At 71.3% G+C, this 56,893-nt stretch carries 50 protein-coding genes and 1 tRNA gene (2 of these 51 running past the window's edge); 23 read left to right on the top strand and 28 right to left on the bottom strand.

Features of this window, described 5'->3' with window-relative positions; translation table 11 throughout:
- Together ACZ8ZB_RS16780 and ACZ8ZB_RS16775 are read left to right on the top strand one after the other, a co-directional pair.
- A protein-coding gene (locus tag ACZ8ZB_RS16780) for an MFS transporter (RefSeq protein ID WP_470738516.1) crosses the window boundary here: on the top strand, positions 1–868 show its 3' portion. 311 nt of this gene lie to the left of the window's left edge; only the last 868 of its 1,179 coding nucleotides appear in the window; the start codon falls outside the window, past its left edge; the stop codon is at positions 866–868.
- 76 nt (positions 869–944) lie between these two features.
- Complete coding sequence (locus ACZ8ZB_RS16775) at positions 945–1,364, top strand: GlcG/HbpS family heme-binding protein (protein WP_470738515.1); 420 nt, start codon at positions 945–947, stop codon at positions 1,362–1,364.
- Positions 1,365–1,434: 70 nt separating this feature from the next.
- Here ACZ8ZB_RS16775 and ACZ8ZB_RS16770 read toward each other — a convergent pair whose 3' ends face one another.
- Positions 1,435–2,301, bottom strand: coding sequence for a GNAT family N-acetyltransferase (locus ACZ8ZB_RS16770; protein ID WP_470738514.1), 867 nt, complete (start codon positions 2,299–2,301; stop codon positions 1,435–1,437).
- Positions 2,302–2,497: 196 nt separating this feature from the next.
- Between ACZ8ZB_RS16770 and ACZ8ZB_RS16765 the strand changes: the two genes are divergently transcribed.
- Positions 2,498–3,127, top strand: a complete 630-nt coding sequence (locus tag ACZ8ZB_RS16765) for an HAD family hydrolase (RefSeq protein WP_470738513.1) — start codon at positions 2,498–2,500, stop codon at positions 3,125–3,127.
- A gap of 10 nt (positions 3,128–3,137) precedes the next feature.
- Here ACZ8ZB_RS16765 and ACZ8ZB_RS16760 read toward each other — a convergent pair whose 3' ends face one another.
- The 5 genes from ACZ8ZB_RS16760 to ACZ8ZB_RS16740 form a co-directional block, all read right to left on the bottom strand.
- Complete coding sequence (locus tag ACZ8ZB_RS16760; RefSeq protein WP_470738512.1) at positions 3,138–3,620, bottom strand: NUDIX domain-containing protein; 483 nt, start codon at positions 3,618–3,620, stop codon at positions 3,138–3,140.
- 86 nt (positions 3,621–3,706) lie between these two features.
- Complete coding sequence (locus ACZ8ZB_RS16755; RefSeq protein ID WP_470738511.1) at positions 3,707–4,612, bottom strand: LysR family transcriptional regulator; 906 nt, start codon at positions 4,610–4,612, stop codon at positions 3,707–3,709.
- Positions 4,613–4,828: 216 nt separating this feature from the next.
- Positions 4,829–5,998 carry a cystathionine gamma-lyase gene (locus ACZ8ZB_RS16750; RefSeq protein ID WP_470738510.1) on the bottom strand — a complete coding sequence of 390 codons (1,170 nt, stop codon included), beginning with the start codon at positions 5,996–5,998 and terminating at the stop codon, positions 4,829–4,831.
- Complete coding sequence (locus ACZ8ZB_RS16745) at positions 5,995–6,486, bottom strand: low molecular weight protein-tyrosine-phosphatase (RefSeq protein WP_470738509.1); 492 nt, start codon at positions 6,484–6,486, stop codon at positions 5,995–5,997. Before ACZ8ZB_RS16745 ends, ACZ8ZB_RS16750 begins: the two co-directional genes overlap by 4 nt.
- A 5-nt stretch (positions 6,487–6,491) precedes the next feature.
- The gene (locus tag ACZ8ZB_RS16740) at positions 6,492–6,869 is read right to left on the bottom strand and encodes a phage holin family protein (protein ID WP_470738508.1); all 378 of its coding nucleotides are present in this window, start codon (positions 6,867–6,869) and stop codon (positions 6,492–6,494) included.
- A gap of 60 nt (positions 6,870–6,929) precedes the next feature.
- Here ACZ8ZB_RS16740 and ACZ8ZB_RS16735 point away from each other — a divergent pair, with 60 nt between their 5' ends.
- The 4 genes from ACZ8ZB_RS16735 (at position 6,930) to ACZ8ZB_RS16720 (ending at position 9,163) form a co-directional block, all read left to right on the top strand.
- Positions 6,930–7,247, top strand: coding sequence for a cupin domain-containing protein (locus ACZ8ZB_RS16735; protein WP_030820180.1), 318 nt, complete (start codon positions 6,930–6,932; stop codon positions 7,245–7,247).
- Positions 7,248–7,396: 149 nt separating this feature from the next.
- Entirely contained in the window at positions 7,397–7,609 is a 213-nt protein-coding gene (locus ACZ8ZB_RS16730) for a DUF5326 family protein (protein WP_470738507.1), read from the top strand.
- Between the two features lie 223 nt (positions 7,610–7,832).
- Positions 7,833–8,630 carry an IclR family transcriptional regulator gene (locus ACZ8ZB_RS16725; RefSeq protein WP_470741507.1) on the top strand — a complete coding sequence of 266 codons (798 nt, stop codon included), beginning with the start codon at positions 7,833–7,835 and terminating at the stop codon, positions 8,628–8,630.
- 98 nt (positions 8,631–8,728) lie between these two features.
- The gene (locus ACZ8ZB_RS16720) at positions 8,729–9,163 is read left to right on the top strand and encodes an SsgA family sporulation/cell division regulator (protein ID WP_030857138.1); all 435 of its coding nucleotides are present in this window, start codon (positions 8,729–8,731) and stop codon (positions 9,161–9,163) included.
- A gap of 67 nt (positions 9,164–9,230) precedes the next feature.
- Here ACZ8ZB_RS16720 and ACZ8ZB_RS16715 read toward each other — a convergent pair whose 3' ends face one another.
- Positions 9,231–10,667, bottom strand: coding sequence for a YibE/F family protein (locus ACZ8ZB_RS16715; protein ID WP_470738506.1), 1,437 nt, complete (start codon positions 10,665–10,667; stop codon positions 9,231–9,233).
- A gap of 254 nt (positions 10,668–10,921) precedes the next feature.
- On the opposite strand from ACZ8ZB_RS16715, the gene thiC reads away from it, so the two are divergent.
- Entirely contained in the window at positions 10,922–12,718 is a 1,797-nt protein-coding gene (gene thiC / locus ACZ8ZB_RS16710) for a phosphomethylpyrimidine synthase ThiC (protein ID WP_470738505.1), read from the top strand.
- A 101-nt stretch (positions 12,719–12,819) separates the two neighbouring features.
- Positions 12,820–14,271, top strand: coding sequence for a VWA domain-containing protein (locus ACZ8ZB_RS16705; protein WP_470738504.1), 1,452 nt, complete (start codon positions 12,820–12,822; stop codon positions 14,269–14,271).
- Between the two features lie 81 nt (positions 14,272–14,352).
- Here ACZ8ZB_RS16705 and ACZ8ZB_RS16700 read toward each other — a convergent pair whose 3' ends face one another.
- The 3 genes from ACZ8ZB_RS16700 to ACZ8ZB_RS16690 all read right to left on the bottom strand — a co-directional run bounded on the left by ACZ8ZB_RS16700 (position 14,353) and on the right by ACZ8ZB_RS16690 (position 18,049).
- A complete protein-coding gene (locus ACZ8ZB_RS16700; protein ID WP_470738503.1) occupies positions 14,353–15,213 on the bottom strand; it encodes a hypothetical protein in 861 nt (286 codons plus the stop codon).
- Between the two features lie 183 nt (positions 15,214–15,396).
- Entirely contained in the window at positions 15,397–16,488 is a 1,092-nt protein-coding gene (locus ACZ8ZB_RS16695) for a metallophosphoesterase (protein WP_470738502.1), read from the bottom strand.
- A gap of 448 nt (positions 16,489–16,936) precedes the next feature.
- Positions 16,937–18,049: a LacI family DNA-binding transcriptional regulator gene (locus tag ACZ8ZB_RS16690; RefSeq protein ID WP_470738501.1), complete on the bottom strand. Its 1,113-nt coding sequence runs from the start codon at positions 18,047–18,049 to the stop codon at positions 16,937–16,939.
- Positions 18,050–18,488: 439 nt separating this feature from the next.
- Here ACZ8ZB_RS16690 and hisC point away from each other — a divergent pair, with 439 nt between their 5' ends.
- From hisC to ACZ8ZB_RS16665, 5 genes are all read left to right on the top strand, one after another.
- A complete protein-coding gene (gene hisC, locus ACZ8ZB_RS16685) occupies positions 18,489–19,568 on the top strand; it encodes a histidinol-phosphate transaminase (protein WP_470738500.1) in 1,080 nt (359 codons plus the stop codon).
- A 239-nt stretch (positions 19,569–19,807) separates the two neighbouring features.
- Positions 19,808–21,313: a cytochrome ubiquinol oxidase subunit I gene (locus ACZ8ZB_RS16680; RefSeq protein WP_470738499.1), complete on the top strand. Its 1,506-nt coding sequence runs from the start codon at positions 19,808–19,810 to the stop codon at positions 21,311–21,313.
- Positions 21,314–21,333: 20 nt separating this feature from the next.
- Entirely contained in the window at positions 21,334–22,338 is a 1,005-nt protein-coding gene (gene cydB / locus ACZ8ZB_RS16675) for a cytochrome d ubiquinol oxidase subunit II (protein ID WP_470738498.1), read from the top strand.
- A 12-nt stretch (positions 22,339–22,350) separates the two neighbouring features.
- The gene (gene cydD, locus ACZ8ZB_RS16670) at positions 22,351–25,845 is read left to right on the top strand and encodes a thiol reductant ABC exporter subunit CydD (RefSeq protein ID WP_470738497.1); all 3,495 of its coding nucleotides are present in this window, start codon (positions 22,351–22,353) and stop codon (positions 25,843–25,845) included.
- A 149-nt stretch (positions 25,846–25,994) separates the two neighbouring features.
- Positions 25,995–27,047 carry a M23 family metallopeptidase gene (locus ACZ8ZB_RS16665; RefSeq protein WP_470738496.1) on the top strand — a complete coding sequence of 351 codons (1,053 nt, stop codon included), beginning with the start codon at positions 25,995–25,997 and terminating at the stop codon, positions 27,045–27,047.
- A gap of 12 nt (positions 27,048–27,059) precedes the next feature.
- On the opposite strand, the gene ACZ8ZB_RS16660 is transcribed toward ACZ8ZB_RS16665, so the two are convergent.
- From ACZ8ZB_RS16660 to ACZ8ZB_RS16645, 4 genes are all read right to left on the bottom strand, one after another.
- Positions 27,060–27,947: an HAD family hydrolase gene (locus ACZ8ZB_RS16660; RefSeq protein WP_470738495.1), complete on the bottom strand. Its 888-nt coding sequence runs from the start codon at positions 27,945–27,947 to the stop codon at positions 27,060–27,062.
- Positions 27,948–28,035: 88 nt separating this feature from the next.
- Positions 28,036–28,938 (bottom strand): LLM class flavin-dependent oxidoreductase, encoded by a 903-nt coding sequence (locus ACZ8ZB_RS16655; RefSeq protein WP_470738494.1) that lies wholly within the window; start codon positions 28,936–28,938, stop codon positions 28,036–28,038.
- A 63-nt stretch (positions 28,939–29,001) separates the two neighbouring features.
- A complete protein-coding gene (locus ACZ8ZB_RS16650) occupies positions 29,002–29,550 on the bottom strand; it encodes an RNA 2'-phosphotransferase (RefSeq protein WP_470738493.1) in 549 nt (182 codons plus the stop codon).
- Positions 29,551–29,710: 160 nt separating this feature from the next.
- Positions 29,711–31,495 (bottom strand): SDR family oxidoreductase, encoded by a 1,785-nt coding sequence (locus tag ACZ8ZB_RS16645; protein ID WP_470738492.1) that lies wholly within the window; start codon positions 31,493–31,495, stop codon positions 29,711–29,713.
- Positions 31,496–31,695: 200 nt separating this feature from the next.
- On the opposite strand from ACZ8ZB_RS16645, the gene ACZ8ZB_RS16640 reads away from it, so the two are divergent.
- Genes ACZ8ZB_RS16640 through ACZ8ZB_RS16625 form a run of 4 tightly spaced genes read left to right on the top strand, consistent with a single transcriptional unit; the run spans position 31,696 to position 35,212 of the window.
- Positions 31,696–32,670 carry an ABC transporter ATP-binding protein gene (locus ACZ8ZB_RS16640; RefSeq protein ID WP_470741506.1) on the top strand — a complete coding sequence of 325 codons (975 nt, stop codon included), beginning with the start codon at positions 31,696–31,698 and terminating at the stop codon, positions 32,668–32,670.
- Positions 32,660–33,574 carry an ABC transporter permease gene (locus ACZ8ZB_RS16635; protein ID WP_470738491.1) on the top strand — a complete coding sequence of 305 codons (915 nt, stop codon included), beginning with the start codon at positions 32,660–32,662 and terminating at the stop codon, positions 33,572–33,574. Before ACZ8ZB_RS16640 ends, ACZ8ZB_RS16635 begins: the two co-directional genes overlap by 11 nt.
- Positions 33,571–34,482 (top strand): ABC transporter ATP-binding protein, encoded by a 912-nt coding sequence (locus ACZ8ZB_RS16630; RefSeq protein WP_470738490.1) that lies wholly within the window; start codon positions 33,571–33,573, stop codon positions 34,480–34,482. Before ACZ8ZB_RS16635 ends, ACZ8ZB_RS16630 begins: the two co-directional genes overlap by 4 nt.
- Before the next feature lie 10 nt (positions 34,483–34,492).
- A complete protein-coding gene (locus tag ACZ8ZB_RS16625) occupies positions 34,493–35,212 on the top strand; it encodes an ABC transporter permease subunit (protein WP_085572975.1) in 720 nt (239 codons plus the stop codon).
- 395 nt (positions 35,213–35,607) lie between these two features.
- Here the strand turns inward: ACZ8ZB_RS16625 and ACZ8ZB_RS16620 are convergent, their stop codons facing one another.
- The 9 genes from ACZ8ZB_RS16620 to ACZ8ZB_RS16580 form a co-directional block, all read right to left on the bottom strand.
- A complete protein-coding gene (locus ACZ8ZB_RS16620; RefSeq protein ID WP_470738489.1) occupies positions 35,608–36,423 on the bottom strand; it encodes an HAD family hydrolase in 816 nt (271 codons plus the stop codon).
- Entirely contained in the window at positions 36,420–37,697 is a 1,278-nt protein-coding gene (gene serS, locus ACZ8ZB_RS16615; RefSeq protein ID WP_470738488.1) for a serine--tRNA ligase, read from the bottom strand. Before serS ends, ACZ8ZB_RS16620 begins: the two co-directional genes overlap by 4 nt.
- Before the next feature lie 548 nt (positions 37,698–38,245).
- Entirely contained in the window at positions 38,246–39,178 is a 933-nt protein-coding gene (pheA, locus tag ACZ8ZB_RS16610) for a prephenate dehydratase (RefSeq protein WP_470738487.1), read from the bottom strand.
- Positions 39,179–39,249: 71 nt separating this feature from the next.
- Positions 39,250–40,536: an iron uptake transporter deferrochelatase/peroxidase subunit gene (efeB, locus tag ACZ8ZB_RS16605; protein ID WP_470738486.1), complete on the bottom strand. Its 1,287-nt coding sequence runs from the start codon at positions 40,534–40,536 to the stop codon at positions 39,250–39,252.
- A gap of 6 nt (positions 40,537–40,542) precedes the next feature.
- The gene (locus ACZ8ZB_RS16600; protein WP_470738485.1) at positions 40,543–42,435 is read right to left on the bottom strand and encodes a copper resistance CopC/CopD family protein; all 1,893 of its coding nucleotides are present in this window, start codon (positions 42,433–42,435) and stop codon (positions 40,543–40,545) included.
- A gap of 13 nt (positions 42,436–42,448) precedes the next feature.
- Positions 42,449–42,898, bottom strand: a complete 450-nt coding sequence (locus ACZ8ZB_RS16595) for a copper chaperone PCu(A)C (protein WP_470738484.1) — start codon at positions 42,896–42,898, stop codon at positions 42,449–42,451.
- Positions 42,895–43,551: an SCO family protein gene (locus tag ACZ8ZB_RS16590; protein ID WP_470738483.1), complete on the bottom strand. Its 657-nt coding sequence runs from the start codon at positions 43,549–43,551 to the stop codon at positions 42,895–42,897. Before ACZ8ZB_RS16590 ends, ACZ8ZB_RS16595 begins: the two co-directional genes overlap by 4 nt.
- A 91-nt stretch (positions 43,552–43,642) precedes the next feature.
- On the bottom strand, positions 43,643–44,398 hold the full coding sequence (locus tag ACZ8ZB_RS16585; protein WP_470738482.1) for a YcnI family copper-binding membrane protein: 756 nt from the start codon (positions 44,396–44,398) through the stop codon (positions 43,643–43,645).
- 179 nt (positions 44,399–44,577) lie between these two features.
- A complete protein-coding gene (locus ACZ8ZB_RS16580) occupies positions 44,578–45,375 on the bottom strand; it encodes a hypothetical protein (protein WP_470738481.1) in 798 nt (265 codons plus the stop codon).
- 220 nt (positions 45,376–45,595) lie between these two features.
- Between ACZ8ZB_RS16580 and ACZ8ZB_RS16575 the strand changes: the two genes are divergently transcribed.
- Complete coding sequence (locus ACZ8ZB_RS16575) at positions 45,596–46,060, top strand: ATP-binding protein (protein ID WP_470738480.1); 465 nt, start codon at positions 45,596–45,598, stop codon at positions 46,058–46,060.
- Positions 46,061–46,105: 45 nt separating this feature from the next.
- Here ACZ8ZB_RS16575 and ACZ8ZB_RS16570 read toward each other — a convergent pair whose 3' ends face one another.
- Together ACZ8ZB_RS16570 and ACZ8ZB_RS16565 are read right to left on the bottom strand one after the other, a co-directional pair.
- Positions 46,106–47,563, bottom strand: coding sequence for an aminopeptidase P family protein (locus ACZ8ZB_RS16570; RefSeq protein WP_470738479.1), 1,458 nt, complete (start codon positions 47,561–47,563; stop codon positions 46,106–46,108).
- Positions 47,564–47,673: 110 nt separating this feature from the next.
- Entirely contained in the window at positions 47,674–49,188 is a 1,515-nt protein-coding gene (locus ACZ8ZB_RS16565; RefSeq protein WP_470738478.1) for a PP2C family protein-serine/threonine phosphatase, read from the bottom strand.
- A 504-nt stretch (positions 49,189–49,692) separates the two neighbouring features.
- On the opposite strand from ACZ8ZB_RS16565, the gene ACZ8ZB_RS16560 reads away from it, so the two are divergent.
- A complete protein-coding gene (locus ACZ8ZB_RS16560) occupies positions 49,693–50,358 on the top strand; it encodes a bifunctional DNA primase/polymerase (RefSeq protein WP_470738477.1) in 666 nt (221 codons plus the stop codon).
- A 386-nt stretch (positions 50,359–50,744) separates the two neighbouring features.
- Here ACZ8ZB_RS16560 and ACZ8ZB_RS16555 read toward each other — a convergent pair whose 3' ends face one another.
- From ACZ8ZB_RS16555 to ACZ8ZB_RS16545, 3 genes are all read right to left on the bottom strand, one after another.
- Entirely contained in the window at positions 50,745–51,710 is a 966-nt protein-coding gene (locus ACZ8ZB_RS16555; RefSeq protein WP_470738476.1) for a DUF5926 family protein, read from the bottom strand.
- Positions 51,711–51,887: 177 nt separating this feature from the next.
- The gene (locus ACZ8ZB_RS16550) at positions 51,888–52,532 is read right to left on the bottom strand and encodes an ATP-binding protein (RefSeq protein WP_470738475.1); all 645 of its coding nucleotides are present in this window, start codon (positions 52,530–52,532) and stop codon (positions 51,888–51,890) included.
- A gap of 166 nt (positions 52,533–52,698) precedes the next feature.
- Positions 52,699–53,529: a glycerophosphodiester phosphodiesterase gene (locus ACZ8ZB_RS16545; RefSeq protein ID WP_470738474.1), complete on the bottom strand. Its 831-nt coding sequence runs from the start codon at positions 53,527–53,529 to the stop codon at positions 52,699–52,701.
- A 288-nt stretch (positions 53,530–53,817) separates the two neighbouring features.
- Between ACZ8ZB_RS16545 and ACZ8ZB_RS16540 the strand changes: the two genes are divergently transcribed.
- The 3 genes from ACZ8ZB_RS16540 to ACZ8ZB_RS16530 form a co-directional block, all read left to right on the top strand.
- A complete protein-coding gene (locus ACZ8ZB_RS16540; protein WP_470738473.1) occupies positions 53,818–55,320 on the top strand; it encodes a S1C family serine protease in 1,503 nt (500 codons plus the stop codon).
- Positions 55,321–55,384: 64 nt separating this feature from the next.
- A tRNA-Ser gene (locus ACZ8ZB_RS16535) sits at positions 55,385–55,471 on the top strand.
- A gap of 1,207 nt (positions 55,472–56,678) precedes the next feature.
- Positions 56,679–56,893: the 5' portion of a nuclease-related domain-containing protein gene (locus ACZ8ZB_RS16530; RefSeq protein ID WP_470738472.1), read on the top strand. Its footprint extends 700 nt past the window's final position; 215 of the gene's 915 nt are visible here — the first part of the coding sequence; its start codon is at positions 56,679–56,681; its stop codon lies off the right edge, out of view.

The following is a 56,893-nucleotide window of genomic DNA, read 5'->3' as shown; positions in this document are numbered from 1 at the left end:
CCATGGCGCCTTCTTCGGCATCGGCTCGGTGGTCGCGGCCGACCTGGTCGCCCCGGACAAGAAGGCCGGAGCCATCGCCCTGATGTTCACCGGACTGACCGTCGCCAATGTCGTCGGTGTTCCGCTGGGCACGCTCGTCGGTCAGTCCCTCGGCTGGCGGGTCACCTTCATCGTCGTCGCCCTCCTCGGCGTCGTCGGACTGATCGGCATCGCCAGGCTCGTCCCCGACATGCCCAAGGCCGAGGGCGTGCGACTGCGTCACGAACTGGCCGCCCTGAAGAACATCCAGGTCCTGCTCGCCATGGCGATGACCGTCCTCGGATTCGGCGGCGTCTTCGCGGCCATCACCTACATCGCGCCGATGATGACGCACGTCGCCGGGTTCGCCGGCGGTTCGGTGACCTGGCTGCTGGTCCTCTTCGGCGGCAGGTACGCGGACCGCGCCCTGATGCCCATGCTGTACCTCTCGCTGGGCGCCCTCGCCGTTGTCCTCGCGCTCTTCACCCTGACCGCACACGACAAGATCGCCGCCGCCGTCACCGTCGCCCTCATCGGCGCCCTGGGATTCGCCACGGTGCCGCCCCTGCAGAAGCGGGTCCTCGACCAGGCGCACGGTGCCCCCACCCTGGCCTCGGCCCTGAACATCGGCGCCTTCAACCTCGGCAACGCGCTGTCCGCATGGCTCGGCGGCCTCGTGATCGGGGCCGGCCTCGGTTACACCGCACCCAACTGGGTCGGTGCCGTTCTCGCCGCGGGCGCCCTGGTGCTGGCGTTCGTCTCGGCCGCTCTCGAGCGCCGCGACACCGTGCCCGGCGCCCCGGCCGCCGGCTCGGCGCCCATCCAGCGGCGGACCGCCGTCACCCACTGATCCACAGGACCAGCAGGTGTGGGGCCGGTTTTGTACCGACGGACATCACCTCACCTCACACAAGGAGAACCCCTTCATGAGCACCACCGCTGCCGCCCCGCTCACCACCGCGGACGCCGAAGCCCTGGTCAGCGCGGTGTGTCAGGCCGCGGACGCGGCCGGTGTCACGGTCAGCGTCACCGTCCTCGACGCGGGCGGGCACCTGCTCGCCTTCCGCCGGGACGACCGCGCCGTGCTGATCTCCGGGGAGACCAGCACCCGCAAGGCCTACACCGCACTCCAGCTGAACGCGCCGACCGCCGACCTCGTGGACGCCGTGCAGCCCGGAGGCCTCTTCCACACGCTGCCCACCGCGCTCGACCGGCCGCTGCTGTTCATCGCCGGGGGCGTGCCCGTCCGGCGCGAGGGCCGGCTGATCGGCGCGATCGGCGTCGGCGGTGGCGCCCCGGAGCAGGACCACGGCTTCGCGACGGCCGCCGTGGCGTCCGTCGCCTGATGACGGCATTCACCGGACGCGATGACGCCGGCCCCGCGGTCCGGGACCGGCGTCATCGCGTTCCCGGGCGTCAGGCCGCCGCGACCGTCACCGGGGCGAACCGCCGACTCCAGTCCCCGGGCAGATCCGTGGTCCCGTAGGTCATGACGGCATTGCTCATCACAGACGCCAGACCGTGTTCCTTCGCCCAGCCCAGCAGCTCCTCGTGCCGTACGTCGATGTCGGTGCGCAGGGGCCGGTCGGTACGGGCGGCGAGGGATGAGAGAAGTGCCTCGGCCGTCGCGGTGTCCCGGGCGAGCAGCGGGCCCACGACATGGGTGTCCATGTTGGGCCAGGCGGCCGCGTAACCGATGAGTCGTCCGTCCTCCTCGGCGACGCGCAACTGGTCGGCGAAGGCGGGTAGCCGGGTGACGATGTGCGTGCGGTCCGTCCCGAACACTTCCTCGTCGAACCGGAGGATCGCCGGAAGGTCCTCCGCGGTCGCGGCGCGGGTGGCGATCTCCGGTCGACCGTCCGTGGGGACGAAGTGACCGCGCAGCATCTCGGCCCGACCGGTGACCTTGAAACCGAGCTCCTCGTAGAGCGGCCGGCCGGACGGGGTCGCGTGCAGAGTGAGCGGTGTGGTGCCCGAGACCTCGACGATGTGGCGCATCAACCGGCGCCCCACGCCCTTGCGGGCATGCCGTTCGGCGACCAGAACCATGCCGACGGCCGCGAGAGTGGGCTGTTCCCGCGGTCCGTACTCGGTGACGACACAAGCGGCCACCAGACCACCGTCGGGGTCGTCGATGCCGTATCCCTTCCCGGCCGTGAGGAGGAGTCCCCACTTGTGCTCCTCCCGGGGCCACCCCCGGTCCTCGGACAAGTCGGCGCAGGCGGTGAGGTCGCGGAGCGTCAGACGGCGGATGGGCAGAGAGGCAAGGGAAGGTGTCGGCACGCAGGTCAGGCTGTCCGACAGAGGGCTTCGGCGTCCACCCGTTTCAGGAGACTCGCGCGAGCTTTCGGCCATGCCGTGGCCTGGGCCGAGCGCGGGCACGGGACGTTTCACGTGAAACATGCGAGAACGGTGCATGGACAGCTCCTCTCCTTCCGCCGGGAGACGAAGGGAACAAGGCCCGTTAATCTCCTCGTTCATGGCGAGGCTCCATCTCTTCGATCTCGACGGCACCCTGCTCCACGGCAGCTCGGCTCCCGTGGAGATCTCGCGGCAGCTGGGACGGGAAGCCGAGACGGTGGCTCTCGACCGGGCGATCTCCTCCGGCCTCATCGGGCCGCCCGAGTACGCCACACAGGTGTACACACTCTGGGCGGGCCTCACGGAGGCGCATGTGGCGGCAGCGTTCGAAGCGGCTCCGTGGCTGGCCCGTATCCGCGAGGTCTGGGCAGAGCTCACGCGGAACGGTGACTACTGCGCCGTCGTCTCACTGTCCCCGTCCTTCTTCGTGGAACGGCTCACCGACTGGGGTGCGCACGCGGCGTACGGCTCTCGCTTTCCCGCCGTGCCGTTCACGGAGCCCGTGGACCCGGCCGGTGTCCTCAGTGCGGCGGCCAAGGTTCGGATCGCCGACCGCCTGTGCGCGGAGTTCGGGGTGACCCGCGCGGACTGCGTCGCCTACGGCGACTCGATGTCGGACAAGGACCTGTTCGGCGTGGTGCCGGTCTCCGTAGCGGTCAACGCGGACCGGCATCTGACCGGCCTCGCGACCCACTCCTACACGGGGCGGGATCTCTGGGAAGCCTACGAACTGGTACGGGCCGTGTAAGGGGCGGGCGTCATCCCAGGTCGGGGGCGTGCATGGCGCGTACGCCCTCGATATTGCCGTCCAGATAGTGCCGAAGCGACAGTGGCACCAAGTGGACGGAAGCGATCCCGACGCGGGTGAACGGCACGCGGACGATCTCGTACTCGCCGATGGGTTCGTCGACCTCCGGGCCGTGGCGCAGGGACGGGTCCATGGATTCCAGGCGGCATGCGAAGAAGTGCTGTACCTTCACGCCGGTGGCGCCGCCATCCTCGCCGATGTGCTCCACGGTGTCGACGAAACAGGGCACCACATCGGTGATCTTCGCGCCGAGCTCCTCGTACACCTCACGGTGCAGGGCGTCCACGACGGTCGAGTCCTCCGGCTCGACCCCCCCGCCGGGGGTGACCCAGTAGGGATCCACGCCGGGTTTGGTGCGCTTGATCAGAATCAGGTTCTCGCCGTCCAGCAGAACGGCTCGGGCGGTGCGCTTGACCACGGGTCGGACGGTCATGGAGGGAATGTGGCCCGGCTGGTTCCACGTGAAACATCGCGGGAAGACAGCGTCCGGCTGCCCGTGGTGGGGCACTGTCCCGGCGGTCAGCACCAGCCGGCGGCCGCCCGTTCCAGCCATTCATGGGCCCGCGTGATATGCGGCATCGCCAGCGTGCCGGTGCGGACCACCAGGAAGTACGTGCGCAGCGGAGGCACCGTCGGTTCGTGCAGGGCCACCACGTCGCCCCGCTGGAGCGCGCTCGTGCAGAGGTAGCGGGGCAGTACCGCCAGTCCCGCTCCCGCGGCGGCGCAGGTCAGCACCGCGCGTAGATCCGGGACGACGACGGTGCCCGGGGCGACAGGGCGGGAGTCGAAGACGGAGGCCCAGTAGCGGGCGACGAAGGGCAACGACTCGTGCACCTCGACCACCGGAATGTGTTCCAGGACCGACGGACCCGTGCGGTGGAGTGTGCCGGAGCCGATGCGTTCGGCCCAGCGCGGGGCGGCGACCAGCACGTGCTCCTCGTCGCAGAGCGCAGTCGCCGAGAGCAGGGCGCCGCGTGGCCGGACCGTGCTGATGGCCAGATCATGATGTCCGGCGGCCAGTCCCTCCAGGACTTCCTCGGCAGTGCCGAAGGAGGCGCGCAGGGCGAAGCCCTGACCGTCCTCGCCGGTCAGCTCCGTGAGCGCGGGCAGTGCCCGCTCGGCGGTGAACTCCGGAGGGCCGGCCAGATGCAGTGTCCGTAAGGAGGAGTCCTCCTCCAGCCCGGACTCGGCTATCTCCACCAGGGCATCGAGATGCGGCGCCGCCTTGTGGGCGAGCTCGTCCCCGATGGTCGTCGGTGTCACACCACGCGCCTGCCGAAGGAACAGGGGCCGTCCCAGCTGCCGTTCCAGCGTCCGTATCTGCGAGGTGACGGCCGGCTGGGAGAGGCCGAGCAGGGCGGCGGCACGGGTGAAGGAACCGGCCCGGTGCACGGTCACGAAGGTCCGCAGCAAGGCCAGATCCACGCCACACCCTCCCTCGTCGGCCCCGCTCCGGGTCCGGATGTCCAACCATAAATAAGTCGATAGGTCGCTGTCGCTACTGTGATTGGACACTGACAGTGAGTCAACTAGCCTTGGTCACGCGGTTCTTCGCGCGTGGAACCGAGGACGGTCCGAGCCACGAGGGGGGAGGCTCGGACCGTCCGCCGCAGTGTGCCGGGCTCCTGCCGGACCGGCCGGTCAGCCGACTGATTCGTCCAGGGCGCGCAGGACGTCCGCGACCAGGTCCTCTGGGTCCTCGGCGCCCACGGAGAAGCGGATGAAGCCCTCCGGCACCGCGTCCCCGCCCCAGCGTCCACGCCGCTCCGCCGTGGACCGTACGCCGCCGAAGCTCGTCGCGTCGTCCACGAGTCGCAGTGCGTCGAGGAAACGGTCCGCACGCTCGCGTGTGGGCAGCGTGAAGGACACCACGCATCCGTAGCGTCGCATCTGCCGCGAGGCGGTCTCGTGCGAGGGGTCGTCGGGCAGCCCCGGATAACGCAGTCCCGTGACCTCGGGCCGTTCGCGCAGTGCCCGGGCGAGCGTCAGCGCGGTAGCGTTCTGCCGGTCGACGCGCAGTTGGAGCGTGGCGATCGAACGGTGCGCGAGCCAGGCCTCCATGGGCCCCGGAATCGCACCGACGATCTTGCGCCAGCGGCGAACGGCGGCCATGGCCTCGGCGTTCCGGCCGGTGACGTACCCCAGGAGCACGTCGCCGTGCCCGGTGAGCTGCTTGGTACCGCTGGCCACCGCGAAGTCGGCGCCCAGCTCCAGCGGACGCTGACCGAGGGGCGTCGCGAGGGTGTTGTCGACGGCGACCAGGGCACCGCGCGCGTGTGCCGCCTCGGCCAGCCGTCGTACGTCGCACACGTCGAGCCCCGGATTCGAGGGCGTCTCGATCCACAGCAGCTTCGCGCCGTCGAGGACGCCGAGCTGGGCGTCGCCGCCCGTCGGCGCGGTTCGCACCTCGATGCCGTACGTCTCCAGCTGGTCCCGCACCAGGGGCAGGGCCTGGTAGCCGTCGTTCGGCAGGACGACCGCGTCCCCGGCGCGCAGCTGGGAGAAGAGCACCGAGGAGATCGCGGCCATGCCCGAGGCGAACACCAGGGCTTCGACGTCGTCCCGGCCGGGCGCCTCCAGCTCGCCGATGGCCCGTTCCAGCAGCGTCCAGGTCGGGTTCTCGTCCCTGCCGTAGGTGTACGGGCCGGTGGGATCGCCCGGCAGGTGGAAGTGGGCGGCGAACACCGGCCCGGGCAGGGTCGGCTCGTGCTTGACCGGCTCGGGCAGCCCGGCCCGCACCGCGCGGGTTCCGTCGCCCGCCCCGTCCGGCAGCGCCGGCCCGCGGCCCGCCCCCGTCGTCGAATCGTTCATGCCGCTCGTCCTTCCACCTGTTCACGCACTGCGGCGAGCAGCCCGGTGCTCGCCGCCTCCACCATCTCAAGACACGCGTCGAATCCGTCCGCACCCCCGTAGTAGGGGTCCGGCACGTCGGGATCGTCGCCGACGGCGGGGTCGTAGGAGCGCAGCAGACGCACCTTGTCGGCGTCCCGCTCCGTGGGCGCGAGGCGGCGCAGCTCCCTGAGGTGGCCGGAATCGAGGGCGATGACGAGATCGAGGCGGGCGTACCAGGACGGGTCGAACCGCCGGGCCGTGTGGCCGGTGCCGTAGCCGTTCTCCCGCAGCACGGTCACCGTGCGGGGATCGGCACCCTCGCCCTCGTGCCAGCCGTCCGTGCCGGCGCTGTCCACCTCGACCAGGTCGTCGAGTCCGGCCTCCGCCACCCGTGCGCGGAAGACGGACTCGGCCATCGGGGAACGGCAGATGTTGCCGGTGCAGACGAAGCAGACGCGGTAGGTCATCGTGCTCAGTCCTCGTCGGGCAGGACGACGCTGAGCGCCCAGGAGACGACGGAAATGATCAGGCCGCCCAGTACGGCCGTCCAGAAGCCGTCCACGTGGAAGCTCAGGTCGAGCTGGTCGGCGAGCCAGGAGGTGAGCAGCAGCATCAGCGCGTTCACCACCAGGGTGAACAGCCCCAGCGTCAGAATGAGCAGGGGGAGACTCAACAGCTTCACCACCGGCTTGACCAGGGAGTTCACCAACCCGAAGAGCAACGCGACCAGGAGCAGAGCGCCGATCTCCTTGCCCGTGCTGTCACCCGTCAGGGTGATGTCGTCGAGCAGCCACACCGCTACCGCCAGGGCGCCCGCGTTGGCGATCGTCTTGACTAGGAAATTCATCATGTGTCTGATCGTGGCAGACACGATCGGACGCGGGCAGCGAGGCAGGGGCGGGACAAGGCGATGAAGGCATTCCGGCTGGACGAACTGGAGGCGGAGCGCGCCGCCAACGACGGGGCGTACCTGCAGTTCCTGCGCGAACGGAACATGTCGGTGGGCCTCTACGCCCTGGACGCCGGCGCCCAGGACCCGCAGCAGCCGCACGGTCAGGACGAGGTGTACTTCGTCGTCAGCGGCCGTGCGGCGATCACCGTCGGCATGGAGACCACCCAGGTGGCACGCGGCAGCGTCGTGTACGTGCCGGCCGGGGTGGCCCACAAGTTCCACCACATCAGCGAGGATCTGCGGGTTCTGGTGGTGTTCTCTCCCCCCGAGAGCTGAGGGGCGCTGTCGGGGTTCCCTAGGGGAACGGTCAGGGGAGGACAAGGGATCCGAGGCCCCTGCCGGAGCGCCCGCAGCCCTAGCATCGAGTGCAGGACATCATCGACGCGACCCGGCACCCGGCGGGCGGAGAGGTAAGGACGAGGGCGATGCGAGAGATCTTCGCGGGACTGCCGTGGTGGGTGAAGTGGATCGCGGTGCCGGTCATCGCTCTGGTCGTGTTCGGCGGTCTGATAGCGAGCGTGGTCGGCTTCGTGATCGGACTGCTCTTCAAGGTGCTGGTCTTCGTGGCGCTGGTCGGTGGACTGATCTACATCGTACGGAAGTTCATGTCGAGTTCCTCGTCGCGCAGCGACTGGTGAGCCGAGGGAGACCGGTGAAGCGGTAACAGGAATCACCGGTTCCCTCGGGCGGGGGAAGTTTCTCCGGCGGGCCGCCTGCGTACGGTGGCGGCCCGTTAGAGTCCGGAACTCGACGCGGGGACGATCCCCGTGAGCGGCGCCCCCCACCCGTGTTCTCCGCACGGGCTGCCCCCTCGCGTTTCGGGAGTGACCCTTGGCCACGACTGGCACCGGTTCCGCGCAGATGACCGCGGTCCCTCCGCAGCCCTGCTCGCCGGCGCCCGCCGCACCGCCCACTGCGACCCTCATCGGCTCCGTCCAGCGAGCCATGCGCCTGCTGGAGACCGTGGCCGGGCACCGCTACGGGGCTCCCGCCAAGCAACTGGCCAGGGAGACCGGACTCGCGCTCCCCACCGCGTACCACCTGCTGCGCACCCTGGTCCACGAGGGCTATCTGCGCCGTGACAAGGGGCTCTTCTTCCTGGGGGAGGCGGCGGAACGGCTGAGCAGCAGCGGAGCTGAGCAGAAACGTCGCAGCACGGTGGCCGACACCCTGGCCCGCTGGCGGGACGCGATCGGCGCCCCCGTGTACTACGCCGTGTACCGCGAGGGCGAGATCGACGTCGTCTGCGTCTCCGGCTCCCCCGCGCATCCCGCGGTCGAGGAGTGGGCCGACTTCCGGGAGACCGGGCACGCCCACGCGATCGGGCAGTGCCTGCTCTCCCAGCTCGACGAGGAGGCGCGCCGCGACCACCTCGACCGCCATCCCGTGTGGTCCGTCACGCCGTACACCGTGCGCGACGCCCACGGCCTGCTGAGGCGCCTGGAGCGGACGCGCCGGATGGATCCGGTGACGGAGCGGCAGGAGTACGCCCTGGGGACGGTGTGTGCGGCGGTCCCCCTCACCGTCGGCGGCACGGCCGCGTCGGTGGCCATCTCGCTGCCCGCACACCAGGCCGACCGGCTCGTCCCCGCGGCACAGCGACTGCAGGCCGAGATGGGACGTCTCGTCGGGTCGCTCGCGCTGTCTATCAGTATCTGAAAACTCACTCCTTGTGATCTGCTGTGTACGTTCAGCAAGATTCCCTCTGGTGTCAGGGTCCATGCCCGGCCAGTCCGTGGCGAATGACGGGGTAGGCGATGCGCGAATCCGTACAGGCAGAGGTCATGATGAGCTTTCTCGTGTCGGAGGAGCTGTCCTTCCGCATCCCGGTGGAGCTCCGCTACGACACCTGTGATCCCTACGCCGTGCGGCTGACTTTCCACTTGCCGGGGGACGCTCCCGTGACCTGGGCGTTCGGCCGGGAGCTGCTGATCGACGGTGTCGGTCGGCCGTGCGGGGAGGGTGACGTACGCGTCTCGCCGGTGGACCCCGACGCGCTGGGCGAGGTGCTGATCCGGCTCCAGGTCGGCAGTGACCAGGCGCTGTTCCGTTCGTCGACCGCACCGCTCGTGGCCTTCCTCGACCGCACCGACAAACTGGTGCCGCTGGGCCAGGAGGGGGCGCTCGCCGACTTCGACGCCCACCTCGACGACGCGTTGGACCGGATCCTGGCGGAGCAGAGCGCCGGCTGAAGCGTTACGCCAGTCGGGTGGGCCGGTGGCGGAACGCTTCAGCGCGCTCCGCCCGCCACACGGGACATCAGCGCTTACGGCGCCTGCCCCGCCCGCCGCGCCCGACGGGCGGCCGCGCATCCGGTGTCTGTCCGGCCTCCTGTGTCCGTGCCGGTCCGTGCCCCTGCGTCCGTGTCCGAGCCGTCGGGCGGTCGGCCGAGACCACCAGCGCGGCCAGGGCCGTGGTCACCGGCACCGAGGCCACCAGGCCGATCGAGCCGATCAGGGTGCGCACGATCTCCTCCGCGACCAGCTCGCTGTTGGCGACCGTCCCCACGCCGCTCTGCGCGATGGAGAACAGCAGCAGCAACGGCAGTGCGGCTCCCGCGTAGGCGAGGACCAGCGTGTTGACCACCGACGCGATGTGATCGCGGCCGATGCGGATGCCCGCGCGGTACAGCCCGCGCCAGCCCGTCGACGGATTGGCCTCGTGCAGCTCCCAGACCGCGGACGTCTGGGTGACCGTCACGTCGTCGAGGACACCGAGCGAACCGATGATGACGCCGGCCAGCAGCAGACCACTCATGTCGATCCCCGGATACAGCCCGTGGATCAGACCGGTGTTGTCGTCGGTGTTGCCGGTCAGCGCGGCCCACCCGATGAACACCGAGCCCAGGACACCGATCAGCAGCAGCGAGATCAGCGTGCCGAGCACCGCCACCGACGTGCGCGCCGACAGCCCGTGACACAGGTACAGGGCGATCAGCATGATCGCGCTCGCCCCCACCACCGCCACGACCAATGGGTTCGATCCCTGCAGGATCGCGGGCAGGACGAAGAAGTTGAGCACCAGGAAACTGATCGTCAGCGAGACCAGCGCCATGACGCCACGCAGCCGCCCCACGGCCACGACGGCGAGCGCGAAGATGCCCGCGAGCAGCGCCAGGGGGAAGCGCCGGTTCACGTCGGTGACCGAGTACTGGAGGTCTTCGGGCGCGGAGGGCTCGTAGGCGACCACGACCTTCTGGCCCTCGCTCAACTGCCGGGACTGGTCCGGCTGCACGATCTCGTTGAACGTACGGCCCTTGTCGTCGCCGGTGTCGACCCGGATCGTCGCCTTCTTGCAGGTACCGTCCGCCTGCTGCTGGGCGGAGGAGCCTTCGGCCGTGGAGGTGTCGCCGGTCGGGACGCCTCCGGAGGCGTTGACGGACTGACAGCTCACCTCGACCACCTTCGTGACCGTGGCGTGCTGCGTCTGCCGGTCGAATCCGACTCCGGTGCGCTCGTGCGCCGGGGCGCCGCCCGGCCACAGCACGGCGAGTCCGATCAGCACCGCCGTCGCGAACGGGATCAGGATCGCCGCGATGACCTTGCGCAGATGCCGGGAGACGGGCGCCGCCGGGCCATGACCGTGACTGTGCCCGTGGTTGTGCCCATGCGTGTGGCCGTGACCACCGTCGTCTCCGGCACCGGATGCGCGCGGTGGTTCGGGCGGTTGATACGGAGGAGGCTGAGTGGGGGTCACCGCCCGATCATCGCAAGAACGGGGCGGGCCCTCTGTTCACCGCGCCAGAAATGACGCTAGCGTGGAGGCGCTTTTGTACACGCGGGAGCTCGGAGCACCGGGCTGAGAGGGCGCTGACCTCCGTCCCAGCGACGTTTCACGGGAAACATCACCGCATCGCGAGTGATGTTTCCCACGGGACGTCGGCAGACGGAAACCGCTGCGTCGACCGCCGAACCTGTTACCGGGTAATGCCGGCGTAGGGAGTAGGTCTCATGACCAACAAGGACGCACGCACGCCTGCCTCCGCTCAGGACCCGACGGAGACGTCGGCGAACGGGGAGGCCGGGAAGTCCGTCGGCTGGCACAAGGCGTACGTCGAGGGCACACGCCCCGGCCTGCGGGTGCCGGTCCGCCAGGTGCACCTCACCAACGGGCAGTCGGTCACGCTGTACGACACGTCGGGCCCGTACACCGATCCGCTCGTCGACACCGACGTCCGCCGGGGCCTGGCTCCGCTGCGGGAGAGCTGGATCGTCGCCCGCGGTGACACGGAGGAGTACGCGGGCCGTCCCGTCCGTCCCGAGGACGACGGGATCAAGCACACCTCTCCGCGCGGGGGCCTGCGCAATCTGGACGCCGTGTTCCCCGGCCGGCCGCGTCTGCCGCGCCGGGGCCGCGCGGGCCGGGCGGTCACGCAGCTGGCGTACGCGCGCCGCGGCGAGATCACACCCGAGATGGAGTTCGTGGCGATCCGGGAGAACGTCTCCCCCGAAGTGGTCCGGGAGGAGATCGCGGCGGGCAGGGCGGTGCTGCCGGCCAACGTCAACCACCCGGAGATCGAGCCGATGATCATCGGCAAGCGGTTCCTGGTGAAGGTCAACGCCAACATCGGCAACTCGGCGGTGACGTCCTCCATCGAGGAGGAGGTGGAGAAGATGACCTGGGCGACCCGCTGGGGCGCCGACACGGTCATGGACCTCTCCACCGGCCGCAACATCCACACCACCCGCGAGTGGGTGCTGCGCAACTCCCCCGTCCCCATCGGCACCGTGCCGCTCTACCAGGCCCTGGAGAAGGTCGACGGCCGGGCCGAGGAACTGACCTGGGAGATCTACAAGGACACGGTCATCGAACAGGCCGAGCAGGGCGTGGACTACATGACGGTCCACGCGGGTGTGCGCCTCGCGTACGTACCGCTCACCGCCAACCGCAAGACCGGCATCGTCTCCCGCGGCGGCTCGATCATGGCCGCGTGGTGCCTGGCGCACCACAAGGAGTCCTTCCTCTACGAGAACTTCGAGGAGCTCTGCGAGATCCTCGCCGCGTACGACGTCACGTATTCGCTCGGCGACGGCCTGCGGCCCGGGTCCATCGCGGACGCCAACGACGAGGCGCAGTTCGCGGAGTTGCGCACGCTCGGGGAACTCAACACGATCGCGAAGCGTTTCCATGTTCAGACCATGATCGAAGGCCCGGGACATGTCCCGATGCACAAGATCAAGGAGAACATCGACCTCCAGCAGGAGATCTGCGATGAAGCCCCGTTCTATACGCTCGGCCCGCTGACGACGGACGTCGCGCCCGCGTACGACCACATCACGTCCGGCATCGGCGCCGCCATGATCGCCTGGTGGGGCACGGCCATGCTCTGCTACGTCACGCCCAAGGAGCACCTGGGCCTGCCCAACCGCGACGACGTCAAGACCGGCGTCATCACCTACAAGATCGCCGCTCACGCCGCCGACCTCGCCAAAGGCCACCCGGGCGCCCAGGAGTGGGACGACGCGCTCTCCGACGCCCGCTTCGAGTTCCGGTGGGAGGACCAGTTCAACCTGGCCCTCGATCCGGACACGGCACGCGAGTTCCACGACGAGACCCTGCCGGCGGAACCCGCCAAGACGGCCCACTTCTGCTCGATGTGCGGTCCGAAATTCTGTTCGATGAGAATCTCCCGGGACATCCGTCGTGAACACGGCGGAAGTCGGGACGAGATCGAGGCGGGGATGGCCCAGAAGTCGAAGGAGTTCGCGGAGGCGGGCAATCGCGTGTACCTGCCGATCGCGGACTGAGCAGGCGGCGCGGGGGCGGTGCCCGTGGCGGGTACCGCCCCCGCGGTGCGGCAGGCGCGGCTGCCCTCCCCTTCACCGGGGCGGGTGGGCAGACTGGCACCATGACAGCGAGTCCGATGAGCAAGGGGTCCAATCGTCCCGTCGATGCCCGGGTGGTCCGTGTTGAGCTCGCTTGGGCGGCCGGGGCCGGTGTGCCCGACCTCGATGCCTCGGCACTGCTCCTCACGGAAGCCGGGCGGGTCCGGGACGACGGGGACTTCGTCTTCTACAACCAGCCCCGTCACACGTCCGGCGCCGTGACGCATCTCGGGAAACAGCACGGCGCGCGGGACACGACCGACACCGTGGAAGTGGATCTGGGCGCCGTGGAAGGGGCGGTCGAGCGGATCGTGCTGTGCGCGTCGGCGGACGGCGGGACGTTCGGGCAGGTGCCGGGACTGGTGCTCAGACTGCTCGACGCCGGGACGGAGGCCGAACTGGCCCGGTTCGACATGGCTGCGGGGACGGAGACCGCGTTCATCGGCGGCGAGTTGTACCGACGGCAGGGGAAGTGGAAGTTCCGGGCGGTGGGGCAGGGGTACGCCGCCGGACTCGCGGGTCTGGCCACGGACTTCGGCATCACCGTGGACGACGAGCCCCCGGCCCCGTCCGCTTCCCCCGTGGCCCCGGCCCGGCCGGCCTCACCCGCGGCCACCGCGGCCCCGGCCTCGCCGCCCCCGCCCGTTGCCCCCGCCGTGCCGGTCGCGCCCGCCCAGCAGCCCCCCGCGCCCCGCCTCCACCCCGGCGCCCCACGGTTCACCAAGGGCGAGGAGCGGTTGCCCGTCGACATGCGCAAGCGGCTGTCGCTGCGCAAGGAGCAGGTGGCGGTCAGTCTGCGCAAGCACGGGGCCGCCGGGGTCACCGCGCGCGTCGTCCTCGTACTCGACGCCTCCGGGTCCATGTCCTTCCTGTACTCCAAGGGGGTGGTGGCCGACGTCGTCGAGCGGATGGCGGCGGTCGCGGCGCAGCTGGACGACGACGGTGAGATGCAGGCCTGGACCTTCGCCTCGAACCCGGCCCGGCTGCCGGATCTGCGGCTGGGGGAGCTTCCCGAGTGGTTGCGGCTGCATGTGCGGGTGGGGGAGGTGGGCCTGTTCCGGCGCGGGCGGAAGAAAGGGCTGGAGCCCAGCCAGGTCGACATGCGGGACGTGGGCATCCAGAACGAGGAGCAGAAGGTCATCGCCGAGGTGCGCGCGTTCGTCCGGGATCACCCCGCGTCCGCTCCGACGCTCGTCCTGTTCTTCTCCGACGGCGGCGTCTACCGCAACAAGGAGATCGAGCGCGAGCTCCGTGAGGCGGTGGAGGAACCGCTCTTCTGGCAGTTCGTGGGGCTGGGCAGGTCCGACTACGGCGTGCTGGAGCGGTTCGACACACTGCCGGGACGCCGCGTCGACAACGTCGGGTTCTTCGCCGTCGACGACATCAGCACCGTGCCGGACGCGGAGCTGTACGACCGCCTGCTGTCCGAGTTCCCGCAGTGGATCACGGCCGCTGGACGGGCGGGGGTTCTCTGAGCCCCGGCCCGGCCGCCCGCCCCGACCACTCGGCTCGCGCCTCCGCCGCGGAGAGCGCAAGCCGGCGGGCGGGCCGCCCGGCTACTCCGGCTGGTGTTCCGGTCCCCCGAAGTCCGGGCTCGAGTAGTCCGGACTGGAGTAGCTCGGCCGTGTGCCACGGGTCGTCCCTTCCTCAGGGCTGGAGAAACCCGGCCGGTCGTACCCCAGGTGCGGGATACGCCCGGTCGGCGGGGACGGTGCCGTGTGCTGCAGCTCGGTGGCCGTCGCCTGGTCGGTGAGCGCGTCCCGCAGGAACGGCAGGATCCCCCGCTCCAGCAGGGCCTCGCGCCAGGCGTCCCTGGCCCGGGTCACCTCCCCGTCGAGTTCGCGGTACGACCCGCCGAGCGCCGAGGGCTTGTTGCGCAGCGCGGTGAGCAGCAGGCCCACGGCGGCGACGAGGATGGCGACCGCCGTCACCGCGCCGAACACCCACCCCGTGGTGAGCATGGTCCGGGCGAACGCGGCGCGGGGATCGAGCATCCGCAGGACGTAGCCGACGAGCAGGAAGATCGCGGCCGCGGTTCCGGCCAGGACGGGTGCCAGGACGGCGACGACGGCGACGGCGCCGGCCCCGGCGGCCTCTCCCATGGTGGCGGCGATCCCCGCCGCGTTCGTGCCCGGCTCGGTGGAACCGGACTCGTGGACGGACGGAGTGGACGACGCCGGTGGACGGCGCATTTCCTCGCGTACCTTCACGTAGTGCTGGTACTCCGTCGCCGCGGCCGCCGCGATGATGGCGGTGGCGTTGAGCGCCATCGTGCGCAGTTGTTCCGAGTTGAGCCGCTGTCCGACCGCGGCCAGTTCCGGGCGGTGTGGTGCGGAGCGCAGCGCCTCATCGAGAACCCGCTCGTATTCCCGGCGGTCCTCGCTCAGCAGGTGCTGCGGAACGCTGTTCATGTGCATCCCCCGATGCTCCGTAGGGCTTGGGGCTCGGCATGCTGACGAGCCGTCGGGCAGAAACGGAGGGGAGCCTGCTACGGATAAGCCGATGGTAGAGCGGTGACGGCGCGCGGTGACAGGGGGTTTACCGAAATTGGCACGTGCACGGTGCGGTTGCGGGCCGCACGGTCACGGCCCGCCGCGCCGTCAGGTGCCCAGCGGCAGTTGCTGGACCAGCAGCTTTCCGGCCATGGTGACCCCGCCGTCCATCGCGATGGCGAGTCCGTCGGCGTAGACGTGAGGTCCGGTGACCACGGGGCCGCCGTCGTCCTCGCCGTCCTCGGAACCGACTTCGCCCGTCAGATAAGGGATCGGGCTGTGGCCGTGAACGACCCGGGTGCCGCCGTACGTATCCAGCAGGGAGCGCACCGCGTCGGCGCCGCCCTCGTCGCGGAAGGAGAACCGCTTGGTGAACTTGCGGAACAGGTCCCAGACCTCGTCGGCGTCGTTGCGGGTGAGCGTCTCGCGGACGGTGTCGTTCACCTCCTCGATGGAGCGGCCGTAGTCGAGATAGGCGGTGGTGTCGGAGTGCAGCAGCAGATGGCCGTCGACCGCCTCGACGGCGTCGAGGCGGGCCATCCACTGCAGGTGGTGGTCCTGGAGGCGGTCCATGTCGGTCTTCTGCCCGCCGTTGAGCAGCCAGGCCGCCTGGAAGGTGGCGGTGCCCGCGCCGGAGTTGACGGGGGTGTCGCCGAACCGCTTGGCGCCGAGCAGCAGCAGCTCGTGGTTGCCCATGAGGGCCTTGCAGTAGCCGCCGGCGGCGGCGGCCTCGGCGGACAGCCGCATCACGAGGTCGATGACGCCGATGCCGTCCGGACCGCGGTCGGTGAAGTCGCCGAGGAACCACAGCCGCGCGGTGCCGGCGCACCACTGGCCCGCCGAGTCGAGCAGGCCCTGCTCCTGGAGGGCGGCCACCAGCTCGTCGAGGTAGCCGTGGACGTCGCCGACCACGTACAGCGGTCCCTGGCCGGTGGCGGGCTGCGGGGCGGGGACGGACGCGGGGTCGACGGTCACCTGAACAGTGTCACCCCGATTGATGACGGGGAGGTCCCGTTGGGTGGGCGTGTATCCCTCCGGGTAGGCCTCCTCGGAGGGCGGGACGACGTCGCCGGGGTGCGTGCTCTGGACGTACGGACCGGTCTCGTGGACGTACGCGGGCACCCGGAAGTCGCGCAACGTCGCCGTCCGCTCCACCTCGGGTCCCTGACCGGCCCCCTGAGTCATCGACCCCTCCACCATCGCGCCGCTTCTGCACCGCGTCGGACTGCCTGGTCGCAGCGGCCCGCGGTGTCGTGCGCCCATCATAGGAATGCGGATCGCGCCATGTGATGACCCAGGGGTGGTGAATCAGAGCAAGACTCCAGTTCGCTGCACCTTTCGCCCTTTTTGGGTGGGTCTTCGGCGGTCCTGTCCGCACGCCTTCCGTCGTCGGCCGGCCCTCCTTCCTCCGGGAGCCCGGCCCGTTTCCCCCGGAGGGGTGTCAGGGGGAACACCTTCGCGTCCTCCTCCGGGGACGGATCCGTCCCCGCGGAACCCTGCTCCGCCCGCACGAGCCCTTCGGGGGCGGAGCCGGCGTCGGCCCGGTGTGCGTGATGCGTCCGCCTCCGGGGCGCGGCCGCCGCTTTCCCCTCCGGAAGCGGAGGTCCCACGCTCAGGGCCGTCGTACGTCCCCGCCGGGACCCCCGTGTCACGATCCCTTCGACGACCTCGGCGGGCTGACCGTCGTACGGGGCGGACGTCGCCGCGAGGAGGCCCGCACGATCAGCTCGGTCGGTATGACCTGCTCCACCGGCTGGTCCGGGTCGGCCCCCTCGATGGCGTCGATGAGCAGCTGGATCACCGCCGTGCCGATGCGGCGCGGTTTGAGGGAGAGCGTGGTGACGGGCGGTTCGGTGTTGGCGTAGACCGTGGACTCGCTGCAGCAGACGAGCAGCAGGTCGTCCGGGACGCGCAGGCCGTAGCGGCGGGCGGCGGCGAGCAGGTCGGTGCCGTTCGGATCGAACAGGCCGTAGACGGCGTCGGGCCGGTCGGGGCGGGCGAGCAGCCGGTCGGCGGCGACGGCGCCCGCGCACGGATCGTGCGCCGGGTAGGCCTCGTAGACCGGGTCCTGGCCCGCACGCTCGCACCAGCGCAGGTACGCGGTGGTCGACAGGTGGGTGTACGTGTCGGTGGTGGTGCCGGTGAGCAGGCCGATGCGGCGGGCGCCGGCGTCGGCGAGGTGGTCGAGGATGCCCGTCACGGCGGCCTCGTGGTCGTTGTCGACCCAGGCGGTGACCGGCAGCGAGCCGACCGGCCGGCCGTCGGAGACGACCGGTAAGCCCTGGCGGACCAGCTCGCTGACGACCGGGTCCTGGTCGGAGGGGTCGATGACGACCGTGCCGTCCAGGGCGACGTTGGACCACACGTCGTGGCGGGAGGTCGCGGGCAGGATGACGAGGGCGTAGCCGCGGGCGAGCGCGGCGGAGGTGGCGGCGCGCGCCATCTCGGCGAAGTACGCGAACTCGGTGAAGGTGAAAGGTTCGTCCCCGTACGTCGTCACGGTCAGGCCGATGAGTCCGGACTTCCCGGTGCGGAGCGTACGGGCGGCGGCCGAGGGGCGGTACCCCAGTCTGTCGGCCACCTCGCGGACGTGGCGCCGGGTGGCGTCCGGGAGCCTGCCCTTGCCGTTGAGGGCGTCGGAGACGGTCGTGATGGAGACTCCGGCGGCGGCGGCCACGTCCCTGATGCCCGCTCGACCCGGCCGGCTGCCTCGGCGTGAGGTTTCCGCGCGGCTCACCTTGTGCTTCCCTGCTGCTGTCATGGCGAGCCGATAGTAGGGCTCATGCGGTGGGGTAGGGCGGACGCATATGCACGCGTTGACAGGCACGTTTCTGCATGATCAATAAGGGTCAACAACCTTGGAAGCAAAGGGGGTTGAACGATTGCATGCCAGGACCTGGCGTGTCGACTCATGTGGGCCTGTCGAGGGTGTGATGTTGCGAAGAGGTCTCAACTCACCTGCATGGGGGACGCGCGCCACGGCGTAAGCCACCGGCGCGTAGATATATGTACGGCGCGCCCTTGGCTCCTACGCCCTTCGTACCTCTTCGGGCTGTGTTGCCCTTGTTGCCGTTGTGGTGCGCGGGGCCGGTGAGCACGCGCCGCTCCTCTACGCAGCGGCGCCCAATCCTCATAGGGTGAGCAGTATTGGATGTCGGCGGCGGACACGGGTGCCGCCGGTCTTCGCGAGGAGGACTGCGGTGAGCGAGACGAGCCCCAAGCTGCGCGCCGAGCTGGAGGGGATCCCCACGTACAAGCCGGGCAAGCCGGCGGCGGCCGGCGGACCCGCGGCGTACAAGCTGTCCTCCAACGAGAACCCCTATCCGCCACTGCCCGGCGTGATGGAGACCGTGAGGGCCGCGGCCTCCTCCTTCAACCGGTACCCGGACATGGCCTGTACGGCGCTGACGGCCGAGCTGTCCGATCGCTTCGCGGTCCCGGCGTCCCACCTGGCCACCGGCACCGGCTCGGTCGGTGTCGCCCAGCAGCTGCTGCAGGCCACGTCGGGGCCGGGCGACGAGGTGATCTACGCCTGGCGGTCCTTCGAGGCCTATCCGATCATCACGCAGATCAGCGGTGCCACCTCGGTCCAGGTGCCGCTGACCCCGGGCGACGTGCACGACCTGGACGCGATGGCCGGGGCGATCACCGACCGGACCCGGCTCATCTTCGTCTGCAACCCCAACAACCCGACCGGCACGGTCGTGCGACGGGCCGAGCTGGAGCGCTTCCTCGACCGGGTGCCGGGCGACGTCCTGGTGGTGCTCGACGAGGCCTACCGCGAGTTCATCCGGGACACCGAGGTGTCGGACGGCGTCGAGATCTACCGCGAGCGGCCCAACGTCTGCGTCCTGCGGACCTTCTCCAAGGCGTACGGCCTGGCGGGACTGCGCGTCGGTTTCGCCATCGCCCACGAGCCGGTGGCGGCGGCGCTGCGCAAGACGGCGGTGCCGTTCGGGGTGAGTCAGATCGCGCAGGACGCGGCGATCGCCTCGCTGCGCGCCGAGGACGAGCTGATCGGCCGGGTCGGCTCGCTGGTCTGCGAGCGCAACCGCGTGCTGAAGGCGCTGCGGGACCAGGGCTGGACGGTGCCCGAGACCCAGGCCAACTTCGTCTGGCTGCGGCTGGGGGAGCGTACGACGGCTTTCGCGCAGGCGTGCGAGCAGGCGGGTGCGGTCGTCCGGCCGTTCGCCGGGGAGGGCGTGCGCGTCACGGTCGGCGAGACCGAGGCGAACGACATCTTCCTGAAGGTGGCGGAGGGCTTCCGCAAGGATCTCTGACCTGTACGTGCGTCCAGGCGGCCGGCGGCTCTGCCGTCGGCCGCCTTCGTGTGTGCCGGAAGCGGTCACAAAGGGGTTGACGTCACAGGGGACCCCCCTTTCCGGTCGGAAAGGCAGTAGGTCATAATTGCTTGTGAATGTGAACGCGTTCACAAGCGCATCCCGTTTTCGCCCTGGATGTCGGGTGGCGAACGGGATCAAGTGGCCGCCGCGATCACGGCGAAGTAAGGAGCGACGACGTGGATCTGGCTTTGGCGCCGGAGACCCTGGCGCGATGGCAGTTCGGTATCACCACCGTCTACCACTTCCTCTTCGTTCCCCTGACGATCTCGCTCGCCGCCCTCACCGCGGGGCTGCAGACCGCCTGGGTGCGCACGGAGAAGGAGAAGTACCTCAAGGCGACGAAGTTCTGGGGCAAGCTCTTCCTGATCAACATCGCGATGGGCGTGGTCACCGGCATCGTGCAGGAGTTCCAGTTCGGCATGAACTGGTCCGACTACTCGCGGTTCGTCGGTGACGTCTTCGGCGCCCCGCTCGCCTTCGAGGCCCTGATCGCCTTCTTCTTCGAGTCCACCTTCATCGGGCTGTGGATCTTCGGCTGGGACAAGCTGCCCAAGAAGATCCACCTGGCCTGCATCTGGATGGTCTCGATCGGCACCCTGCTGTCGGCGTACTTCATCCTCGCCGCCAACTCCTGGATGCAGCATCCGGTCGGCTACCGGATCAACGAGGAGAAGGGCCGCGCCGAGCTCACCGACTTCTGGCTGGTGCTCACCCAGAACACCACGCTCAACCAGGTCTTCCACAGCTTCTCGGCGGCCTTCCTGACCGGTGGCGCCTTCATGGTGGGCATCGCCGCCTTCCACCTGATGCGCAAGAAGCACATCCCGGTGATGCGGACCTCGCTCCGGCTCGGCCTGGTCACCCTCGCGGTCGGCGGACTGTTCACCGCGGTCAGCGGCGACACCCTCGGCAAGGTCATGTACGAGCAGCAGCCGATGAAGATGGCCGCCGCCGAGGCCCTGTGGGACGGCGAGGAACCGGCCCCCTTCTCCGTGTTCGCCTACGGAGACGTCGACGAGGGCCACAACGAGGTCGCCCTGGAGATCCCCGGCCTGCTGTCCTTCCTCGCCCACAGCGACTTCGATTCGTACGTGCCCGGCATCAACGACACCAACGAGGCGATGCGGGAGAAGTTCGGCCCCGGTGACTACAAGCCCATCGTCCCGGTCGCCTACTGGGGCTTCCGCTGGATGATCGGCTTCGGCATGGCCTCCTTCTCGCTCGGCCTCCTCGGCCTGTGGCTCACCCGCAAGAAGTTCCTGCTGCCGGCCGTCCACCGCACCGGCGAGGACGAGGTGCCGCGCCTGGTGCTGCTGAAGAAGCCGCTCGGCTCCCGGCTCACCCGGCTGTACTGGCTCCTGGCGCTGTGGACCATGGCGTTCCCGCTGATCGCCAACTCCTGGGGCTGGATCTTCACCGAGATGGGCCGGCAGCCCTGGGTGGTCTACGGCGTGATGCGGACCGAGGACGCCGTCTCCCCCGGTGTGTCCACGGCCGAGGTGATCACCTCGATGTCCGTCTTCACCCTGCTCTACGCCGTCCTGGCCGTCATCGAGGTCAAGCTGCTCGCCAAGTACGTCAAGGCGGGCCCGCCCGAGCTCAGTGCCTCCGACCTCAACCCGCCCACGAAGCTCGGCGGCGACGTCCGTGACGCCGACAAGCCGATGGCCTTCTCGTACTAGGCCGAGGGAGCTGCACCGTCATGGAACTGCACGACGTCTGGTTCGTCCTGATCGCGGTCCTGTGGACCGGCTACTTCTTCCTGGAGGGCTTCGACTTCGGGGTCGGCATCCTCACCCGGCTGCTCGCCCGCGACCGGGCCGAGAAGCGGGTGCTGATCAACACCATCGGTCCCGTCTGGGACGGCAACGAGGTGTGGCTGCTCACGGCCGGCGGCGCGACCTTCGCCGCCTTCCCCGAGTGGTACGCCACGCTCTTCTCCGGCTTCTACCTGCCGCTGCTGGTCATCCTGGTCTGCCTGATCATCCGCGGTGTCGCCTTCGAGTACCGGGCGAAGCGGCCGGAGGAGAACTGGCAGCGCAACTGGGAGACGGCGATCTTCTGGACCTCGCTGATCCCGGCGTTCCTGTGGGGCGTGGCCTTCGGGAACATCGTGCGCGGCGTGAAGATCGACGCCGAGTTCGAGTACGTGGGGGGAGTCTGGGACCTGCTCAACCCGTACGCCCTGCTGGGCGGCCTGGTCACGCTGACGCTGTTCACCTTCCACGGCACGGTGTTCACGGCACTGAAGACGGTCGGTGAGATCCGGGAGCGGGCACGGAGGCTCGCCCTGCGCGTGGGTCTCGTCACCGCCGTGCTGGCGCTGGCCTTCCTGCTCTGGACGCAGGCCGACAACGGCGACGGCACCAGCCTGGCCGCGCTGGTCGTGGCGGTCGCCTCACTGGTCGCCGCCCTGCTGGCGAACGGAGCGGGGCGCGAGGGGTGGGCGTTCGCCCTGTCCGGCGTCACCATCGTGGCCGCAGTGGCGATGCTCTTCCTGACGCTGTTCCCGAACGTCATGCCGTCCACGCTGGACGCCGACTGGAGCCTGACCGTCTCCAACGCCTCCTCCAGCCCCTACACCCTGAAGATCATGACCTGGCTCGCGGCGATCGCCACTCCGGTGGTGCTGCTCTACCAGGGCTGGACGTACTGGGTGTTCCGTAAGCGGATCGGCACCCAGCACATCGCCGACCCCGTGCACTGAGGTGTGTTTCACGTGAAACCGATCGACCCGCGCCTTCTCCGGTACGCCCGTGCCACCCGTGGTTTCCTGATGGCGGTCGTCGGTCTGGGCGCCGTCGGCGCGGCGCTGGTCATCGCCCAGGCCATGCTCATCGCCGAGATCGTGGTGGGCGCGTTCCAGGACGGGCTGTCCGTCGGAGCGCTCGGCACTCCCCTGCTGCTTCTCGTCGTCGTGGCGGCCGGCCGCGGTCTGGTCGGCTGGCTGACCGAACTGGCCGCGCACCGGGCGAGCGCCGCGGTGAAGTCGGAGCTGCGGGGGCGGTTGCTGGAGCGGGCGACGGCACTGGGACCGGGGTGGCTGGACGGCCGGCGCACCGGCTCGCTGGTCGCCCTGGCCACCCGTGGGGTCGACGCCCTCGACGGTTACTTCTCGCGCTACCTCCCCCAACTGGGACTCGCGGTGGTCGTCCCGGTGGCGGTGCTCGCGCGGATCGTCACCGAGGAGTGGGTCTCGGCGGCGATCATCGTGGGCACCCTGCCGCTCATCCCGGTCTTCATGGTGCTGATCGGCTGGGCCACCCAGTCCCGGATGGACCGTCAGTGGCTGGTGCTGTCCCGGCTGTCCGGCCACTTCCTGGACGTCGTCGCCGGACTGCCGACGCTGAAGGTCTTCGGACGGGCCAAGGCCCAGGCGGAGTCCATCCGCCGGATCACCGCCGAGTACCGGCGGGCGACCATGCGGACGCTGCGGATCGCCTTCATCTCCTCCTTCGCGCTGGAACTGCTCGCCACACTCTCGGTGGCGCTGGTCGCGGTGACGATCGGCATGCGGCTCGTGTACGGCGAGATGGACCTCTACACCGGCCTGCTCGTCCTGATCCTGGCGCCCGAGGCCTACCTGCCGCTGCGCCAGGTGGGCGCCCAGTACCACGCGGCCGCCGAAGGGCTCGGGGCGGCCGAGGAGATCTTCTCGGTACTGGAGACGCCCGCGCCCGAGCCGGGGACAGCGACGGTGCCGACGGGCGCCCTCGCCTTCGAGGACGTGACGGTCCGCTACCCGGGCCGGTCCACGGACGCGGTGACGGACGTGTCCTTCACCGTCACCCCCGGCGAGACGGTCGCGCTCGTCGGTCCGAGCGGAGCGGGCAAGTCGACCCTGCTGAACGTGCTGCTCGGGTTCGTCCGCCCCACCGGGGGCCGGGTGCGGATCGGGGGAGCCGATCTCCGCGGACTCGACCTCGCCGAGTGGCACGGTCGCGTCGCCTGGGTGCCGCAGCGACCGCACCTGTACGCCGGGACGATCGCCGAGAACGTACGGCTGGCCCGGCCCGACGCGGACGACGACGCCGTGCGGCGCGCCCTGCGGGACGCCGGGGCGCTGGAGTTCGTGGACGCGCTGCCCGACGGCGTCCGGACCGTGCTCGGCGAGGACGGAGCGGGACTGTCGGCCGGGCAGCGGCAGCGGCTGGCGCTGGCCCGCGCGTTCCTCGCGGACCGGCCCGTCCTGCTGCTCGACGAGCCGACGGCGGCGCTGGACGGCGCCACCGAGGCCGATGTCGTGGCGGCGGTACGGCGCCTGGCCGCCGGCCGCACGGTGCTGCTCGTGGTGCACCGGCCGGCGCTGCTGGCCGTGGCGGACCGGGTGGTGCGGCTCGCCGAACCGGCTCCCGCGGTCCCCGGGGAGTCCCCGCGCCGGGAGGTCCGCGGCGCGACGGCCGTCGAAGCGGACCCCGCGCCGGCCGGGGGGCCCGCCGAGCACGAGGACGGGGGACGGGCCCCGGGCGGTGTCCTCGCCCGCGTCCGTGCCCTGTCCGGCGCCCGACAGGGGAGGATCACCCTCGCGCTGCTGCTCGGCACTCTCGCCCTGGGCAGCGCCGTCGGACTCATGGCGACCTCCGGGTGGCTCATCTCCCGGGCCTCGCAGCAGCCGCCCGTGCTGTATCTGATGGTGGCCGTGACGGCGACCCGCGCCTTCGGCATCGGCCGGGCCGTGTTCCGCTACGCCGAGCGGCTCGTGTCGCACGACGCCGTCCTGCGCATGCTGGCCGACACCCGGGTCGCGGTGTACCGACGCCTCGAGCGGCTGGCGCCCGCCGGACTGCGCGGCGCCCGCCGGGGCGACCTGCTCTCCCGGCTCGTCTCCGACGTGGACGCGCTCCAGGACTACTGGCTGCGCTGGCTGCTGCCGGCCGGTGCGGCCGTCACCGTCTCCGCCTTGTCCGTCGGCTTCACCGCCTGGCTGCTGCCCGAGGCCGGGGCCGTGCTCGCGGCCGGACTGCTCGCGGCGGGCGCCGGGGTGCCCCTGCTGACCGGTGCCGTGGCCCGGCGTGCGGAACGCAGGCTGGCACCGGCGCGCGGCGTCCTCGCGACCCGGGTGACCGATCTGCTCACCGGCACCGCGGAGCTCACCGTCACCGGCGCCCTGCTCGCGCGGACCGCCGAGGCGCGCCGGGCCGACGGCACGCTCACCCGGATCGCCTCGCGCGCCGCCACCGCCACCGCGCTCGGCGACGGACTCACCGCCCTGATCTCCGGACTGACCGTCGCGGCCGCCGCCCTCGTCGGCGTCCAGGCCGTGGCCACCGGCCGGCTGGACGGGGTGGCCCTCGCCGTCGTCGTCCTCACTCCCCTGGCCGCGTTCGAGGCCGTCCTCGGGATGCCGCTCGCCGTGCAGTACCGGCAGCGGGTGCGCCGCAGCGCCGAGCGGGTGTACGAGGTCCTGGACGCCCCGGCCCCCGTACGGGATCCGGAGGCGCCCCGGCAGGCGCCCGCGTCGCCGTTCCCGCTCGTGGTCAAGGGGCTGGCCGCCCGGCATCCCGGGCAGGACCGGGACGCGCTCGCCGGGGTGGACCTGACGCTCGAGCGGGGCCGCCGGATCGCGGTGGTCGGTCCGTCCGGCTCCGGAAAGACGACCCTCGCACAGGTGCTGCTGCGGTTCCTGGACCCGGACGCGGGCGCCTACACGCTGGCCGGGGTGGACGCCTGCGCCCTGGACGGCGACGCCGTGCGGCGGCTGGTCGGGCTGTGCGCGCAGGACGCGCACCTCTTCAACAGCTCGGTGCGGGAGAACCTGCTGCTCGCCCGGAAGGACGCGACCGAGGACGAACTGCGCGACGCACTCGCCCGGGCCCGGCTGCTGGAGTGGGCCGACGGACTGCCCGAAGGGCTCGACACGCTCGTCGGCGAGCACGGGGCGCGGCTGTCCGGCGGGCAGCGGCAGCGGCTGGCGCTCGCCCGGGCGCTGCTCGCGGACTTCCCCGTGCTGGTGCTGGACGAACCCGCCGAACACCTCGACCTGCCGACCGCCGACGCGCTCACCGCCGACCTGCTGGCCGCCACCGAGGGCCGTACGACGCTGCTCATCACCCACCGGCTGGCCGGCCTGGAGGCGGTGGACGAGGTGGTCGTGCTGGACGGGGGGCGGGTGGTGCAGCGCGGTCCGTACGCCGAACTCGTGGCGGCAGCGGGTCCGTTGCGGGCGATGGCGCGCCGGGAGGAGCAGGCAGGACTCCTGGTGGCGGCCCGCTGACCCGGTGTGCGACTCCTCGTGACGGGACGTCAAACGTGTGGGTCGGGACGGCTGTTCGGCGGTACCGCTGGTCCGTACGGGGCCAGTGGTACCCCATGTGTACGACGTGAACAGGACCGTGCGCCGGGGTGGGGTCCAGGATCGCAGTCATGCGCTTCACCCGCCGCCACCCACTGCTCACCGCCGTGCTGCTGTGCGCGCTCGCCGTGCTCGCCGCCCGGCCCGCCGACGGCTCCCACGTCCCCGGCCACGGCTCCGCGTCCGGCGCCGGCGCGGAGGTGGCGCGGCTGTACGAGGAGGCCGCGGCGGCGACGGAACGGTACGAGGTCGGCCGGCGCGAGGCCGAGGAGCAGCGGGCCAGGGCCCGGCGGCTGGAGGAGCGGCTCGACCGGGAGCGGCGGGAGATGGCCGGGCTGCACGAGCACCTGGGCCGGATCGCGAGCTCCCAGTACCGGGACGGCGGCGGGCTGCCGCTCACCGCGCACATGCTGCTCGCCGACGATCCCGAAGAACTGATGCGCGGTCAGCGGGCACTGCAGCAGGCGGAGATGTCGCTCGACAAGGCGATCGACAGAAGCGAACGGGCCGAGGCCCGGCTCGCCCGCGACGAGGCGGAGGCCGAGGCGGCGTGGAAGAGGCTGGAGAAGCGGAACACGGAACTCGCGGCTCTGCGCCAGGACATCGAGCGGAGGCTCGAAGCGGCCCGGTGGAAGCTCCAGGGCCAGGCGGACGCCTCCGTCACGGCCGGCGCCTGCCGTGGTGCGGTCCGCCTCGACCAGCCCCGGACGCGTTTCACCACCAGCTGGGTGGCGCCGGTGGAGACGTACGAACTGTCCGCCTCCTACGGCAGCGGCGGCGCTCGGTGGGCGAACCGGCACACCGGACAGGACTTCGCGGTGCCGATCGGCACGCCGGTGCGGGCCGTGGGCGCCGGGAAGGTGGTGAGGGTGTCCTGCGGGGGTGCCTTCGGCATCGAGATCGTGCTCCGGCACGCGGACGGCTACTACACGCAGTACGCCCATCTCGCCGCCGTCGCGGTCGACCAGGGGGAACGGGTGTGGCCCGGGCAGTGGATCGGCCAGTCCGGCACCAGCGGCAACTCCACGGGTCCGCATCTGCACTTCGAGGCGCGGATCACGCCGGAGATGGGGTCGGCGGTGGCCCCCGTGCCGTGGCTGGCGCGGCGCGGGGTGTCGCTCTGAGCCCCCGAGCGGTTACGGCCGCTCGTTCAGCAGCCGCTCGATCACCACGGCCACCCCGTCGTCGTTGTTGGCGACCGTGCGGCCCGAGGCGGCGGCGATCACGTCCGGGTGGGCGTTGCCCATCGCGTAGGAACGGCCGGCCCAGGTCAGCATCTCGACGTCGTTGGGCATGTCGCCGAAGGCGACGACCTCCTCGTGCGAGATGCCGCGCTCGGCGCAGCACAGGGCGAGCGTGCTGGCCTTGGACACCTCGGGGCCGCTGATCTCCAGCAGGGCGCTGGGGCTGGAGCGGGTGACGTTGGCGCGGTCGCCGACGGCGAGCCGGGCCAGGGTCAGGAAGGCGTCGGGGTCGAGCTCGGGGTGGTGGGCGAGGATCTTGAGCACCGGCTCGCCGGCGGTGGGGGAGTCCGGAGCCAGCAGGTCCTCGGCGGGAGCGAGCGTGCCCGGGATCTCCATGTGCAGCTTCGGGTACGCCGGCTCCTGGTTGAAACCGTAGGTCTGCTCCACGGCGTACACCGTGCCCGGTGCGGCCTCGCGCAGCAGCCGTACGGCGTCCAGCGCGTTCTTCCGGGGCAGCTCGCGCACCTTCACGAAGCGGTGCGCGCCGGGGCCGCCGTGCAGGTCGACGACGGCCGCGCCGTTGCCGCAGATGGCGAGGCCGTGGCCGTGGACGTGGTCGCTGACGACGTCCATCCAGCGGGCCGGGCGGCCGGTGACGAAGAAGACCTCGATGCCCGCCTCCTCGGCGGCGGCGAGCGCGGCCACGGTGCGCGGGGACACCGACTTGTCGTCGCGCAGCAGGGTGCCGTCGAGGTCGGTGGCGATGAGCCGCGGTCGGGTGGCGGCTGCCTGGGTCTCGGGCTGTCGGATCGCTGAGGTCACCCGGCCATTGTCCCGCATATGCCCGCACGACCGTGCGGGAGTCCGCACATCTGAGTGGTTACCGCCGTCACCAGCGGTCTTTCCCGCCCCCCCGGGACGGCCGGGATCACCGCAGCTGCGCCGGCGCCTCCATGGCGATCCGCTCGAAGACCTTCTGGTCCGCGGCGAAGTCCGAGTCGGGGACGGGCCAGTGAAGCACGATCTCGGTGAATCCCAGCTCGACGTGGCGGCCCGCGAAGTCGACGAAGGCGTCCAGGGACTCCAGCGGACGGCCCCGGTCCGGGGTGAATCCGGTGAGCAGGATCTTGTCCAGCCCGGTCACGTCCCGGCCGAGCTCGGCGCAGGCGTCGGCCAGCCTCTCCGCCTGGCCGCGAATGGCCTGAACCGACTGCTCGGGCGTGCCGTCCTCGTACAGCCGGGGATCGCCCGTGGTCACCCAGGCCTGCCCGTGACGTGCCGCGAGCCGCAGCCCGCGCGGTCCGGTGGCCGCCACGGCGAACGGCAGCCGGGGCCGCTGCACGCAGCCCGGGACGGTGCGCGCCTCGTGCGCCGCGTAGAAGTCGCCCTCGTACGACACCGAGTCCTCGGTGAGCAGACGGTCGAGCAGGGGGACGAACTCGGCGAAGCGGTCGGCGCGCTCGCGGGGCGTCCAGGGCTCCTGACCGAGTGCCGTGGCGTCGAAGCCGGTGCCGCCCGCGCCGATCCCGAGCGTGACGCGCCCGCCGGAGATGTCGTCGAGGGAGATGAGCTCCTTGGCGAGGGTCACCGGGTGCCGGAAGTTCGGCGAGGTCACCAGCGTGCCCAGCCGCATCCGGTCGGTCACGGCCGCGGCGGCGGTCAGGGTGGGAAGGGCGCCGAACCAGGGGCCGTCCCGGAAGCTGCGCCAGGACAGGTGGTCGTAGGTGTATCCCGTGTGGAAGCCGAGCTCCTCGGCACGCATCCACGCCGAACGGCTGCCCTCGTGCCAGCGGCGGTACGGGAGGATCACGGTGCTCAGGCGCGGACTCATACCACCGAGCCTATGCGGCGAGCCGTGTTTCACGTGAAACGATCATGTCGTCCGCGTTGCGCCTCAGTGGCTCGAAGGAAACCGCAGATACCGGCTCGGCACGGCCCGGGTCAGCCAGACGCCGTTCGCGCTCACGTGGAAGACGTGGCCGTCCCGGTGCATGACGGCCGCGTCCACGGACAGGACGACCGGGCGGCCTCGGCGGGCGCCGACACGGGTCGCCGTCCCGCGGTCGGCGGAGAGGTGCACGTCGTGCCGGTTCATGGACCGCAGCCCCTCGGCGCGGATCGCCTCCAGGCTCCGGGCGACGGTGCCGTGGTACAGGTACGGCGGTGGGGTGGCCGGCGCCAGCTCGAGATCGACCTCGACGCTGTGGCCCTGACTGGCGCGGATCCGGGCGCCCTCGACGGCGAAGCGCCGTTTGTCGTTGACGGCGACGACGTGGTCCAGCTCCTCCCGGGTGAACCGGAAGCCGTGCGCGGACGCCGCGGCGATCAGCGCGTCGATCTCCACCCAGCCGCCCTCGTCGAGCGTGATCCCGATCCTTCCGGGCTGATGGCGCAGATGCCTGGCGAGGTACTTCGACACCTTCACGGTGCGTCTTTCATCCATCCGCTCAGACTGCCGGGGGAGACGCGCATCACGCGATCGATTTAGCTCCGGAGGTTTGATCCACAGCCAAGTGCGTTTATCCACAGGGAAATTGGCGTCAGCTGTGGACAACCATCCTTCATGGAAGGGTTGTTGTGGATCGCTTTCACCCCGACCGCCCTCACATCGGCGGCTTCACCCGCGCGATCCTCCGCAGCACCCCCGGCATCCACCGCGCCAGCGCATACGCGGCCCGCGCCTCCGGGGTGACCGGCACCACCGCCTCGTCGCGCACCACCGCCCGCAGGATCGCTGCGGCGACCTTCTCCGGCGGATAGCCGCGCAGCCCGTACAGGCGTGCCGCCCGCTTCCGCAGCCGCCGCTCCTCCTGCGCGTCCACGCCCGCGAAGCGCGCGGTGGAGGCGATGGGGGTGTTCACGAACCCGGGGCACACCGTCGTCACGCCGATGTCCCGGCCCGCCAGCTCCGCCCGCAGGCACTCGCTCAGCATCAGCACCGCCGCCTTGGACGTGCTGTAGGCGGGCAGTGCCCTGGACGGCTGGAACGCCGCCGCCGAGGCGACGTTGACGATGTGACCGCCCTGTCCGCGCTCGGCCATCCGCCGCCCGAAGAGCCGGCAGCCGTGGATCACCCCCCACAGATTGACGTCGAGGACCTCCCTCCAGTCCTTCGGGGCGGTGTCGAAGAAGGAGCCGCCCAGCCCGATGCCGGCGTTGTTCACCAGCACGTCCACCACGCCGTACTCGGTGGTGACCCGCTCGGCGAGCTTCTCCATGGCCTGCTCGTCGGACACGTCCGCAGTCTCCGCCCAGGCCGCCGCCGCTCCGCGGCCGCGGGCCTCCCCGGCGGTACGGGCCGCGGCCTCCGCGTCCCGGTCGACCGCCAGCACGCGCGCACCCGCCTCCGCGAACGCGAGCGCGGTCGCCCGCCCGATGCCGCTGCCCGCCCCCGTGACCAGGACCAGCCGCCCGCCGAACCGGTCGGCGTGCCGGCCCGGAGCCGGCGCCTTCGGCACGCCGTCCTCCACGGACTCGACGAAGTCGGAGATCCACGTGGCCAGCCGGTCGGGGCGGCTGCGCGGGATCCAGTGCTTCGCCGGGAGCGTCCGCCGGGTCAGCCGCGGCACCCACTCCTCGAGATCGTCGTAGAGCCGTTCGGAGAGGAACACGTCCTTCAGGGGGATGATCAGCTGTACGGGCGCGTGCGCGTGGGCATCGGCACGCGGGGCGCGCAGCCGGCGGCGGACGTTGTCCCGGTAGAGCCAGGCGCCGTGGGCCGCGTCCGACGGCAGGGACGACGTCGGGTAGCCGTCACCGGGCACCTTCTCGGCGCGTTCCAGCATCCGCGGCCAGGCCCTGCCGAGCGGCCCGCGCCAGGCCAGTTCCGGCAGCACGGGCGTGTGCAGCAGGTAGATGTACCAGGACCTGGCGCCCTGGCCCAGCAACTGGCCGATCCGGCGCGGGGTCGGCCGTTTCGTCCGCCGCTGGATCCAGTGCCCGAAGTGGTCGAGCGACGGCCCCGACATCGACGTGAAGGAGGCGATCCGCCCCGCGGCACGTCCGGTCGTCACGAACTCCCAGGCCTGCACCGAGCCCCAGTCGTGCCCCACCAGGTGCACCGGCCGGTCCGGGCTGACCGCGTCGGCGACGGCCAGGAAGTCGTCGGTCAGCTTCTCCAGGGTGAACCCGCCGCGCAGCGGACGCGGCGCCGTGGACCGGCCGTGGCCCCGGACGTCGTACGCCACGACGTGGAAACGCCCGGCGAGCCGGGACGCGACCTCGGACCACACCTCCTTGCTGTCCGGATAGCCGTGCACCAGGACGACCGTCGGCCGCCCGCGCTCCCCCAACTCGGCCACGCACAGCTCGACCCCGCCCGCACGCACCCGGCGCTCCCGCGCCCCCGCCCACACCGTCCCCGACAAGCCGTCACCCCTTGCGGTCATGGCTGCGCTACGTGTCCGTAACGTGACACGGGTGAATCTCGCAGTCGGTCGCAGCCCCGTCAAGAGCGGACCTCAGGGCTGTGGATGACTCCGGAGAAGGAGATGCCCCTACGGGTCCGTACAACTCCAGACGGACACCAAGACGGCTCTCCGGGCTGACGACCGCGGTGGTACGGGTCACTACCGTCGAGGACGTGACTGTGATCGCGACCGAAAGCCTGAGCAAGCGGTTCCCCCGGGTGACCGCTCTTGACCGGCTCTCCGTGGACGTCGGGCCCGGTGTGACCGGACTCGTCGGAGCCAATGGAGCCGGCAAGTCCACACTGATCAAGATCCTGCTGGGTCTGTCCCCCGCCACCGAGGGCCGCGCCGAAGTGCTCGGACTCGACGTCGCCACCGAGGGCGCCGCCATCCGCGAACGGGTCGGCTACATGCCGGAGCACGACTGCCTGCCGCCGGACGTCTCGGCCACCGAGTTCGTCGTCCACATGGCGCGCATGTCCGGCCTGCCGCCCACCGCCGCACGCGAACGCACCGCGGACACCCTGCGCCACGTCGGCCTGTACGAGGAGCGCTACCGCCCCATCGGCGGCTACTCCACCGGCATGAAGCAGCGCGTGAAGCTCGCGCAGGCCCTCGTCCACGACCCCCAGCTGGTCTTCCTGGACGAACCCACCAACGGCCTCGACCCGGTCGGCCGCGACGAGATGCTCGGCCTGATCCGCCGCATCCACACCGACTTCGGCATCTCGGTCCTGGTCACCTCCCACCTGCTGGGCGAACTGGAACGCACCTGCGACCACGTCGTCGTCGTCGACGGCGGCAAGCTGCTGCGCTCCAGCTCCACCACGGACTTCACCCAGAACACCACGACCCTCGCGATCGAGGTCACCGACACCGACGAGCACCCGGACGGCACCCGCGCGGTGCGCGACGCGCTCCACGCGCGCGGAGTGACCGTCGAGGACGGCGGCGGACTGCCGGGCGCCGGACACACCCTGCTGCTCACCGCACAGGGCGAGGACACCTACGACCTGGTCCGGGACGTCATCGCGGACCTCGGCCTCGGCCTGGTCCGCATGGAACAGCGCCGGCACCACATCTCCGAGGTCTTCAAGAACGACGACGCGAGCAGCGACGAGCAGCGGAAGGAGGCGGTCGGCCATGGCAACTGAGCAGTCCATGCGGACACCGGCCACCGCGCCGGGCGACACCCGCATCCACAACATCGGCTACCGCTCCTACGACGGCCCCCGCCTCGGCCGCTCCTACGCCAGGCTCTCGCTGTACTCGCAGTCCCTGCGCGGCTCCTACGGCCTCGGCCGCTCGGTGAAGTCCAAGGTGCTGCCGATGCTGCTGTTCGTGGTGATGTGCGTGCCCGCCGCCATCATGGTGGCCGTCGCCGTCGCCACCAAGGCCAAGGAACTGCCCCTCGACTACACGCGCTACGCGATCGTCATGCAAGCCGTCATCAGCCTGTACGTCGCCTCGCAGGCACCCCAGTCCGTCTCCCGCGACCTGCGCTTCAAGACCGTACCGCTGTACTTCTCGCGGCCCATCGAGACCGCCGACTACGTACGCGCCAAGTTCGCCGCGCTGGCGTCGGCCCTGTTCATCCTCACCGCCGCCCCCCTGCTGGTGCTGTACATCGGCGCGCTGCTGGCCAAGCTCGACTTCACCGACCAGACCAAGGGATTCGCGCAGGGACTCGTCTCCGTGGCACTGCTCTCGCTGCTCTTCGCCGGCATCGGCCTGGTCATCGCCTCGGTCACCCCGCGCCGCGGCTTCGGCATCGCGGCCGTCATCGCCGTACTGACCATCTCCTACGGCGCGGTCTCCACCCTCCAGGCGATCGCGGAGGTCCAGAACAGCGGCGACGGCGTCGCCTGGATCGGCCTGTTCTCGCCGATCACCCTCATCGACGGTGTCCAGTCCGCCTTCCTGGGCGCGACCTCCGCCTTCCCGGGCGGGGTGGGCCCGACCGACGCCGAGGGCGTCGTCTACGTCCTGTTCACCCTCGGCCTGATCGCCGCCAGCTACGGCCTCCTGGTGCGCCGCTACAAGAAGGTGGGCCTGTGACCACGCTCAGCATCGACCACGTCTCCCGCTGGTTCGGCAACGTGGTCGCCGTCAACGACATCACCATGACCATCGGCCCCGGCGTCACCGGCCTGCTCGGCCCCAACGGCGCCGGGAAGTCCACCCTCATCAACATGATGGGCGGCTTCCTCGCCCCCTCCACCGGCACCGTCACCCTCGACGGACAGCAGGTGTGGCGCAACGAGGCCATCTACAAGCACATCGGCATCGTCCCCGAGCGCGAGGCGATGTACGACTTCCTCACCGGCCGCGAATTCGTCCTCGCCAACGCCGAACTCCACGGCCTGGGCGCCAAGGCCGCCCAGCAGGCGCTCGCCACTGTCGAGATGGAGTACGCGCAGGACCGTAAGATCGCCACGTACTCCAAGGGCATGCGCCAGCGCGTGAAGATGGCGTCCGCGCTGGTCCACCAGCCGTCTCTGCTCCTGCTCGACGAGCCCTTCAACGGCATGGACCCGCGCCAGCGCATGCAGCTGATGGACCTGCTGCGGCGGATGGGCGACGAGGGCCGCACCGTGCTGTTCTCCTCCCACATCCTCGAAGAGGTCGAGCAGCTCGCCCGGCACATCGAGGTCGTCGTCGCCGGCCGGCACGCGGCCAGCGGCGACTTCCGCAGGATCCGCCGCCTGATGACGGACCGCCCGCACCGCTACCTGGTGCGCTCCAGCGACGACCGCGCGCTCGCGGCCGCGCTGATCGCCGACCCGTCGACGTCCGGCATCGAGGTCGACCACGCCGAGGGCGCGCTGCGCATCCAGGCCGTCGACTTCGGCCGTTTCACGGCCCTGCTGCCGAAGGTCGCCAAGGAGCACGGCATCCGGCTGCTCACGGTCTCGCCGTCCGACGAGTCCCTCGAGTCCGTCTTCTCGTATCTCGTCGCGGCGTAGGAGGCCGAAGATGTACGACCCCACAGTCGCCCGGCTCACCTACCGGGCCCTGCTCGGCCGTCGCCGAGCCCTCATCCTGGGCGCGCTGCCCCTGCTGCTGATCGTGATCTCCGTGGCCGTGCGCGCCCTCAGCGGAGCCGACGACCAGACGGCGGCCGACGTCCTCGGCGGGTTCGCGCTCGCCACCATGGTGCCGATCATCGGCGTCATCGCCGGAACCGGGGCCATCGGTCCCGAGATCGACGACGGCTCGGTGGTGTACCTGCTGTCCAAGCCGATCAAGCGGCCCACGATCATCTACACCAAGCTGATCGTCGCGATCGCCGTCACCATGGTGTTCTCGGCGGTGCCGACCCTGATCGCCGGCTTCGTCCTGAACGGCAACGGCCAGCAGGTCGCCGTCGCCTACACCGTGGCCGCGCTGGTCGCCTCCATCGCGTACTCGGCGCTCTTCCTGCTGCTCGGCACGGTCTCACGGCACGCGGTGGTGTTCGGACTGGTCTACGCGCTGGTCTGGGAGGCGCTGTTCGGCTCCCTGGTGCCCGGCGCGCGCACGCTGAGCGTCCAGCAGTGGTCGCTGGCGGTGGCGCAGAAGGTCTCCGGCGGTGATCTGGTCACCTCGGACGTGGGCCTGACGACCGCGACGGTGCTGCTGGCCGCCGTCACCGTGCTGGCCACCTGGTACGCCGGACAGAAGCTGCGGTCGCTGACGCTGGCCGGCGAGGAGTGAGACGTCCGCCCGCCGGGCGAGGGGTCGGGTGGCATCGTCTGCCGGTTTTATTCGGTGGCGCCCGACTCGTCCGGCGGGCACAGTGATGTCGTCCACCACACCGGGACGGGGCAGCCCGCGGCGGACTCCGGAGCGGTTCCCGCCGCTTCGCCGGGTCCGCTCCTGCGGGGAGCTGCCCGGGGCGGCCGCTTCGAGCACGCGCACATTCGCTGTCGCGTGGGCCGCCCCTCCCTGCTTCGCCGCGGCGGGGCGGGCGGGGTCGCGCGACCCGGCGCGGCGAGGTGCCGGCGCGCCCGCCCTCCCCCACTCCCGGCTCCGCTCGAGCAGGGGGACCCCCATGAGCGGAGGGTGCCTTCCAGGCCCGTGAGGCACGGGGAAGCCACGATCACCCGTGCTTACGACGACGACAGGCGTTCCAGGACCGCCGCGATGCCGTCGTCCTCGTTGGAGGTCGTCACCTCGTCGGCGACCGCCTTCAGGTCCTCATGGGCGTTGGCCATGGCCACACTGTGGGCGGACCAGGCGAACATCGGGATGTCGTTGGGCATGTCGCCGAAGGCGATCGTCTCCGCGGCCTTCACGCCCAGCCGGCGCGCCGCCAGGGACAGCCCCGTGGCCTTGGACAGGCCGAGCGGGAGCAGTTCGACGATGCCCTCGCCCGCCATGGTGACGGTGACGAACCCGCCCGCCGTGCGGGTGGCCGCGTCGGCGAGCTCGTCCGAGGTCAGGTCCGGGTGCTGGATGTACAGCTTGTTCAGGGGCGCCGTCCACAGGTCCGACGCGTCCGTGAACGGCGTCGCGGGCAGCCCGCCCACGACCTCGTAACCGGGACCGACCAGCACCTCGCCGTCCAGCCCGTCACGGCTCGCCGCCAGGTGCAGCGGACCGACCTCCGCCTCGATCTTGGCCAGCGCCACTCCGGCCAGCTGCCGGTCCAGGGTCACCGACGTCAGCAGGCGGTGCGCCCCGGCGTCGTACACCTGGGCGCCCTGGCCGCAGACGGCGAGGCCCTCGTAGCCGAGGTCGTCGAGTATGGGGCGGGTCCAGGGCACCGCGCGGCCGGTGACGACGATGTGCGCGGCGCCCGCCGCGGTGGCCGCGGCGAGCGCGTCACGGGTGCGGCGGGAGATCGAGTGGTCGTCCCGCAGCAGCGTGCCGTCGAGGTCGGTGGCGATGAGCCGGTACGGGAAGGACGCGGGAGTGGTGCTCACTTGGTGACCGGCTCCAGGATCTCCCGGCCGCCCAGGTACGGACGCAGCACCTCCGGCACGCGCACGGAGCCGTCGGCCTGCTGGTGGTTCTCCAGGATCGCCACGATCGTGCGCGGTACGGCGCACAGCGTGCCGTTGAGCGTGGCCAGCGGGCGCACTTTCTTGTCCTCACGGACGCGGATCGACAGCCTGCGCGACTGGAACTCGGTGCAGTCCGAGGTCGAGGTCAGCTCGCGGTACTTGCCCTGGGTCGGGATCCACGCCTCGCAGTCGTACTTGCGCGCGGCCGAGGAACCCAGGTCGCCCGAGGCGACGTCGATCACGCGGAACGGCAGCTCCAGCGAGGTCAGCCACTGCTTCTCCCACTCCAGCAGCCGCTGGTGCTCCGCCTGGGACTCCTCCGGGGCGACGTACGAGAACATCTCGACCTTGTCGAACTGGTGCACGCGGAAGATGCCCCGGGTGTCCTTGCCGTGCGAGCCGGCCTCGCGGCGGAAGCAGGGCGAGAAGCCCGCGTACCGCAGCGGCAGCCGGTCGGCGTCGAGGATCTCGTCCATGTGGTACGCGGCCAGCGCCACCTCGGACGTGCCGACCAGGTAGAGGTCGTCCTTGTCCAGGTGGTAGACGTCCTGGGCCGCCTGGCCGAGGAATCCGGTGCCCGCCATCGACTGGGGGCGCACCAGCGCGGGGGTCAGCATCGGGGTGAAGCCGGCGGCCGTGGCCTGGGCCATCGCGGCGTTCACCAGGGCGAGCTCGAGCAGCGCGCCGACGCCGGTCAGGAAGTAGAAGCGGGAGCCCGAGACCTTGGCGCCGCGCTCGACGTCGATGGCGCCGAGGAGCTGGCCGAGCTCCAGGTGGTCCTTGGGCGCGAAGCCCTCGGCGTCGAAGTCGCGGATGCTGCCGTGCGTCTCCAGCGTGACGAAGTCCTCCTCGCCGCCGACGGGCACGTCGGGGTGGACGAGGTTGCTCAGCCTGAGCAGCAGCTCCTGGGTCTCGCCGGCGGCGGCGTCACGGTCGGCGTCGGCCGCCTTGACGTCGGCCTTGAGCTGTTCGGCCTTCCTCAGCAGCTCGGCCTTCTCGTCGCCGGCCGCTTTGGGGATGAGCTTGCCGAGCGACTTCTGCTCGGCGCGCAGCTCGTCGAAGCGGACGCCGGACGACCTGCGCCGCTCGTCGGCAGACAGGAGGGCGTCGACGAGCGCGACGTCCTCTCCACGGGCGCGCTGCGAAGCACGCACACGGTCGGGGTCCTCACGAAGCAGGCGAAGGTCAATCACGCGGTCAAGGCTACCGGTGCGGGGTGACGCCCCACGACCCACTATTGCGGCGCGGCGGCACCCGTTCCGTTATGGGGGAATTGCGTAAAACGCCCCTCAAGGTCAACAAATAGTGCGCTTCCCCTGGAACGGGTCAGTTCGAGGGCCGTCGGTTGACCGGAGTTCCTTGCTCGGCAGGGAATTTGGGCTTCGGTTGTCCACAGGTATCCACGCTCCCGGGAGGTTATCCACAGGGTGTGGGGAAGATCTGTGGACTTCGGAATGAGGTGCTCCGGAACGTTTGATCAAAGCCGAAGATCCCCAGGACAAAATCCTTTCATCCCCACTTTCGGGTGGAAAAAGATCACCCTGAAGAGTTGACCGAGGGAAAAGGGTGGACAAAGCGCGGCGCGCGGGGCGGTGAACGGAGTCATGCCCTGTGGAGAGATGTGTCGACCGGATACAGCTTCGGTGTCGACTCGTCCCCAGATGAGGAAGAGGGCCTGTGGATAACTCCTGTGGACAACGAAAATCAGCAGGTAGGACCGGGCCCGTCTTCTCCGGACCCGTCAGAACCGCCCGTCCTGGCACCGCGCGACCCAGTCCGCCGCCCCCGTGAACTCCTCGTCCGACGTCCCGGGGAACGGCGGACGCACCTCGTCGGGCCGTACGTCGGCACGCGGGTACGAACCGAGGTAGCGCACCTGCAGACAGATCCGCTTGAGCCCCATCAGCGCCTCGGACATCCGGCGGTCCGAGATGTGGCCCTCGGCGTCGACGCAGAAGCAGTAGTTGCCGATCCCGGCACCGGTCGGCCGGGACTGGAGCAGCATCAGGTTGATGCCACGGGTGGCGAACTCGCCCAGCAGGTCGCGCAGACCGCCGGGGTGGTCGTCGCGCTGCCACAGCACGACGGACGTCTTGTCGGCGCCCGTGGGTGCGGCGGGCCGGGCGGGGCGACCCACCAGCACGAACCGGGTCTGGGCGTTCTCCGCGTCGTGGATCTCCGTCTCCAGGGCCTCCAGGCCGTACCGGGCGGCGGCGAACTCGCCGGCGAAGGCGGCGTCGTACCGGCCCTCCTGGACCAGTCGCGCACCGTCCGCGTTGGAGGCGGCCGACTCCCAGACGGCGTCCGGGAGATGTGTCTTCAGCCAGTTGCGGACCTGCGGCTGGGCGGCCGGGTGGGCGGTGACCGTCTTGATGTCCGACAGCTTGGTGCCCGGGCGCACGAGCAACGCGAAGGTGATCGACAGCAGCACCTCGCGGTAGATCATCAGCGGGGTGCCCGCGACCAGTTCGTCGAGGGTGGTGGTGATACCGCCCTCGACGGAGTTCTCGATGGGGACGAAGGCGGCCTCGGCCTCGCCGGTGCGCACCGCGTCGAGTGCGGACTGCACGGACACGTACGGGATCAGCTCGCGGGTGGCCGCCTCGGGAAGCGTGCGCAGGGCGACTTCGGTGAAGGTGCCCTCTGGGCCGAGATACGCATAGCTCGCTGGCATGACCTCACCCTAATGGGCCCCCGGCCGACGGCGGTCCCGCGAGAGCACGCAGGGGTGAAGCGGGACGGTTCTCATCCCTCCAGCAGCCGCTGCCCCACATACTCCCCCTCCGCCGCGCCGCCCGGCACCGCGAACAGCCCGCTCGCCTCGTGGCGGACGAACGGCGTCAGGGCGTCACCCCGGTCGAGCTTGCGCTGCACCGGCACGAAGCCGCGCAGCGGATCGGCCTGCCAGCAGATGAACAGCAGCCCCGCGTCCGGCACCCCGTCCGCGTCGATGCCGTCGTGGTACGAGAACGGGCGGCGGAGCATGGCGGCGCCGCCGTTCTGGTCGGGGCGGGTGATCCTCGCGTGGGCGTTGATCGGGACGATCAGGTTGCCCCGGGAATCCGTCTTCTCCAGGTCCATCTCGGAGGTCTCGGTGCCCCCGGACAGCGGTGCCCCGTCGGACTTGCGGCGTCCGATGACGCTCTCCTGCTCCTCGACCGGCAGTTTCTCCCAGTCGTCGAGCAGCATGCGGATACGGCGTACGACGACGTAGGAGCCGTTCGCCATCCAGGCGGGCTCGCCCTGGCCGGGGACGAAGATCCGTTCGTCGAAGTCGGGATCGGCGGGCTTGGGGTTGCGGGTGCCGTCGACCTGGCCCATCAGGTTGCGGGCGGTCATGGGGTGGGCGGTGGCGCCGGGGGAGCGGTTGAAGCCGTTCATCTGCCAGCGCACCCTGGCCGCCGAGCCCGCGTCCTTCTGGACGGCGCGCAGGGCGTGGAAGGCCACGAGGGCGTCGTCGGCGCCGATCTGCACCCACAGGTCGCCGTTGCTGCGGGCCTTGTCGAGGTGGTCGGAGGAGAAGTCGGGCAGCGGGTCCAGGGCGACGGGGCGCTGCTTCTCCAGACCGGTGCGCCCGAAGAAGCTGTGGCCGAAGCCGAAGGTGAGGGTCAGCGAGGAGGGGCCGGCGTCGCGGGCCACGCCGGTGTCGTCCCGCGCGCTGGGCTCGCCCGCCATCAGCCGGCGTGCGGTGTCCGACCAGCGGCGCAGCAGTGCGGTCGCCTCCCTGCGTCCGGCTCCGGGGGCGAGGTCGAAGGCGATGAGGTGGCCGCGGGCCTGGAGCGGCTGGGTGATGCCGGGCTGATGTTTCACGTGAAACTCGACGCGGCTGTCGCCCACCGACGTCAGCGGGGTGGCTGCGGCGGGCGCCGACGCGTATCCCGCGGCCCCGCCCGCCGCCCCGAGAACGAGCCCGGTGGCGCCGGCCGTGCCGAGCAGCCGGCGTCGGGAGATGCCGTTCCCCGCGGTCCGGTCCCCGGGCTCCGCCTGGGGTGCCTCGGGGATCCGGAGCTGTGGGATGGACTGGTCAGGCATGGTGGTTCAGCCGATCTTCGCGTTCTTCGAGACGGTCACCTGGTCGATGTCGGAGGTCCGCACGGTCACCTCGATCTTCCAGTCGCCCGTCATGGGGATCTGCACTCCGCTCGCCGACCAGTGCCCGGTGGTGACGCGGTCGGGGACGACGGGCAGCGGCCCGATGTCCTTGGCGGAGAGGGTGAGGGCGACCTTCACCTCGGGGAGGTCGACGGCCTGGCCGTCGGGGCCCTCCGCATAGACGTGCAGGGTGTTGTCGCCGGTCCGGGCGGGGTCGATGTCGACCGTGACGACGCCCTTGCCGTTCTCGCCGCCGGTGTCGAAGGGCATGTTCAGCGTCACCGCTCCGGTGCCCTGACCGGTCGAGGCGGACGACGAGGCCGAGGCGGAGGCGGCCGCTTCGGCCTCCTGCTCGGTACGGCCCGGTTCGGTCTGCGTCAGCACGGTGGTGACGGCGAGCAGGACGACGGCGACGCCCGCCTCGGCGAGCACGGAGCGGCGCAGGCCGAAGCGGTTGGGGTCGGCGTCGCGCAGCCGCTTCCGCCGGGCGTTCTCCATCGCGATCCGCTGCCGGGCGAGCTGGGCGGCCCGGGCGTCGTCGCCCTTTTGGGTCTCCGCGGCTCCGCCCGCCGCCGGCTGCTTCTCCTCCTCGCGCGCCGCCGGGGCCGGTGCCTCGGCCAGCCGGGCCGTCCAGCGCCGTGAGAGGGAGGCGATCGCGACCAGCACCACCACGAGACCGATCTTGGCGAGCAGCAGCTGCCCGTACCGGGTGTCGGTCAACGCCGACCAGGAGCCGAGCTGCCGCCAGCTCTGGTAGACGCCGGTGACGACCAGCACCACCACGCTGCCGAAGGCGAGCCGGGAGAACCGCTGGACGGCGTCCTGGTCGACCGGGGTGTCGGCGGGCGCCCGGTAGAGGGCGACGAGCAGCGTGGTGAGTCCGCCGAGCCAGGCGGCGACGGCCAGCAGGTGGATCACGTCGACGGGCATGGCGATGCCGGTCTGGAGCCCCTGGGAGGCGTGCTCGGACATGGCCCAGCTGGCGGCGAGCCCGGCCGCCACGACCGTCCCGCCGATCGCGAGCCCGAGGGTCAGGTCCCGTTTCTCCTCGGTTTCCCGCTTGTCATGGGCGCCGAACAGCACCGCGATGAACAGGGCCGCCGCGGCGAGCAGCAGCAGCCGGGACACCAGTGCCGCGCCGGTCTTCGTCTGGAGCACGTCCCCGAGCAGCGACAGGTCGAAGACGTCGCCGACCGCGCCGGAGGTGGTGTAGGAGCCGCGCAGGAGCAGCAGCGTGAGCGTGGCCGCGGTGAGCGTCAGCCAGCCGGAGACGACCAGCCGCTGCACCACCCGCACGCCGGAACCGCGTCCCCAGCAGGCGAGCACGAAGGCGGCCCCGCCGGCCATGACTGCGAAGCCGGCGTACGACACATAGCGGCCGAAGCCGTACAGCCAGCCGATCAGACCGTCGTCGGAGGCCTGTGCGGAGACCGAGACGGAGGTCTCGGAGGGTGCGCCGATGGAGAAGGTGAAGGCACCGGCGACGGGGTGGCTGTCCGCGGACACCACCTGGTAGGCCACGGTGTACGTGCCGTCGGGCAGCCCGCTGAGCAGCCGCACGGTGTACGTCGTGCCGCTGGGGTTGGCCGGGTCGCCCTTGTCGACCCGCTCGCCCTTGGGGTCGAGGACGCGCACGGCGTCGTCGCTCACCGCGATCTGCTCGGAGAAGGTGAGCGAGACCTGGGCGGGCGCCGTGTCGACCACCGCCCCCTGGCCGGGGTCGCTGCCGGTCAGCGCGGCGTGCGCGGAGGCGGGAGCGGCTCCGGCCAGGAGCGCGCCGGTGACGGCCAGGAGCAGCAGCACCAGGGTCCGCACGCGGGGGGCGATGGTCTGGGTCACAGGGGTGTCTCCCTCAGTGTCCGGTCTTCGGGGTGTAGGTGGCCGGCTTCACCGGGATCTCGACCGTGACGGGGTCGGACCGGTCGAAGCGCAGCTCGACGGTGACCGTCTGGCCCCGCTTCGGCTTCCGCTTCAGCTGTTCGAACATCAGGTGGTTGCCGCCGCTCTCGAGCACCAGGCTGCCGTGGGCCGGGATGTCGAGGGCTTCGACCTCCCGCATGGCTCCGTCGACGGTCTCGTGCACGGTGACCTGGCCGGCGACGTCGCTGCTGACCGAGGTCAGCCGGTCCGCGGAGTCGCCCTCGTTGGTGATGGTGAGGAAGCCGGCGGCCATGTCGGAGACCGGCTGCGGCATGTACGCAGAGCCGACGGACAGGTCCGCCGTGCCGTCGTCCGAGCCGCCGCAGCCCGCCAGGGCCAGCGCCCCGGCGACGATCAGGGCAGCGGTTGCCGGGCGCCTCACGGGTTCTCACCCTTGATGATCTTGGGGAGGTCCTTGGTGTAGTCCTCGACGGTGGCGTCCTCGCCGTAGAGGACGTAACCGCCGTCGGTCTTCGGCGAGAAGGCGATGACCTGGGTGCCGTGGTCGGAGACGGTCTTGCCGTTGTCGTCCTTGCGCGGCGGGTCGATCGAGATGCCGAGGGTGCGGGCGCCGGCCTGGATGGTGTCGAAGTCGCCGGTCAGGCCGACGACCTGGGAGTCGATGCCCTTGAGCCAGGTGCTCAGCGCGGCGGAGGTGTCACGTTCCGGATCGGTGGTGACGAAAACGATCCGCAGCTCGTCCTGCTGGTCCCGGGGCAGCTGCTTCTTGGCCACGGCGAGGTTGTTCATCGTCAGCGGGCAGACGTCGGGGCAGTGCGTGTAGCCGAAGTAGATCAGGGTCGGCTTGCCCGCGGTCTCCTCACGGAGGTCGTACTTCTCGCCCTTCGTGTCGGTGAGGACGAGGTCCGGCTTCTGGAACGGGTTGTCGAGGACGGTGGCCGCCTTCCGGGCGCCGGCCTCCTCGGAGACCACGGCGAGGGGTTCACCGCTGTCGCCGGACCCGCTGCCGCAGGCGGACACGGTGAGGGAGGCGACGGCGAGCAGGGCCGCGGCCGTGAAGGTGTTCTTGCGCATGAATGGTCCTGAGAGGTGAGTGCTCCGGCGCGCACCGGGAGGCCACGGGGCCGTGGGCGGCCCGGTGCGCGCCGTCGAGAAGGGGGAGGGGTCAGGCGGTGGTGCGCCGACGCCCGGCGAGTACGCCGTAGGCGACGCCCGCGGCGCCGACCACGATGCCGACGACGCCCAGGACGCGGGCGGTGGTGTCGGTGCCGCCGGAGTCGCCCTCGTCGTCGGAGGCGGAGGTCTCGGCAGAGGCGTTCCCGGCCGCCGCGGTGTCGTCGGAGGTCTCGTCGTCGGCCGCGGCACCGTGCGAGTGGCCGTCCTCGGAGGCCTCGGACAGGGCGAGGACGGGAGCCGGGTGGTCGGGCTCCTCCTGGCCCTCCTGCGGCACCTCGATCCAGCGGACGACCTCCTTGTTGGAGTACGTCTGCAGGGCCTTGAAGACGAGTTCGTCGGCGTCCTCGGGGAGCGTGCCGACGGACACCGGGAACTTCTGGAAGAAGCCGGGCTCGATGCCGTCGCCCTTGGCGGTCCAGGTCACCTTGGAGACCGCCTCGTTGATCTTCTCGCCGTGCATCTCGAGCGGCTTGTCCAGCTTGGACTTGGTGACCTCGACGTCCCAGCCCTCGACCGGCTGCGGCATCACGGACGCCAGCGGGTGGTCCGTGGGGAAGGTGACCTCGAGCTTGGTGGTCGAGGCGTTGTCCCGCTCGTTGGGGACCTTGAAGCCGACGACCGCGTAGCCGCCCTTCGCGGCCTCACCCTCGGGCTGCACGCTGACGTGGGCGAAACAGGGGGTGGACACGGCGAGGACGGCGGCACCGGCGACGGCGCCGGCGGCGGCGATACGGGAAGCCTTCATGGCAGAAGCACTCCGCTTCGGTTGGGGTTTCACTGACGGTGAGGGAGGTGCCGTGCGTACGGCCGGACGGGCCTTTCGGGCCGGACGGCCGGGCGCACACGGGAACGGCCGCACGCGCGCGTGCCGCACGTCGGCGCCCCTCTCCGCGGCCGGGAACCCGGAGTGGTGGTCGCCTGGCGTCAGGCGGCGAGAGCGAGTGCGGTGGCGGCGGCCGGCGGGCCCCGGCGGATCACCGTGTGGTGCAGTCCGGCGGAACGGGGCGGGAGCGGGGCGAGCAGCGCGGTGCGCGCCATGCGCGGGGCCCCTTCCGGTGCTCCCGGGAGCCCGGCGCGCAGGGCACGCACCAGGGCGAGCGCCGCGCGGAGGGACCGTACGAGGGCTCCCTCGGCGACACCGTGCGCCGACAGCTCGGTCAGGCGCAGCAGGGCCAGGTCACCGCGGCGCAGCAGCCATCCGGCGGCCAGCGCCGCGAGGACGTGGCCGAGCAGCATCGGCAGTGACGGCAGCAGGGACGCCGGGGCGTCCACGGCGGCTTCCGCGTGGGTGGCGGTCCCGGCGCGGTGGACGCGTGCTTCGATCAGGACGCGCTCGGCCTGCGCGGGGCTGAGCCCCGCCGCGGCGGTTCCGCACAGCAGCCGTGCGGCCTGCTCGACCAGCGTGGCGTCGGAGGGCGCGGACGGCGACCCCGTGGCGGGTGCGCCGTGCTGTCCCAGGCCGAACAGCGTGTGCAGGGCCGTCTGGCCGCACACCAGCAGCAGGGCGATCCCGGGCAGCGACCGCGCGCGCCCGGCGAGCGGAGCGGCGACCGCGAGGACCCCGAGGAAGCCCGCGCCCAGCGTCCACAGCGGTACCGCGGTGCGGGAGGCGAGCGCGTGACCTGCCCCGGCCAGCACGACGCAGACCGCGGCGAACACCGCGGCCCGCAGGATCCGGACCCCTCGTCCGGAGCGCGCCGTGCGCGGGTGGGGGGCAGTCATGGCGCGCTCATCATCGCACCAGCCCGCCAACGGCCGTACGGCAGGTCCGCAAGATGAGGTACGACCGGAAGATCGCTTCTGTGGCGGAGTGCCCCACATACACCGGTCGGCTCCGCGACACACCCGCCATATGGGCGGTGTCACGTCAACTCCACGCTTACGGGCGAGGACTCAGGGCAATAGGTAACGGTATGTCGAGCCACAGCCAGGAGGCTGGAGCATGAGCATCTGGTGGTCACTCCATCTGCGGCGCGATGCCGCCAGCGTGCCGCTCGCCCGGCGCCTGTTGCTCGGCACCATGGAGACCGCGGGCGTCGACCCCGACATCTCCTACGACCTCTCCGTCGCCCTCAGCGAGGCCTGCGCGAACGCGGTCGAGCACGGCGGGGACACCGCGCGGGGCGGCACCTCGGAGGCCTTCCGGGTGACCGCCTACCTCGACGGCGAGAAGTGCCGTATCGAGGTCACCGACGCGGGCCCCGGCTTCCCCGGCGCGACCGGGAACCGCTCCCGTCCGCCGGCCCGCCCCGCGCCGTTCGACGCCGAGCACGGGCGGGGGCTGTGCCTCATCCAGGCGCTCGCCGACCACGTCCACGTCGGCAACAAGCCGGGACGGGGCGGCGCGGTGGTGAGCTTCGACAAGATCCTCAAGTGGCGTGAGAACGCCCCGCTCGTCGCGGTGTAGCGACGGCCGGGCACACGCGCGTGTGCCCGGCCGCCGTGTCGTGCGTCAGCCCTTCAGGGCGGCCATCCACGCCTCGACCTCGTCCGACCGGCGGGGCAGCCCGTCGGACAGGTTCCGGTTGCCGTCCGCGGTGACGAGGATGTCGTCCTCGATGCGGACGCCGATGCCGCGGTACTCCTCGGGCACGGTGAGGTCGTCGGCCTGGAAGTACAGACCCGGCTCGACGGTGAGCACCATGCCGGGCTCCAGCGTGCCGTCCACGTACGCCTCGGTCCGCGCGGCGGCGCAGTCGTGGACGTCCATGCCGAGCATGTGACCGGTGCCGTGCAGCGTCCAGCGGCGCTGCAGACCCAGCTCCAGCACCCGCTCCACCGGGCCCTCGACCAGGCCCCACTCGACGAGCCGCTCGGCCAGCACGCGCTGGGCGGCGTCGTGGAAGTCGCGGTACTTGGCGCCCGGCTTCACCGCCGCGATGCCGGCCTCCTGGGCGTCGTACACGGCGTCGTAGATCTTCCTCTGCAGCTCGCTGTACGTGCCGTTGACCGGCAGCGTGCGCGTGACGTCGGCCGTGTAGTACGTGTGCGTCTCCACGCCCGCGTCGAGCAGCAGCAGGTCGCCGGAGCGGACCGGGCCGTCGTTGCGCACCCAGTGCAGCGTGCAGGCGTGCGGTCCGGCGGCGCAGATGGAGCCGTAACCGACGTCGTTGCCCTCCACGCGGGCGCGCAGGAAGAACGTTCCCTCGATGTAGCGCTCGCTGGTCGCCTCGGCCTTGTCGAGGACCTTCACGACGTCCTCGAAGCCGCGCACGGTGGAGTCGACGGCCTTCTGCAGCTCGCCGATCTCGAAGTCGTCCTTGACCAGCCGCGCCTCGGAGAGGAAGACGCGCAGCTCCTCGTCGCGCTCGGCGGTGACCTTGTCGGCCAGCGCCGCCTCGATCCCGGCGTCGTGGCCGCGCACGACCCGCACCGGGCCGGTGGCCTCGCGCAGCGCGCCGGCCAGCTCGCGGACGTCGGAGGCGGGGATGCCGTACAGCTGCTCGGCCTCGGCGAGGGAGTGGCGGCGGCCGACCCACAGCTCGCCCTGGCCGTCCAGCCAGAACTCGCCGTTCTCCCGGTTGGAGCGGGGCAGGAGGTAGATCGTCTCCTTGTGGCCGTCGGCCGTGGGTTCCAGGACGAGGACGCCGTCCTCGGTCTGGTTGCCGGTGAGGTAGGCGTACTCGACCGACGCGCGGAAGGAGTACTCCGTGTCGTTCGACCGCGTCTTCAGGTTGCCCGCGGGGACGACCAGGCGCTCACCCGGGAAGCGGGCGGAGAGCGCGGCGCGGCGGGCGGCGGTCTCCGCGGCCTGGGGGATCGGCCGCAGATCGTGCAGCTCGGTGTCGGCCCAGCCGTTCCGCATGTTCTCGGCCAGCTCGTCGGACACGCCCGGGTACAGGCCGTTCTTGCGCTGCTTCACGGGCTCTTCCTCGGCAGTCTCCGGGGTCTCCGGCAGCTCCTCGGCCACGGTCATCCTCCTCGATACGGCACTGGACCACTCCCCATCGTACGGTCGTGCGGAAACGGTCGAACGGGGCGCGGGCCTGTGGCGGAGGGGGCGGGGAGAGCCGCGGGGAGCTACTCGAACCGCGCCGCCAGCAGTACCACGTCCTCCTCGGAGCCCGCCGTGCCCGTGCCCTCGGGCAGCACCGCGCGCAGCACGTGGTCGGCGACGGCGCCGGGGTCGCGGCGCAAGGCCTTCGGCACCCCGGCCGCCGCCGCGTGCAGCCGCGCGAAGGCGCGGTCGGTCGGGTCGCCGGTGCGGTGCAGCAGTCCGTCGGTGTAGAGCAGGACCGTCTCCCCCGGCTCCGCCTGGACCTCCACGCTCGGCGCCTCCCAGCAGGCGAGCATGCCCAGGGGGGCGGAGACCGACGTCTCGACGAACTCGGTGCGGCGCTCGCCGAGCAGCAGCGGCGGACTGTGCCCGGCACCGGCCAGCGTGATCCGGCGCAGCGCGGGTTCGCAGTAGCCGAACAGGGCGGTGGCCGACCGGGCGGGCTCGGTGAGCCGGAGCAGCAGCTCCAGGTCGGACAGGACGGCGACCGGATCCTCGCCCTCCATCACGGCGTACGCGCGCAGCGACGCCCGCAGCCGGCCCATCGCCGCGACCGCGACGGCCCCCGACCCGGTGACGGACCCGACGGCGAGGCCGAGGGCGGCGTCCGGGAGCGGCAGCGCGTCGTACCAGTCGCCGCCCCCGCGCGGGGAGGCGCGGTGCCGCACGGCGAGCTGGACGCCGGCGACCCGGGGGAGACGGGAGGGCAGCAGCTCCTCGGCCATCGTGGCCATGCACGCGCGGGTGCGCTCGAGTTCGAGGAGCCGGGCCAGGTGCTCGGCGGCGTGCCGGGCGTACAGGCCCACGAGGTGGCGCTGCCGCTTCGACGGCTCGGCCGGCTCGTCGTAGAGCCACACCGCGGCGCCCAGGCGTCCGGCGGCCCCGGTGGCGAGGGGGAGGGCGAAGCTGGCGGCGTAGCCGAGGCGGGCGGCGACCTCGCGGTGCCGGGGGTCGAGTCCCTTCCCGGCGAACAGGTCGGGTTCGGCGACGCCCTCGTCGGCGCCGGACAGTCCGTCGAGGATCCTGCCGTACGGCAGTGAGCCGCGCGGCACCGTCTCCATGTGGCCGAGATCCGCCCGGGCCAGTCCCAGACCGATGGTGGGGGCCGGGCCGAGACCGTCGGCGGGTTCCAAGGTGACGAGACCGCGCCGTGCGCCCACCAGGGCGGCTCCCGCGCGCAGCAGTTCCCGGAGCGCCTCGTCGAGCGTGCTCGCGCGGGCCAGGCGTTCGGTGAGCTCGTGGAGGGTCGTGAGGTCGGAGACCCAGCCGGCGAGCCGGCCCTGGAGCAGCGCGCCCGGCGCGCTGTGGGGGTTTGCCGGGGGAGCCGGGGAGGTACCCGCGGTGACGGAAGCGACAGTGTGTGCGGGTGAGGGAACCGTTGAATCGATTCCGGCCACTTTCGGAGGGTGCGGAGCGTTCATGGTGTCCGGCTTTCCGACCGGTACGTACTGCTCAAAAGCATCGCAAACCCCCATGTCATTCTGCGTCGCCGGCAGTGTCTCCACATGTACACGTATTCGTGAGGAGATGTCCAGCATTGTCCTGCTGGGATTCCTGGTGTCCGTGGGGCTGAAGAGAACTCCCTGCAGACCCCTTGCCGAAAGGTGGAGTTGGCTTGAAACTGCCTCAGGGGGAGGCTTATTGCGGTCGACTGGCCTTGCTCGACGGAGCGTCACGACGGTCGTGATGGGTACGTACCCGGTGAAGGCCAGGGGTGGTGGAGAACCGCTCGGGAACCTGGCGACGGACCCGGGCGTCTTAACCACCGACGACCGTGCCCCATCCTCCCGTGGCGGAGGCGGAGAGAAACACGCGCGACGGCAAACGCCAGACTTCGCCACCCCCACGCCACACCTGTACTTCTGATAGACGCGGTACGGGTGGAGCGGCCGTGGAGGCAGCCCATGCTCGGCCCATAGGGGTTACCCCTGCCTGGCGCGGGGGTGTGATGCGCCCATAGGTACGCACAGTGAAGTGATCGACACATGACGTGATCTGGACCACGGTGTTGCCAGGCGTGCAACGGAAAGGAACGAGCGCTCATGCGCGAGATCCTCGGAAGGCGACGCAGGCTCCTGTCCCGGCGCGGCGACGGAGGGCCCGATCTGACCGGCGCGGCCCTGACCTTCGCCACGGACTGGCAGTGGCCCGTACTCCCGGGCGTGGCGGCGGACCCGCAGGGCCGGTCCCGCTGCGCCTGCCCCGACCCCGAGTGCACGGTGCCGGGCGCCCATCCGTTCGACCCCGGCCTCCTCGCCGCCACCACCGACGCGCGCATGGTGCGCTGGTGGTGGGGGAACAGGCCGACGGCGCCGATCATCCTCGCCACCGGCGGAAAGGCTCCCTGCGCGGTGTCCCTGCCGGCTCTGCCGGCCGCCCGCGCCCTCGCCGCGCTCGACCGCGGCGGCATGCGGCTCGGCCCGGTCGTCGCCTCGCCGGCCCGCTGGTCGATCCTGGTGAAGCCTTACTCCATGGAGCAGCTGGGCGAGCTGTTGTACGCCAAGGACTTCGTCCCCGGCTCCCTCCGCTTCCACGGTGAGGGCGGCTACATCGCGCTGCCCCCGTCCGAGACCGCGCGGGGCGGGATCCGCTGGGAGCGCGCGCCGCTGCCCGGCTCGGCCTCGCCGTGGGTGCCCGGTGTCGAGGCGGTGGTGGACGCCGTGGTCGACGCCCTCACCCGTACGGGTGTGAGCGCGCCCGAGGTGTAGCGGGCGCGCACGGCGCCCCGGCCGGGGCGTGGTCCTTCCGCCCGGGCGGGAGGACCACGTGTCCCGAGGCCTCGCCGGTGGTGCCGTGAGGGACCGCGGATGCTGTCACTCGGGGCCAACTCTCAAGCGAACACTTGCAGTTGGCGGGCAACCGCGTTCCGTGAACGGTGGCCGACACGCGAAGGCCCGGTTGCTGGCGACGGGGGATGCACCAGCAACCGGGCTACTGGAACGGTAACAAGAGATCGGCGGTTCGCAAATTCGGTCTCGGCTTTTCCGGTCATCGATTGGCTTGTCCGGACCGGGAGTTGCGCACGGGCCGAGAGCGCGCGACCGGGCGGTCCCGCCGGCCGTGCGGCCGGCGGGACCGGGTGCGCGCTCTCGCCTCAGCTCAGCGTGACCTGGCGGTTCGTCAGGCCACCGCGCGCACGGCGCTCGTCGGCGGTCAGCGGCGCGTCCGTGGCCAGCGCGGCGGCGAGCCGCTCGGCGAACTCGGCCGCCGGCTTCTCCACGTCCTCGGCGCCGACCCCGCTGGGCAGGTCCCAGACCGGCACGGTGAGCCCGTGAGCGCGGAAGGAGCCCACCAGACGGGTGCCCTCGCCGAGGGAGGAGCCCCCCGCCGCGTGCAGCCGCGCGAGGGCGTCCAGAAGCTGCTCCTCGGGGTGCGGCATGACCCACCGCAGATGGTTCTTCTCGGGCGTCTCGCACCAGTACGCGGCGTCCGCGCCCGACAGCTTGACGGTCGGGATGGCCGCGGCGTTGGCCCGCTCCAGGGAGGCGGTGACGTCCGGCGTGGCGTTCTCCGGGTCCGGGACCCAGAACTCGAACCCGCTGTGCACGACCGGCTGGAAAGCACCCTCGGGGTCGAGCAGATCCTGCAGCCGTGGGCCGTCGGCGGGAGCCCGCCGGGCCTGCACCGGCGTGCCCGGGGCCGCGGTGAGCGCGCGCTGCAGCGTGTCGGCGAGGTCGCGGCTGATGTCGCCGGAGGAGGTCTCGTTCTGCAGGCCGAGCAGGACCGAGCCGTCGTCGCGGCGCAGGGCGGGCCAGGCCATCGGCAGGACCGTGGCCAGCGTGACCGACGGGACGCCCTCGGGCAGGCCGCCCTTGAGTGTCAGCTCGACGGTGGCGGCCGGCACCAGTTCGCGCAGCGCCACCCAGTCGCACTCGCCCGGCAGCCCCTCGAACGGGCGGTGCACCAGCTCGGTCGCCGCGTGCGCGGCGGCCCGGCCGTGGCAGGCCTTGTACCGGCGGCCGCTGCCGCACGGGCAGGGCTCGCGGGCGCCGACGACCGGGATCTGCCCGTCCGTGAGCTGCGGGCGCTTGGCCTTCGTCTGGGGTCGCTTCTTGGCCATCGTGGGTGTCTCCCGGTTACGGCTCGTCTCGTACGGGCGTGAGCCTAGCCGTTCGCGCCACGGCCGACGGGAACCTGTGGACAACGTGCCGATCCGGGACACCGCGGGCGGACACGGGACCGGAGCGACGCCGTGTCCGTCGCCCTCGGCCGGGTGCGCCCTCGGCCCGGGCCGCCCTCAGCCCAGGTCGTCGAAGACGTCCGCGAAGCCCAGCCCGGGCAGGCGGGAGACCGTGGGAGCCGTCACCCGCGCGGCGAAGTCCTCGCGCCGGTGCCCGGCTCCGGCGTCCGGGTCGTACACGTCGTCGTGGACGACGACCCATACCGTGACCTCGCCCGGCACCTCGTCGCGCACCCCCCAGTCGTCGGCCAGCGCGGTGATGATGTTCAGCCCCCGGCCGCCGTGCGCCGTGACCGACGGGGTGGCCGGCGCCGGACGGGTCGGACCGCCGCCGTCCGTGACCTCCACGACGAGCCGTCCGCACGGGTCCACCCGCCAGGCGGCGCGTACGTCCCCGTCCCCGGCCAGGGCCTCGCCGAGCGGCCGGCCGTGTTTGCACGCATTGCTCAGCAGTTCGGAAAGGATCAGTACGGCGTCGTCGACGACCGAGTCCGCCACCCCGCCGTCGCGCAGCTGCGCACGCATGCGGCGCCTGGCCTCCCCCACGCCCGCAGGGCCATGGGGTACGGCCATGCTCGACGACGTGGGCACCTCCTGTGCCACCACCAACGCCACCCCCGAGACCTCCTTCGCCCCACGCCACGGAGTGGATGCCCCATGGGCCCGAACCGGAAACCGGCCGATCCGTGAGCGGTGACGCACTCCAGGCGGTCGAACACGCAGCGAACGCGCCGGAGCACACCCCGTAGCCGTGTGGCTGGATTTCGTCGCTGTGGCCGAGAAGTGAGGATGCGCCGGAACCGGGCACCGGGTCAAGACGCGTGCGCGCCACTCCTGGGGCAGGTGGGACGGATGGGGCGCCACGCGGTCAGCGGCCGAGCTGGTCGAGCACCGCGCGGGGGCGGTTGGTGATGATGGCGTCCACGCCGAGGCGCACGCAGAGCTCCACGTCCTCCGGTTCGTTCACGGTCCACACGTGCACCTGGTGCCCGGACCGCTTCAGGCGCTCGATGTACGCGGGGTGACCGCGCACGATGCGGATCGAGGGCCCCGCGATCCGCACGCCGACGGGCAGTCTCCCGTCGCGCAGCCGCGGCGAGACGAACTGCGTCAGATAGACCGTGGGCAGCGTCGGCGAGGCGGCGCGCACGCGGTGCAGCGATCGCGCGGAGAAGCTCATCACGCGCACCGGGGAGTCCTCCGCGGCGGCGGGCGCGTCGAGGCCGAACCGCTTGAGCAGGAGCAGCAACCGCTCCTCCACCTGTCCCGCCCACCGGGTGGGGTGCTTGGTCTCGATCGCCAGCTCGACCCGGCGCCCGGCGTCGGTGACCAGCTCCAGCAACCGCTCCAGGGTGAGGACGGAGGTGGCCTCCCGGTCCTCCGGGCGGTGCTCCCAGTCCGGCTCCTCGGTGCGCGGCCCCCCGAAGGCGTCGCGGCTCTTCCAGGAGCCGAAGTCCAGGGCGGCCAGATCGGAGAGCTCGAGCGCCGACACCGCACCGCGGCCGTTGGACGTACGGTTGACGCGACGGTCGTGAACGCACACGAGGTGACCGTCGGCGGTCAGGCGCACATCGCATTCGAGCGCGTCCGCACCGTCCTCGATCGCTTTGCGATACGCGGCCAGGGTGTGCTCGGGAGCCTCCTCGGAGGCCCCGCGGTGCGCGACGACTTGGGTCGGGTGCTGCCGTGCGTGGGTCACCGCGTCATGGTGCCACCGTGCACGGGTAGACGGGTGCTCGGAGTGGCGTGAACGGGGTCGCCGTCCGGTCGGAGGCATCGGGTGGCGCGCCTTACGTGAGTAATGCCCTATATAAAGGATGGCTCCGGACCCACAGGATCGGCTTACGGTGCCCTGACGGCCCGTGGGAAAAGCTGACGTCATACAAAGGGACCTGCACAGCTGCATCGCGCCGGACTCGTGGACGGGCGTGAACGAGCGTGACCGAGTGCGACCGACAACAACAGCCGTGGATCTAGGAGAGAAGCTGTGAGCACCGAGAACGAGGGCACCGCGGTACCCCCCGCCCCGTCCGCACCGCCGCCCGCGCCGGTGGATGCTCCCGCTGCCTCGGCGCACCAGGGGCACCCGGCCCCGGGGGCGGCTCCGGACCCGGGCCGGGCCGCACCGCCGGCGGCGCCCGCGCAGAGCGCGGACCAGGGACACGGCCCCGCCCCCCAGGCGCCGGGGAGCGGGACCGGCTGGGGCCCGCACGGCGCCCCCGGCGGCCAGGGCCCCACCCCCTCCTCCTCCGCCCCCGACGCCTCCTGGCCCCCGCCCCCTCCGCCGTCCATCCCGTCGTACGGTGACGGCGGCGCCGGATACGGTCAGGGCGGCTGGGGCTCCCCGCCACAGCAGCCGGCGCCGAAGAGGAACGGCGGCGGACGCGGCCGTATGCTCGCCGCGGTCCTGGTGGCCGCGCTGGTCGCGGGCGGCGCGGGCGGCGGCCTGGGCTACACCCTGGCCAAGGAGAACGACAGCGGCGGCTCGACGACCCTCTCGGCGTCCGCCAGCGGCGGCAACGTGAAGCGCGACCCGGGCACGGTCGCCGCCGTGGCCGCCGAGGCGCTGCCGAGCACGGTCACCATCGAGGCCGAGAGCAGCAGCGGCGAGGGCGGCACCGGCACGGGCTTCGTCTTCGACACCCAGGGCCACATCGTCACCAACAACCACGTGGTGGCGGACGCCGTCGACGACGGCAAGGTCTCGGTGACCTTCCCGAACGGCAAGAAGTACGACGCCGAGGTGGTCGGCCACGCACAGGGCTACGACGTCGCCGTCATCAAGCTGGAGAACGCCCCCTCGGACCTGAAGCCGCTCACCCTCGGCAACTCCGACGACGTGGCCGTCGGCGACTCGACGATCGCGATCGGCGCGCCCTTCGGCCTGTCCAACACGGTGACGACGGGCATCATCAGCGCGAAGAACCGCCCGGTCGCCTCCAGCGACGGCGCCGGCAGCCAGGCGTCGTACATGAGTGCCCTGCAGACCGACGCGTCCATCAACCCGGGCAACTCCGGCGGTCCGCTGCTCGACGCCCAGGGCAACGTGATCGGCATCAACTCCGCGATCCAGTCCACCAGCAACGGCGGCTTCGGCACGGGGCAGGCCGGCTCGATCGGCCTGGGCTTCGCCATCCCGATCAACCAGGCCAAGTACGTCGCCCAGGAACTGATCAAGACGGGCAAGCCGGTGTACGCCAAGATCGGCGCGTCGGTCTCCCTGGAGGACACGGCGGGCGGCGCGAAGATCACCGAGCAGGGCGCGGGCGGCTCCGAGCCCGTCGACCCCGGTGGCCCCGCCGACAAGGCCGGTCTGCAGCCCGGCGACGTCATCACCAAGCTCGACGACCGGGTCATCGACTCCGGCCCCACCCTGATCGGCGAGATCTGGACCCACAAGCCGGGCGACGAGGTCACGATCACCTACGAGCGCGACGGCAAGGAGCGCACCGCGGAACTCACCCTGGGCTCCCGCACGGGCGACAACTGACCTCACCCCCGGACCCCGGACCCGTTACCCTTGTCCCCGCGCCGCCGATCACCGGCAGGCGCGGGGAGGCGTGCCCGAGCGGCCGAAGGGAACGGTCTTGAAAACCGTCGTGGCAGCGATGTCACCGTGGGTTCAAATCCCACCGCCTCCGCGCGATGAGCAGTGAGAATGGCCCCTGACCTGTGGTTTAGGTTGGGGGCCGTTCTCATGCTGGGACGCTGTGACTGCCCGGTGTTCCCCGTTGCTTACCGCTCTATCGGGCACGGTTGGGGCACGCCCACTGGGCCCCCGCGCCCGATGCTTGTACCGTTCCGAAGTGGCCTGGATATCACTAGTGGCAACACTTGTCGGTGGCGTGATTGCTTTAGGATCGGCACTTCTCGTGGAGCACCGAAGGGCACGGCGGGAGGCGGTGTCTGAGTGGCATAGGACACGGCGGGAGCTCTACTCAAGGTTTCTCGCGGCTCATGCCCAAGCTGGCAGCGATCTGCGGAACATCGCTGCCACGCCCGGCCTCGATGCGGGCGAGCGGTACCGGCTAACACGGTCGGCCTACACCCACTGCTACGCATCACGCCACGAATTGGAGATTCTGGCGCCGCCTTCCGTCGTTCGCCCGGCTGAGGAATGTAGTCGGGCAGTGCGAATGATGCGTGATGCCGTGAGCGCGGGGGCGCGTCTTGACAGCGATGAACTCGAGGAACTGACACGCAGGTACCTGGAACTGCGTCTGGAGACCAGAGGTGCCATGCGCTCGGACCTCTCGGCCGACAACAATTGATCTGCTTCGGGCTTTCGCCTGCGCTGCAACGTTCAACTTCGCCGAAGCCTAAGCCCACCACTCACCCCAGCTCCCATCCCGTCCGCCGTCGACCCACACACCGTGGAGCGGGCGTGGTTCATGGCGTCCAGGTGGAGCGCGCCACTGTACGAACGACCTGGACGCCATGGGCCGCGTCTGCTCGGCTCTGCCTGGGGCGACGGTGGACGGGATGGGAGCACCCCACGCACGCCACCTACGGACCCGCGGTCAGCGATGGCGCCCCCTCCATCCCGGTGCCGGCTGATCCCCCGCCGGAGGCATTGCCTTGACCGTGCCCCGTTCTGTGCGGTGATCGCCTCATGGCCTCCGGCCCTGTCCACGTGTGGGCGCGCGTCGGCGCAGCGCGGGCGGAGCGGGCCGGAGGCAGGAGCGGCGCCCGGAGCGGAGCCGGGAAGCGCGCCCGGCGGAGCGGAGCGCAGCCGGGGCTTGATGAGGTAGAGAAACCTGTAACAGCTTGCTGAGGGTCCGGCGGTCTTGTCCGTGTAGCCGCTGGCTGCTGGCATATGGGTGGAAGCGGCGGACATGGGGGCGATCGGTGAGCGATCTGACGGTGAATGCGTGGAAGCGGCACGGAAAGGATCGGCTCTACGTCAATCTGTCGGACGGCACAGCGGTCGCATGGGCTGATCGAGCGACGAAAACCGTGACGATCAAGGTGCAGAAGTATCGAGATGAAGCGTTAGCCCTGCTGCGGTCGCACCTTGGTGATGGGATCACCGTGGTCTCGGCGCCTGCTCGTACTCATACGTC

It is taken from the genome of Streptomyces sp. 12E, assembly GCF_055633275.1.
Note: the sequence above shows the minus strand (reverse complement) of the source record. Positions and strands in the feature narration are given on the sequence as shown.

Coding starts and splice junctions, on each gene's coding strand:
- ACZ8ZB_RS16775 (WP_470738515.1), top strand. CDS start 945: ATGAGCACCACCGCTGCCGCCCCGCTCACCACCGCGGACGCCGAAGCC.
- ACZ8ZB_RS16765 (WP_470738513.1), top strand. CDS start 2,498: ATGGCGAGGCTCCATCTCTTCGATCTCGACGGCACCCTGCTCCACGGC.
- ACZ8ZB_RS16760 (WP_470738512.1), bottom strand. CDS start 3,620: ATGACCGTCCGACCCGTGGTCAAGCGCACCGCCCGAGCCGTTCTGCTG.
- ACZ8ZB_RS16750 (WP_470738510.1), bottom strand. CDS start 5,998: ATGAACGATTCGACGACGGGGGCGGGCCGCGGGCCGGCGCTGCCGGAC.
- ACZ8ZB_RS16745 (WP_470738509.1), bottom strand. CDS start 6,486: ATGACCTACCGCGTCTGCTTCGTCTGCACCGGCAACATCTGCCGTTCC.
- ACZ8ZB_RS16740 (WP_470738508.1), bottom strand. CDS start 6,869: ATGATGAATTTCCTAGTCAAGACGATCGCCAACGCGGGCGCCCTGGCG.
- ACZ8ZB_RS16735 (WP_030820180.1), top strand. CDS start 6,930: ATGAAGGCATTCCGGCTGGACGAACTGGAGGCGGAGCGCGCCGCCAAC.
- ACZ8ZB_RS16730 (WP_470738507.1), top strand. CDS start 7,397: ATGCGAGAGATCTTCGCGGGACTGCCGTGGTGGGTGAAGTGGATCGCG.
- ACZ8ZB_RS16725 (WP_470741507.1), top strand. CDS start 7,833: ATGACCGCGGTCCCTCCGCAGCCCTGCTCGCCGGCGCCCGCCGCACCG.
- ACZ8ZB_RS16720 (WP_030857138.1), top strand. CDS start 8,729: ATGCGCGAATCCGTACAGGCAGAGGTCATGATGAGCTTTCTCGTGTCG.
- thiC (WP_470738505.1), top strand. CDS start 10,922: ATGACCAACAAGGACGCACGCACGCCTGCCTCCGCTCAGGACCCGACG.
- ACZ8ZB_RS16705 (WP_470738504.1), top strand. CDS start 12,820: ATGACAGCGAGTCCGATGAGCAAGGGGTCCAATCGTCCCGTCGATGCC.
- ACZ8ZB_RS16700 (WP_470738503.1), bottom strand. CDS start 15,213: ATGCACATGAACAGCGTTCCGCAGCACCTGCTGAGCGAGGACCGCCGG.
- ACZ8ZB_RS16695 (WP_470738502.1), bottom strand. CDS start 16,488: ATGGTGGAGGGGTCGATGACTCAGGGGGCCGGTCAGGGACCCGAGGTG.
- ACZ8ZB_RS16690 (WP_470738501.1), bottom strand. CDS start 18,049: ATGACAGCAGCAGGGAAGCACAAGGTGAGCCGCGCGGAAACCTCACGC.
- cydB (WP_470738498.1), top strand. CDS start 21,334: ATGGAACTGCACGACGTCTGGTTCGTCCTGATCGCGGTCCTGTGGACC.
- ACZ8ZB_RS16665 (WP_470738496.1), top strand. CDS start 25,995: ATGCGCTTCACCCGCCGCCACCCACTGCTCACCGCCGTGCTGCTGTGC.
- ACZ8ZB_RS16660 (WP_470738495.1), bottom strand. CDS start 27,947: ATGCGGGACAATGGCCGGGTGACCTCAGCGATCCGACAGCCCGAGACC.
- ACZ8ZB_RS16655 (WP_470738494.1), bottom strand. CDS start 28,938: ATGAGTCCGCGCCTGAGCACCGTGATCCTCCCGTACCGCCGCTGGCAC.
- ACZ8ZB_RS16650 (WP_470738493.1), bottom strand. CDS start 29,550: ATGGATGAAAGACGCACCGTGAAGGTGTCGAAGTACCTCGCCAGGCAT.
- ACZ8ZB_RS16645 (WP_470738492.1), bottom strand. CDS start 31,495: ATGACCGCAAGGGGTGACGGCTTGTCGGGGACGGTGTGGGCGGGGGCG.
- ACZ8ZB_RS16635 (WP_470738491.1), top strand. CDS start 32,660: ATGGCAACTGAGCAGTCCATGCGGACACCGGCCACCGCGCCGGGCGAC.
- ACZ8ZB_RS16625 (WP_085572975.1), top strand. CDS start 34,493: ATGTACGACCCCACAGTCGCCCGGCTCACCTACCGGGCCCTGCTCGGC.
- pheA (WP_470738487.1), bottom strand. CDS start 39,178: ATGCCAGCGAGCTATGCGTATCTCGGCCCAGAGGGCACCTTCACCGAA.
- efeB (WP_470738486.1), bottom strand. CDS start 40,536: ATGCCTGACCAGTCCATCCCACAGCTCCGGATCCCCGAGGCACCCCAG.
- ACZ8ZB_RS16590 (WP_470738483.1), bottom strand. CDS start 43,551: ATGCGCAAGAACACCTTCACGGCCGCGGCCCTGCTCGCCGTCGCCTCC.
- ACZ8ZB_RS16585 (WP_470738482.1), bottom strand. CDS start 44,398: ATGAAGGCTTCCCGTATCGCCGCCGCCGGCGCCGTCGCCGGTGCCGCC.
- ACZ8ZB_RS16580 (WP_470738481.1), bottom strand. CDS start 45,375: ATGACTGCCCCCCACCCGCGCACGGCGCGCTCCGGACGAGGGGTCCGG.
- ACZ8ZB_RS16575 (WP_470738480.1), top strand. CDS start 45,596: ATGAGCATCTGGTGGTCACTCCATCTGCGGCGCGATGCCGCCAGCGTG.
- ACZ8ZB_RS16565 (WP_470738478.1), bottom strand. CDS start 49,188: ATGCTGGACATCTCCTCACGAATACGTGTACATGTGGAGACACTGCCG.
- ACZ8ZB_RS16560 (WP_470738477.1), top strand. CDS start 49,693: ATGCGCGAGATCCTCGGAAGGCGACGCAGGCTCCTGTCCCGGCGCGGC.
- ACZ8ZB_RS16555 (WP_470738476.1), bottom strand. CDS start 51,710: ATGGCCAAGAAGCGACCCCAGACGAAGGCCAAGCGCCCGCAGCTCACG.